Raw genomic sequence first — 57,671 nt, 5'->3', positions numbered from 1 at the left:
GTTGTGGCCAACGGGTGAGTTAGTCGATACTTGTAAGGGATATGCGAAGGAATCTGGTTCTACAATATATATTACAGATGATTTAGAAGCAGTAGAGGGGGCCGATGCAATCTACACAGATGTATGGTGTTCTATGGGGGAAGAAGATAAGGCCGCTGAGCGTATTGCTATGTTATCACCATATCAAGTAAATCACGATTTGTTTGCAAAGACAAAGAAAAAATCAACAGTATTCTTGCACTGCTTACCAGCAGTAAAAGGGAAAGAAGTAACAGAAGAATTGTTCGAGCAGTTTTCAGAAGTAGTGTTTGATGAAGCGGAGAATCGTATGCATACCATTAAGGCCGTTATGGTAGCAACTTTAGGTGAATAATTATTAGGTGAATATGTAATTTAATAAGACCCTTTTTATAAAATTGATTGTGGTAATTTTATAAGAAGGGTCTTATTTTGTCAGATTGCTTGGGGTTTATATTGCAACTAAGCCAAAAGTTAGAATACAAAATTGCCGTATTATATCTTGTTCTTATTAAATGTCCAATAGTCATGATGGGGAAAATAGCATAAGATGGATAATTATTAATTTTTCATAAAAATGACATACAAACGAAATATTCTATGCTATACTAATATAAATTAAGCTTTATAGGAATGACTTCGCATTTGAAATTCGTGAAATTAATTTCGGTAACCCGTCACCCATTTTGAAAGGAGAAGGATTATGAAAGAATTTGAGTACGCTGATATTGCAAATGAGGTTAAAGAATTAGCCCAAATATGCAAGAAAAACAGCAAAATCGACCCAGAGTTATATAGCAAATATGAAGTAAAAAGAGGTCTTCGTGATATCAGTGGTAAAGCTGTATTAACAGGATTAACGGAGATATCAGAAATCGTATCCTATACTATTGTGGATAGTGATTTAGTTCCTTGTGAAGGAAAGCTTTATTATCAAGGAGTTAATGTTCAGGACTTGGTTAATGGATTTATTGCAGAGAAGAGATTTGGATTTGAAGAGACTGTATACCTGTTATTGTTTGGTGAACTACCGAATAAAGAGCAACTAGAAAATCTGAATGCTTTATTAGTTAAGTATAGAGAAGAATTACCAACTAGTTTTGTTAGAGATATTATCATGAAGGCTCCAAGCCGAGATATGATGAATACCCTAGCGAGAAGTGTATTAACCTTGTATTCTTATGACGAAAAGGCAGATGATACTTCTGTAGAGAATGTTTTAAGACAATGCTTACAATTAATATCGTTGTTCCCTTTACTATCGGTATACGGATATCAGGCATATAGCCATTATCATGATGGCAATAGCTTATTTATCCATTCACCACAGCCAGAACTATCAACGGCGGAGAATATACTGCATATCCTACGTCCAGATAGTAAATTCACACATCTGGAAGCAACCATATTGGACCTTGCGTTAGTCTTACATGCGGAACATGGTGGGGGAAATAACTCAACATTTACAACGCATGTGGTTACTTCATCAGGAACGGATACGTATTCTGCAATAGCCGCTTCTCTTGGGTCATTAAAAGGACCTAGACATGGTGGTGCCAATATCAAAGTAGTTAAGATGTTTGATGATATGAAAGAAACAATCAAGGATTGGGAAGATGAGGAAGCGGTGCGTGAGTATTTAGTTGATTTATTGAATAAAAGAAGATTTGATAAAGCAGGACTAATCTATGGAATGGGTCATGCCGTTTATTCAATCTCAGATCCTCGTGCTGAGATATTCAAAGGATTTGTTAAGAACCTTTCCGTAGAGAAGGGATTAGAGAAAGAATATGCGCTATACAATATGGTAGAGAGATTAGCACCTGAAGTTATTGCGAAGGAAAGAAAGATCTACAAGGGTGTTAGTGCTAATGTAGACTTCTATAGTGGATTTGTATATAGAATGTTGGATTTACCGATTGAATTATATACCCCGATTTTTGCAATAGCACGTATTGCAGGGTGGTCTGCGCACCGTATTGAAGAAATCATTAATGATGGTAAGATTATTCGCCCAGGATATAAGTGTGTCGCAAAACATAAGAAATATAAGACAATGGAAGACCGCGTAGCTGAAGAAGGAAATGAAGATATACGATTAGCATAGATACAAGATAGAACATAAAGCTGTTGTACTAACTAGGTCAAGGATTCCTTGATCGTATATAGTGCAGCAGCTTTTAAAATATGATATACTGTTAGGGAATAAGTGGACTCATTAGGAGAATCCTAGTTCAGTAAAAAGGAAATAATAAATGTTGTAGTGAAATATGGAGGATAAGATGAAGTGGAATGAGATTATTAAAAATAATAAGCTTTTACCAGATTTAATTAATGTAATTTTAGGTATTGCAGTTATCGTATTATTTGTATTAGTTATTTTAATGCCATCTAACTATGTAATAATGGCATCGTTAATGATTGTAGCAGGTATTATGAACTTAAGTAATGGATTTAGAAAAGCCCGTGTAAATAGCCAAAAAGGAATAGGAATGTTCTTTGGTATTGTGGGCTTTGTTCTTATTGCATTTGGTTTATACTATCTACGAATTGCATTTGCATAGAAAGAAGTGACTCGGAATGAAGACGAAAATACTAACAATTTTAAGCAATAGTGATGGTTATGTATCAGGTCAACAGCTATGTGAACAACTTGGTGTGTCAAGGACAGCGGTATGGAAAGTGATTAACCGTCTGAAAGAAGAAGGATACCTCATTGATTCGGTATCAAACAAAGGGTATCGCTTGCTTAGCCAGCCTGATGTTGTTACCAGTGAAGCTATTCTTAGTAAACTACAAACAAACTATATGGGAAGACAAGTTTTTTCTTATGATGAAGTAACTTCTACCAATACAGTAGCCAAGCAATTAGCAGATGAGGGAAAAGAAGAAGGAACGTTAATTGTATCTGATAAACAGATTCAAGGAAAAGGGAGAAGAGGACGTTACTGGGAATCACCAAAAGGTTCAGGAATATTTATGACGGTTATTCTAAAACCAAAGATGAAGCCAGTATATGCCTCGATGTTAACCTTAGTCGCTGCATTAGCATTAAATGATGCGATTACTGATTTGACGGGCTTAGAAGCCAAGATAAAGTGGCCCAATGATGTTGTTGTTAATAAAAAGAAAGTAGCTGGTATTCTGACAGAACTAAGTGCAGAAGTTGATTATATCAATTATATCGTTGTGGGTATTGGTGTTAATGTAAGTATGAAAGACTTTCCTGAGGAACTAAAGGACAAGGCTACTTCATTATTATTGGAATCAGGAAAATCCATTGGTCGTGCGCAGTTAATTGCTAAGACGATGGAATATCTTGAATGTTATTATGAACGTTTTCTTAAAACCCATGATCTAAGTGAGTTGAAGGAAACATATTCGAAGGTTTTGATTAATAAGGACCAAGTGGTAAGGATTCTTACTGAGGACGATTCTTATACAGGAGTTGCTAGGGGAATTACCGACGAAGGACATTTGATTGTTGAGAAGGATAATCATGATCTGGTGGAAGTGTACTCTGGCGAAGTCTCAGTTCGAGGGTTATACTCCTATACGTAATAGTTAACAATTGTCACATGACAATTGTCACGACTTTGTTTTCTTACCTTATATCCATTGCACAATCAATAAGAATGAAGTATATTAAAAGTAGGCTGATGACCTGGAATTCAGATTGGTATCATTGGCCTGGAAGTAGGGTACACACCTACGAATGATTGATAATAACTGATATCTCGCAGTGGGGTATAAGAATAGGAGGCAAAGTATGAAACGTTCTACAACAGGATTTATTTGGGGATTAATTATTATAGCACTTGGTGTGTTAATTGGTGCGAAAGCATTCGGAGCAGATTTTGATATTTTCTTTGATGGCTGGTGGACCTTGTTTATCATCATTCCTAGTGCAATTGGCTTGTGCGAAAGAGGAAACAGGACCGGAAGCGCTATTGGTCTTGCAGTTGGTGTAATGTTATTATTAGCAGCGCAAGATTTTATTGCTTGGCATATGTTTGGTAAATTAATTGTTGCATTTATCTTTGTTATCATTGGTCTGAGATTAATCTTTGATGAAGGTAGAAGAAACAAGAACGGGGATTTTTATCAAAATAACAATACAACAGAGAATACTTACACGTACACCTACGATTCAACTAATTCAACTAACTCAACTAACACGGATAGTAATTCTAACACATATACAGATAATAATAACGCAAATTTTAATTCAGGCAGTAGCAGCCGGGCATATAATACAATGAATGACACGAATGTAAATGCTATCTTTTCTGGTAAGGATCTGAACTATAATGGCTTATACTTTGGTGGAGTTGCTGTTACTGCCATATTTGGTGGCATTGATCTTAATCTGCGTAATGCTATTATTGATAAAGATGTAATTGTAGATGTAACTGCAGTATTCGGTGGTATTGATATCCATGTGCCATCCAATGTAAGAGTTGTTTCAAATTGTACAGCAATCTTTGGTGGCGTAGATAACAAAACGGTTACTCCTTCTATGACAGAAGGTATGAATATGCCAACAATTTATGTAAATGGTGCTTGTATTTTTGGTGGAGTTGATATAAAATAGTTTCGCAACTGAAAGGTCAGTATTGTCGTAACTATGTGTACGATATCTATAGGAGAAATTATGTATCAAGATAACGTTATCTTATGTGCATCTAGTGCATACGAGCAGAAATATTATTTAAATGATGATTTTAAAGACTTACCAGATGGGGTCAAAGAAGAACTTCAGATCATGTGTGTATTATACACGGAGGATATTGGTGGTATTCTTACTCTTCAATATGAAGAAGATGGTACATTAGTTTTCCATGTTGAAGCAGATGAAGGCGATTTATTATTTGATGAAGTTGGTAGTGTGCTTAAAATTAAAGAACTACAAAGAACAAAAGAAGAGTTATTAGAAGCATTAGAGCTTTACTATAAAGCATTTTTCTTAAATGAAGATGTTTCAAATTTACTTGATAACAAATAAATGAAGCAATAGAAGGGATGAATTGGCATGGTTAGACATATTGTAATGTTTGAATTTGCAAAAGAAGCGGAAGGAAAAACAGCAATTGAGAATGCAGTTATTGCAAAAAATCAGTTATTGGAGCTAACGCAGAAGTTGGATTTTATTCGTCGCATGGAAGTAGGGATTAACGACTCAGATGCAGATAGTACGAATTATACATTATGTCTTACTTGCGATTTTGATTCCTTTGTTGATTTGAATCGTTATGCAATGCATCCAGAACATTTAAAAGTGGGAGCGTTTATAGGTAGGGTAAAGCTAAGCCGTGCTTGTGTTGATTACGAATTATAGTTCAATATTGTTATTGACCTAGGAAGGATAAAAGATATGTTACTTGTAGTAGATGTAGGGAATACGAATATAACATTAGGCATATTCAAGGAAAAGGAGTTAATTGGAACATTCCGAATGACGACTAAGATTGCTCGTACCTCCGATGAATATGGAATATTTATACGAGAATTAATACTTACAAGAGATATACAACCTGAGAATATTGAGGCTGTTATTATATCTTCTGTTGTGCCTAATATTATGCACTCTTTTAAGAATGGTATTATCAAATATCTGAATGTAACTCCAATTATAGTTGGAGCAGGAACGAAGACAGGGATTAAAATTGCGACTGCAAATCCTAGAGAAGTAGGTCCTGATCGAATTGTTGATTTAGTAGCGGCATATGAGACCTATGGTGGACCATTAATAGTAATTGATTTTGGAACAGCGACCACTTATGATTTAATCTTAGAAGATGGTTCTTTCGTTGCAGGTCTCACGAGTCCAGGTATTCGTATCTGTGCTAATGCGTTGTGGTCTGATACGGCAGCGCTTCCAGAGGTTGAGATTAAGAAACCGGATTCTATCTTAGCTAAGGATACGGTCACAAGTATGCAAGCGGGGCTTGTATATGGATATATTGGACAGACGGAATATATCATTAAGAAGATGAAAGAAGAAAGTGGAATTAAGGATATCAAGGTAGTTGCAACAGGAGGGTTAGGTAAGATTATTGCTGATGCAACGGAGGAGATTCATATATATGATTCAGCTCTTACTATGAATGGACTACGATTGATCTATGAAAAGTGTAGAAGTAGAAAGAATTAGAGCTATTTAGAAAGGCACGGAACGTGTTATGAATTTACAAATAGGAAATGTTAATATTGGTGGAAATTTAATAGTAGGACCAATGGCAGGAGTAACTGACCTGCCATTTCGTTTGCTATGTAAGGAACAAGGAGCTGACTTAATCTACACAGAGATGGTAAGTGCCAAGGGAATTATGTACAACAACAAGAATACAGAGATCCTTCTTGAAGTGAAGGAAGAGGAACGCCCAGTATCACTACAATTGTTTGGTGCTGATCCAGATATCTTAAGTGAGATGGCCAAACGAATTGAACATCGTAATTTTGATATCTTGGATATTAATATGGGGTGTCCAGTACCGAAAGTTGTAAACAATGGTGAGGGTTCAGCACTGTTAAAGGATCCTAAGCTAGTGGGTGAAATTGTTTATAAAGTTTCACGTGCTATAAAAAAGCCACTTACGGTAAAAATCCGAACAGGGTTTGATGAGACCTGCATAAATGCTGTTGAGATTGCAAAGATCATTGAAGAAAATGGTGCGGCAGCAGTAGCTGTGCATGGACGTACAAGAGCTCAATACTATAGTGGTAAGGCTAATTGGGAGATTATCAGACAAGTTAAGGAAGCAGTTTCTATACCTGTTATAGGGAATGGAGATGTAGTGACAGTAGAAGATGCAAAGAGAATCACAGAAGAAACTGGTTGTGATGGTATTATGATTGGAAGAGGTATTCAAGGAAACCCATGGTTATTCTCTCAGATCAAAGAGTATTTTGCTACTGGAATTATTCCAGAAAAGCCACACGTAGATGAGGTTATTGAAATGATACTAAGACATGCCAAATTGCAGATTAAGTTCAAAGGAGAATACGTTGGTATTCGAGAGATGCGTAAGCATGTTGCATGGTACACAACAGGGTATCCAAAATCGGCTAAATTACGTAATGCTGTTAATGAGATTGCAAGTTTAGAAGAACTAGAATCTTTAATGATGCAATATAAGAGTATGATAGAAGAATAGAAAAAACAATCTTGAAATTTTGAATGTCAACGGGCGTATAATTCATATCTGCCGCTGACATACAAACTCTCAAGATTGTTTTTTTATGTTACAGTTCATTGCTATACTTTTATCGAAATAGATGATCTACAGAAAGGTAAGCGGGAATACCATTATGATAAGTTAATGGAACTTCTCCTTGGATTAATGGATAGATATAATCAACCAATTCTTTGGTAACATCATTGCCAGACACGGTAATCCATTCACGAGGAACACATTTTTCTACATTAGCTACATTAGAAACATTTGTGCTACCATAAGTAACTGTATAAGGTATATTGCTTGTACGAGTTAAGGTAGCCATCTTTGCAGTTTCTCCTTGATCGGCAAGATTAAAAGCTTTTTTACCAAGTTCGTATGCTTCGTCAAGATCTGTTCTAGAAGATATATGAGAAGCACAACGCTGCAATACATTTAATTCGATGGAACGTACTTTACAGTTGATTGTGTTCTTAATAAGGTTTTCGAGGTATTTACCAGTCCCGCTTAACATAACATGCCCAAACTGATCAGTACCTGTTGAGTTTGCCGAGATATATTTGCCAGCAGGATCTTTAATACCTTCTGATACAGCGATAATTACATGATTGCGTTTTTGTAATTGTTCACGAACGTCATTAACGAAGGAGGCAGTTGAGAAAGGGTGTTCGGGCAGATAGATGAGATGTGGTGCATCACTGTAACCCGTTCTTGCAAGAGCAGAAGCGGCAGTTAGCCAACCAGCATTTCTTCCCATAATTTCTACGATGGATACGCTTTTGGTGTCATAGATATAAGCGTCATGTGAAATCTCAAGAATAGAAGACGCAATGTATTTGGCAGCGGACCCAAAACCGGGGGTATGATCAATACAAGTAAGGTCATTATCGATTGTTTTAGGAATACCAATAACTCTAACATCAATATTATGTTTTAATGCAAAGGAAGATAATTTGTTGACGGTATCCATGGAGTCATTTCCACCAATATAGAAGAAATATTTTATATTATAATTAGAGAATAGTTGAAAGATTGTACGATAATCAGAATCATCAACAAGTGGATCTGATAATTTATATCTGCAAGAGCCAAGAAACATAGATGGCGTATTGATTAGAGTTGATAGATTATTGGAATCTATATGAAAAGTTTCCGTTAAATCGATAAGGTCATCTTTTAAAACCCCCTGTATACCATTTAAGGAACCATATATTTTATCAACGTTTGTAGATTGTAAAGCTTGATGAATCACACCTGCAAGACTGGAGTTTATAGCTGTAGTTGGTCCTCCAGATTGTGCGATGAGACAATTTATCTTTAACGACATAATGTTCAAAAACCTCCTGAAATATTCTATAAGCAGACCTATAATAGCAGAAAGACAAAGTCTTTTCAATACAATCAAATTAATTTAGTTACTAAATTAATAGTAGCTATCAATAATAATTTAACAAGTGCTGACTAAGCTCTTGGAACTATTGCAAATTATATAAAATTGCTGCATAATATTAGAATATGTAAGAAGTAAGTAGTATCTTAAAGATTTCATGAGTTATGATTGCGCCAGTTATATAAGAGATGAAAGGGGTGACTTTGTTGAATGCTACATCACCAAATAATATTCCAACAATAAGAACTTGCCAAAGATGTCATAAGTTATTAACCTATACTTATGGAGGTCCATCCCTTTGTCCAGAATGCATTGATAAAGATAAAGATGATTATAGTAAGGTTAAGGAATATATTCAATCTCATGCCAATACAACTGTTTTTGAGGTATCACAAGTAACGGGAGTTAGTTTGAAGGTTATTATGCAATTTGTAAGAGAAGATCGTGTACAAATTGTAGATACGAAGAATAAGATAAATCTAAAGGAGTAATCTTTATAGATAAATGGACGAATGAATTATATAGTAAATAGGAGCAACTACCATATATGATTATGACCTGTTATACAGATAGATGTATACAGCAGAGAATCTTGTATGGTGGTTTTTGTATTATAATGATATAATTTGGTGTAGTTGAAGGATTCGGGTCGACAAATAAAATATTACCAAATAAAGAAGAAAACTAATTGGACAATTCAACAAAGTAACGAAAAAAAGTGTGGAATAGAAAAAATGGTTGCATTTTTATGCAAAACAGTGTACTATACTTATAGAAAAGACAAATGTACGTAGTGGAAAGACAAATGCGTCCCTAAACGGTTAAAGTGTCAGTACATAAAAAGATGGAGGGTTTATGATGAGTAGTAAATTACGAGTAGGTATTCTTGGTGCAACGGGTATGGTAGGTCAACGTTTTATCTCTTTATTAGAGAATCATCCTTGGTTTGAAGTAGTTGCAGTAGCAGCTAGCCCAAGAAGTGCAGGAAAGTCTTATGAAGAAGCTGTAGGTGATCGTTGGAAAATGACAACACCTATGCCTGAAGCAGTTAAGAAATTAGTAGTTTTAAATGTTAATGAAGTTGAAGAAGTATCTAGTAAAGTAGATTTTGTATTCAGTGCTGTTGATATGACGAAAGATGAAATCAAAGCAATTGAAGAAGCATATGCGAAAACGGAAACCCCAGTTGTATCAAACAACAGTGCACATAGATGGACTCCAGATGTACCAATGGTAGTTCCAGAATTAAACCCAGAGCATTTAGAAGTCATTACTGATCAAAGGAAACGTTTGGGAACAACAAAAGGTTTTATCGTTGTTAAACCGAACTGTTCGATTCAAAGCTATACGCCAGCATTACACGCTTTAAAAGAATTTGGACCAAAAGTTGTTGTTGCAACAACTTACCAAGCAATCTCTGGTGCAGGTAAAACATTCAAAGATTGGCCAGAGATGGTTGAGAATATTATTCCTTTCATCGGCGGTGAAGAAGAGAAGAGTGAACAAGAACCTCTTAGAATCTGGGGTAAAGTTGAAGATGGCAAAATCGTGAAAGCAGCTGGCCCAGTTATTACAACACAATGTATCCGTGTACCAGTTTTGAACGGTCATACAGCAGCTGTATTTGTTAGTTTTGATAAGAAACCAACGAAGGATCAGATGATTGAAGCTTGGAGAAACTTCAAAGGACTTCCTCAAGAATTAGAACTTCCAAGTGCACCAAAACAATTCATTCAATACTGTGAAGAAGAAAACAGACCTCAAATTAAAATGGATGTTGATTATGAAAACGGCATGGGTGTATCAATTGGTCGCTTAAGAGAAGATACCGTATATGATTACAAATTTGTTGGCTTATCACACAATACTGTACGTGGAGCGGCAGGTGGTGCAGTATTAATCGCAGAATTATTAAAAGCACAAGGATATATTACAGCAAAATAATTTAGATAGAATGCATAGAAATGCAACATAAAAACAATCTTCAACAAATTGTCTGACAAGAGTAGACACGTAGTGTATACATCTGGACAGATGATTCGTGAAGATTGTTTTTTGATGTTGTGTAAAAGCATTTCGTTTGAAAAATATGCGCTGATATACATTTATAAATGTTATATCAGCCTCTTGTTTTATTCTAATCCTAACAGGTATTTGATTAATTCTATTGTGTTTTCTTTATTTGGTGAATTGCTAACTACTCCGAGAATAGGTTTTTCTATAGCGGAACCACTAGATTTATAGAGCTTGCTATCATCAATGTAGATACCATATGGAGCTAGTGGGCCGGAGGATACATTTCCTTTTAAGTCTTCATCTTTGATTGCCCCTGTATAATATTTATCAGCTAATTCTGTATACATATCAGCTGGAAGTAAATCCGATAAGCTAATAAGGAAACCATCTTCTGTTAATGTCTTAAAATATGCTTCATCAGATATAATAACATCAATCTGTTTTGCTGAGACATAAGTTGATATCTTCTGAATAGAACTTATTGAGTTTTGGGACATATCCTCATTAGATATATAATAACTATAATCAAACGTGATTTTTTCTTTGCCTGGTTCTACTTCAAAATGAGTATTTAGATCACTTAAGAAATCGTTTAATTTTTCTTGTTCAAAATAATCATTCACTACTGCTATATTTAATAATTCATCTGGTCTAGGTGCTACTGTTTGGTAGATTAGATAGCCCAATATGCCTGCAATACAAACACTAATAATAACTTTTTTTAAATAGTACATGTTAAAATAAGCGACTTTCTCTTTGAAGGTCATATCACCTAACTTCTCTCGTTCCGTCTGTTTCGTTCTTTTAGCATAGATTCCAGCAGAATCATCTAATTTTGTCTCTTTCGCCAATGTCATTCCTCTTTTCTGTATGTTTGTTACAATAAATTAACGTAATCGTTCATTGTTACTAGTGTATCATAACTGACAAGATAATAAAATAAGAAGAATCTAAAAATTATGTAAATAAATACATAAGTAATTTCAGAATTAAGGGTTGACATGTTGAAGGAACTGATATAATATTGTTTGAAACAAGTGATACAAAATTACTTGAAAAATTATATTGATAGAAAGACATTGAAGAGAAGAAGTAGAGAATCGTTCTTTTAACAGAAAGCTACCGGTTGATGAGAGGTGCAAAAAGAAAGTCTTGAAATACATCTCGGAGTTTCACACTGAATCATACTAAGTATGTAGTAGGCTGTGACGGGTGCAACCGTTATATTGATAGGGTATAATCCATTATTCGAAAGTATGTAGATGAGATGGCGTACCTGATGAGACCGAAGTAGTAATACTATGGTGAATAAAGGTGGTAACACGTGAGAATAGATGCTCTCGTCCTTTGTGTATATATACGCAGCGTATATAACACAAAGGACGAGAGCTTTTTTTATTGATAGGAAATCGCGGTTATCACTAAACTCTTGATGCAATGTCTTGGAAAGGGAGATTTCTATGACAAACAAATTAATTACCAAACAACCTGAGGAACAATTGAAGATTATTAAAAAGGGGTTATTCGAACTAATTAACGAAGAGGATCTGCTAAGCAAGTTAAAGAGAAGTTATGATGAACAAAAACCACTTGTAGTAAAATTAGGCTTAGATCCATCTGCACCAGATATTCATCTTGGTCATACGGTGGTACTTCGTAAAATCAAACAATTGCAAGACCTAGGGCATCACGCAGTTATTATTATTGGGGATTTTACTGGTAGAATTGGGGATCCTACGGGAAGAAGTAAAGTTAGAAATCAAATGACGAAAGAAGAAGTCTTAATTAACGCTAGAACATATGAAGATCAGATTATGAAGGTTCTTGATCCAGAGAAGACAGAGGTTCGGTTTAATAGTGAATGGCTTAAGAAGTTAGATTTTGAAGATGTAATCTTGTTAGCAGGTAAGGTTACTGTAGCAAGAATTCTAGAGAGAGACGATTTTTCGAATCGTTATAAGAATCAGCAAGCAATTGGTTTACATGAATTCTTTTATCCGCTTATGCAGGCATACGATTCCGTTCATATAGGAGCAGATATTGAACTTGGAGGAACAGATCAAACCTTTAATATATTAATGGGAAGATCGTTACAAAAGGATTATGGTTTAGAGAGTCAGATCGCTATGTTTGTGCCAATTCTTGAAGGAGTAGATGGAGTTAACAAGATGAGTAAGAGTCTTGGCAATTACATTGGAATTGATGAAGACCCAGATGTCATCTACCGTAAAGTGATGACAATTCCAGATAACTTAATTATTCGTTACTTCGAATTAGTAACGGATATTCACCCAGATGAGGTGGAAGTTTACAAAAGAGAGCTAGAAAGTGGAGAAGTAAATCCTAGGGACATCAAGATGAGCTTAGCTTGCGAAATAACAAGCCTGTACCATGGTATTGATAAAGCTGAAGCGGCGGAGAGACATTTCCAAGTGATGTACCAACAAAGAGAAGTGCCTGACAATATTAAGGAATATGTGATCAATCAATCTCTTGAACGACCAGAGCTTATGGATAATGGGGAAATTGATTTACCGATGTTAATCTGCAATGTGGGTTTTGCTAAGAGTAAGAGTGAGGCACGCAGACTATTAACACAGAATGCAGTTAAGATAGATGGGGAGAGATTCTCTGAGCTTACTTATAGCATGCAAGAGGAAGGCTTTATAATAGCAGTAGGAAAGAATAAAATTGTTAAGGTGGTAAACAAATAATAATTCTGTTGTTTATAAAGCCATGCCTATGCAATGGGAAAGAAATATGCTATATTTATCATAAGTATAGATTATTACGAGGTTGGAATAGATTTCTAATTATAGGAACCTATTTATTAACAAATAGAATCGGAATACTTATAGAAAAAAGAGATATAAAGAGAGGATACTACTCATTATGAAGCAGTTTAATAAAGGAAAAGGATCATCATCACAAGGAAATGCGAAAACATGGCAAGGAAAAAGTTCGCAAGGAAAAACTTCTCAAATAAAAATAGTACAAGGAAAACCAGAGAAAGGAAAACCAGCCCAAGGGAAAACGCTAACGAACTGGGATAGTTATATCACAAAAGAAGCGGGAATTGGAAAGGCTTCTTCTGGGAAGACTGATAAGAAGAATACTGTAAAGACAAAAACTAAGAGTATTGGAGTAAAGAAGATAGATAAGGGTAGTAAAGGAAACAGCAAGGTAGTAGCTGTTAAAAGACCGGTTACTATGCATCTATTCTATATGGCAACAGAAGAATATACATGTAAACAAATTGTTGCACCAGTTGTTGAGGAAAAGGGAATGGAGATTCAAGTTTGGCCAGAACTAGGAATCGCCTCAATTGAATTTGGAGAAGCAAGTAGTATTGATTTTCAAGAATGTGAGATAGAATCTTTTGATTCTGATAGCGATTTGGAATTCGTTAAAGAACATGGGATTAAGGTAATTTATGAAGTAACTATGGATGAAGCACATAAAGCAAAAGCTGCAAATTGTTTTCTATCTATGATTCAAACCAATGGAGGATTCTTCTGTACAGATAGTGATGATTTTGCACCTATTTATAACAAAGAGGAGTTGGAGAAATGGAAATAAAGAAGGAGGTTGATATAATAAGTAATTATATCATTCGTCTAAGAAAACATTTTCACAGACATCCTGAGATTGGAATGCAGGAGTTTGAAACTTCAAAACGAATCAAAGAAGAGCTAGCTGTCATGGAGATTCCCTTTGTGGCAGCAGCTGGAACTGGAGTAATTGGATTCATAGGCCATGGGTCTAAGGTGGTTGCACTCCGTTGTGATATGGATGCACTGCGAATCACAGAGAAAACAGGGGTTACATATAAGTCTGAGGTAGAGGGACTCATGCATGCCTGTGGGCATGACGCACATATGGCAGCTATGTTAGGTGCTGCTTCGGTATTAAAGAAATATGAAGAAGAATTAAATTGTACTGTCAAACTAATATTTCAACCTTCTGAAGAGAATTGTCTTGGTGCAAAAGCAATTTGTGATGGAGGACACCTAGATGATGTTAGTGAAATCTTTGGTTTGCATGTATTCGGAGATATTCCATGTGGCAAAGTATCCATAGAAGAAGGACCAAGAATGGCTGCTTCCGATATATTCCGTATACGAATTATGGGGAAATCAGGCCATGCGGGGAAACCACAACAATGTGTAGATGCAACAGTAGCAGGAGCAGCTACCATTATGAATCTGCAATCCATTGTAAGTAGAGAGTTGGACCCTGTTAGTAGTGCTGTAGTAACCGTTGGGCATTTTATCTCAGGAACGCAACATAATGTAATCTCTGGTGAAGCGTTTATTGAGGGAACTGCAAGAACATTCTCCACCCAGGATTGTAAGCATATTGAGCAGGCGGTAAAACGAATTGCTTACAATAGTGCTGCTACTTATAATGCTACGGCTCATGTTGAATACATGAGGTCTTTACACCCTGTTGTTATGAATGATAAGAGAGTGACACAGACGGCTAAGGAAGCAGCGAAAGAATTGTTTGCTCCAGAAGATATTATTTCTATTCCTAAGATGATGTTAGGGGAAGATTTTTCTATCTATCAACAACACATCCCAGGAGCCTTTGCATTCGTAGGAGGAGGAAACGAGGAACTAGGAAGAGCATATCCAAATCATCATGAATGCTTTAACATTGATGAAAGGGCGGTACTAGTATCTGCACAATTATTAATTGGGTATGTAATGAAATTTAACGAAAAGATGTAGGTTGATAACGCAAACTTCGCACTTTCCTTGGAGTAGCTAACTGCTATATTAAACGAAAAACCCCCTCTCTAAATGAAATTTTTTATACGCGAAGTATGAGTTAATAATTGCATTTTTTTAAATACGCCCAATTTTTTACTTGATTATTGTACAAAAAAAATATATTATTATATCGACAATAGAATAATGGGAGAAAAAGTATCGTGAAGTCTGTCCTTGACAGACGAGGAGGCCAGTGTGGAAGATTAATCTTTCACATTTTGAAAGGAGAAAAATTATTACAATGAAAGTTAAACATTTTTCAAAGTACCTATTCATGGTAGCTATTCTTGTATCTGCTATTGCACTTTCCGGATGTAAAGGTGATAAGTCAGATAAGAATACTAACAAGGCGCCGGCTACAGATGATACCTCTTCTAAAGAGCAGGACCATAATCAGGCATCAGATAAAGATGCAATCTATGGTGGCTCAATTGTAGTAGAAATAACACAGGATCTAGATAGTCTTGACCCACACAAAGCAGTTGCGGCAGGAACTAATGAAGTATTATTCAATGTTTATGAAGGTTTAGTAAAACCGAATGAAAATGGTGATTTAGTTTCAGCTGTTGCAAGCGAATACCAAATTTCTGAAGATGGTAAGATGTATACATTTACCCTTCGTGATGGAGTGAAATTCCATAATGGTGACGCGGTAACAGCAGAGGATGTTAAATATTCTATAGAACGTTGCGCTGGTTTGCTTGAGGAGACGGATCCGTCTGTTAAAGTAGAATCGGCGCTTTCTAATGTTAAGGAAGTAAATATTCTTGATGATAAGACAATTCAATTGGTGTTAGACAAAGGAGATACAGAATTACTTGCATATCTAACAAGTGCTATCGTTCCAGCAAATTACGATAAGTTAGATACTGAGCCAATGGGAACAGGCCCATTCAAATTCGTATCTTATGCACCACTTGAAAGCTTTGTAGTTGTTAAGAATGAAGATTACTGGGGAGATAAAGCATATCTCGATCAAGTAACTTTCAAGATTTCAGCCAATACCGATTCCGCTTTTATGGAATTAATGGCTGGATCGATTGATATCTTCCCATATCTAACCGATGATCAAGCAACACAATTACCGGATACTTATAATGTCGAAGTTGGTAATATGAATCTTGTGCAAGCATTATTCCTAAATAATGGAGCTGAGCCATTCAATGATATGAAGGTACGTCAAGCGGTTAGTTATGCCCTTGATCGACAAGGAATTCTTGATATGGTTGCTGGTGGGAGAGGAACTATCATTGATACGAATATGTTCTCAGCGTTTAAGAAGTATTATAATACAGATTTAGCTGGAACATATAACTATAATGTAGAAAAGGCAAAAGCGTTATTAGCAGAAGCAGGTTATGGAGGTGGATTAACATTTACCATAACAGTACCTTCTAACTACCAATTCCATGTTGATACAGCGCAAATTATTGTAGAGCAATTAAAGGCGGTTGGAATTACTGCGAAGATTCAGTTAGTAGAATGGAACAGTTGGTTAGAAGATGTCTATAAGAATCGAAACTATCAAGCGACAATTGTAGGTTTAGATTCGAATCTAGCACCTAGGGATTCAGTAGAACGTTTTGTATCAACAGCTAGTAATAATTTCATAAACTATAATAACCCTGACTTTGATGCTACATTTGAGAAAGCAATTGCAAGTACGGTTGATGAGGAAAAGGTAGAGTATTACAAGCAATTACAAGCATATTTAACAAATGATGCTGCCTCTGCTTATATTCAAGATCCACCTTTACTTGTAGCGGTGAATAAGAAGTTAGCTGGTTATACGTTCTATCCTGTATATGTTCAGGATATGGCGAAGGTATATTATATCTCTGAATAGGTAACGATTCAGAATATTTCCTTCACAAAGTTGATTAATTGGCTATATGAAGGATACTAGGTAGTAAAAATGATTTGGATAGAAATCAAGGAGAAAGAAAGGTGGGGAAATTGTGAAATATATTATAAGAAAAATAAGTACTCTAATTCTAACATTGTTCATTGTCTCAATATTCACATTCACGGCCTTTCAAGTAATCCCTGGAGATAGTGTATTAAGTACTCTTGGAATGGATGCAAGTCCTGAAGCTATTCAGGCCTTGCGCCAGGAGAGAGGTTTAGATGAGAATTTAGCCCTGCGTTATGGTAGATGGTTAGGCAATGTATTACAAGGAGATTTCGGAAAATCTACGCAGTATAATATGGAAGTAGGAGCATTAGTATCAAGCCGTTTAACTGTTACGGTTTGGTTAGCACTTCTATCCATTATTCTTATAATTGCCATATCAATTCCTTTGGGAATTCTATCTGCAATGAAGGAAGGCGGAATAATAGACCGCATGCTGACTTTGTTAACCCAGACGATGATGGCAATTCCACCATTCTTTTTAGGAATGATTCTAACCTTGATATTCGGCATATGCCTGAAATGGTTTGTACCAGGGAATTATGTAAGTTTTAGTGAGAATAAAGGAAAATTCTTTGCTTATCTAATCTATCCAGCGATAGCAATGGCAATTCCAAAGATTGCAATGACAGTAAAGTTCTTAAGAAGTTCCATTCGTAGACAGATGCATCTTGAATATGTAAGAACAGCAAAAAGTAAAGGAAATTCCAAGAAAGATATCTTGGTTAAACATGTTCTTAAGAATGCTCTAATACCTGTTATTACATTCCTTGGAATGATTATTGCAGATGTTCTTGCAGGGAGCATTATTGTTGAGCAGGTATTCAATCTACCTGGACTTGGCCGCTTATTAGTAGTGGCGATATCAAGTCGTGATTATGCAGTTGTACAAGCAGTCGTTTTATATATAGCAGCAATTGTAGTCGTAATTAATCTGTTTGTTGATGTATTATATCGGATTATTGATCCTCGAATCAGCAAAGAGGGAGGTGCCGAGTGAGGAAGAAGAATTTAAACTTCATTCTTGGTGCTATCTTAATAGGGATCGTTTTATTGCTTGTGCTAGTGGGGATATTCTACACCCCATATGATCCCAATGCCATGAATGGGTCTATCAAGAATACAGCACCAAGTTTTGCGCATTGGTTTGGGACAGATAATTTTGGTCGTGATATCTTTAGTCGTGTAATGGAAGGAAGCCGTACCACTTTCTTTGTGGCAATAGCAACCGTTGCAATTGGCACGATAGTAGGAACGTTAGTCGGCGCCTTCACAGGTTATTATGGTGGTGCCCTTGATAGTGTATTAATGAGAATTAATGATGGAATCACATCTTTTCCAAGTATCTTATTAACATTAGTAATTATAAGTATCTTTGGTATAGGTAAATACAATATAATCCTAGCACTTGGTATTGTTTTCATACCGAGTTTTGCAAGAGTTGTTCGAAGTGAATATATGGTGCAAAAAGAGATGGATTATGTTAAGATGGCAAAATTAATGGGAGCAAGTGATATACGTATTCTATTCATTCATATCCTACCTAATATAAGTTCCATGTTGTTCTCAACGATTACGATAGGATTTAATAATGCAGTATTAGCGGAAGCTGGTATGAGTTATCTTGGTTTAGGTGTTCAACCACCGGATGCCAGTCTTGGAAGGATGTTGTCGGAGGCTCAGGCATATCTATTTTCAGCACCATGGTATGCAATTGCACCAGGTGTTATGATTGTAATTACCGTATTAGGAATTAGTTTAATTAATGAAGAGCGTTAAATTATGATAAAGAAGCAACGTTCAGGACCAGAAAAACCTACGGTTTAGCTCGAGGCGGCGGATCCGCCCAATAGAATAATTCAAAAACACATTTCTGAATATAAACATTCAACCTACATTTTTGAAACATTCTGCTTGGCTCTGAACAGTTACTAAAAGAAAGGATATGATAGAATGTTATTAGATGTTAATAATGTATCAATTGGGTTCGCTGACACGAAGCCGATGCAAATGGTTGTAAACAACATATCCTTTCAGGTTGATCAAGGAGAGATTCTTGGGATTGTTGGGGAATCTGGATCAGGTAAATCAATGACAGCACTGTCAATTATGGGATTGCACAAAGATACTGCTAGGATAACGAGTGGAGAGATTAGAGTGGAAGGAAATAATCTTCTATCTATGTCTGAGAATCAAAAAAGGTCTTATCTTGGTAAAGAAATAGCAATGGTGTTTCAAGAACCAATGACTAGTTTGAATCCTGTCATGAAGATTGGTGATCAAGTCAGTGAGATGTTAGCAATCCACACAAGACTATCAAGGAAAGAGCAAAAGGAGAAGACCTTAGAAGCCTTGTTTGAAGTTGGACTTAACAATCCGGAAGAATTATATAATAAATATCCTCATGAGTTATCAGGGGGAATGCGGCAAAGAGTTATGATAGCTATGGCAATGATTTGCAAACCTAAGATACTAATTGCTGATGAACCTACCACTGCGTTAGATGTATCAGTACAAGCGCAGATTCTCGCTCTATTAAAGAAGATGAATAAAGAACATGGTGTGAGTATTATCTTGATTTCACATGATCTTGGTGTGATAAGAACCATGTGTGAAAGAACAATTGTTATGTCACAGGGGAAAATTGTAGAACAAGGTTTAGTTGAAGATATTTTCAGAAATCCCAAACAAGAGTATACGAAGAAATTAATTGATGCTGTTCCTTCTATTCATAAAAAAATGGTGGAGATAGAAACCGTAGTTCAATCACCTAGTAAGGTGAACGGCCAGGTATCTAAGATGCTATCCGTGAATGGAGTTAATATTTATTATTATCAGAATGGTAGAATACGTAGAGGTGTGAAAAAACAAATTGTAAAACAGGCTTCTTTCCATATTAATGAGGGAGAGGTTGTTGGAATTGTAGGAGAAAGTGGAAGTGGGAAATCTACACTTGCGAAAGCAATTGCAGGACTAAATATGTTTTATGAAGGGGAGATAACTTGTACGGAAACTAGACCGCAGATGGTATTTCAAGATCCGTATAGTAGCTTGAATCAAGCAAAGAAAGTTCAATGGATTCTAGAAGAACCACTAAAAATCAAAGGCGGTTACACCAAGCAAGAGCGTAGACGATTGGTGAAAGAGAAGCTAAGTGAAGTGGGATTATTGGAAGAGATTGGTAACCGATATGTATATCAATTAAGTGGTGGACAAAGGCAAAGAGTATGTATTGCAGCAGCGTTGATGTTACACTCGAAGTTTGTTATTCTTGATGAAGCAGTTTCAGCATTAGATGTAACCATTCAACGACAGATATTAAATCTATTGATGGAATTGAAGGATAAGCATAATTTAACGTATCTATTTATTTCCCATGACATGAATGTAATTCATGAAATATGTGATCGTGTAATTGTCATGAATGAGGGTAAAATAGTAGAACAAGGGGATACGGGAGAAGTATTTAGAGCTCCCAAAGATGAATACACGAAAAAATTACTGGCAGCTATTTTGTAGAACACCACATTGGCACCGCCATTGATTCGGCACCCAGATTAATTTTATAAAGCAGCCGCTAGATTATTACATAGTGTATAAATAATCAAGCGACTGTTTTTTCGTAAATTTCATAGTTATTATTTCTGATGAAATTAGATGTTTTTACTTAAAGCAAGTTGACATAATTTCCGAAATGAATGCTCAAAGTTATCATCATCCTCTTTGGTCCTCTTTCGAATACTTGAAGTGCGTACACCTCCACGGCGTTGCTTTTTGGCAATATGACGTTCAAACATAAGTAGATCTATATTTTCATTGGTATAGATGCGTCCATTTTGATTAATTGCATAACCTTTCTTACCAAGTACCATGGTAGCAACACCATAGTCTTGTGTAACTACAAGATCGCCTGGTGCTGTTCTATTAATTAAAGCAATATCAACTGCATCGGGAGCTTTACTTACCTGAATGATTTCAGAATAATCAGAATCTAAGATGTGACTTGTATCAATAATCATAATAACAGGTATTGAAAGCTCTTTAGCAACTTTTTCAATGATATGCTTAACTGGACATGCATCAGCATCGACTAATATCTTCATAGGAATATCCTTTCTCCGTAATCCCAGACTCCGCATAGCTGATTCTAGATAAAGACTATCTAGATGGCATACGATAGACTCACGAAATTACTTCGTAATTTTGTTCGTTAAATTAAGACTCCTTTGGAGCTATGGTCTTACACTCTGTGTAATCCCAAGGAATCAGCAAAGCTGATTCTCTTAATCTATAATATGCCAGATTACTAGATGGTTTACAAGTCGAAATTCATATATTTTTCCCTATTAGGTCACAAAAATTTAAGACATTATTCTATTGATTTATGGAAATACTAACATTATAATGAACATAACATGGAGATAGTGCATATGGAGGTGTAGAATGGACAATAAAAATCCGAAGAAAAAGAATGGAAATAAATCAGGTATTGTATTCTGTGTAGTAGCTACGCTCTGTGCATTTTTACTTTTTTACTATACGACGAATCAGTTAAAAGAAAGTGCAAAGGTTGAAGTTAGTTATACAGAATTTATGAATATGTTAAAGGAAGATAAAGTTAAGTCTGTTAAGATTGATTCTAGCAGAATTACAATAATTCCAAAAGAAGAGAAAACAAATGGCATGTTTACAATAACATATTATACAGGGTATTTGGATAATCCTGGACTATATGAGGCATTAGATAACGCTAAGGTAGAATACAAAGGACCAGTACATGATACCAGTACAGGCATCATAGATTTTATATTAGTGTATTTGTTTCCATTCATAATGATTGGTCTAGTTATGACCATGGTATACCGCATGATCAATAAAAGCGGTGGTGGAATGATGGGAGTTGGAAAAAGTAATGCTAAGGTTTATGTGGAGAAAGAAACTGGAGTAACCTTTAAAGATGTTGCTGGACAAGGGGAAGCGAAAGAGTCATTAAAGGAATTGGTTGATTTCTTACACAACCCTGGTAAATATACTCGTATTGGAGCGAAATTACCGAAAGGTGCTCTTTTAGTAGGTCCTCCAGGAACAGGTAAGACCTTGTTAGCAAAAGCAGTAGCAGGAGAAGCAAAAGTACCATTTTTCTCATTATCTGGTTCTGACTTTGTTGAAATGTTCGTTGGTGTGGGTGCATCAAGAGTAAGGGATTTGTTCAAACAGGCACAACAACAAGCACCATGTATAATCTTCATAGATGAGATTGATGCAATTGGTAAGAGTCGTGATAGCCATTACGGTGGTGGTAATGATGAAAGAGAACAGACATTAAACCAATTACTTTCTGAGATGGATGGATTTGACACCTCGAAAGGTTTAGTAATTCTAGCTGCGACAAACCGCCCAGAAGTATTAGATAAAGCATTATTAAGACCAGGTCGTTTCGACCGAAGAGTAATTGTTGATAAACCAGACTTGAAGGGTCGTGTAGATATCTTGAAAGTACATGCGAAAGATGTACTAATGCATGATTCGGTTGATTTAGAAGCAATTGCCTTAGCAACATCAGGAGCTGTTGGTTCCGATCTTGCTAATATGATTAATGAAGCAGCAATTACAGCTGTTAAAGCTGGAAGAACAGTTGTAACACAAGAAGATTTGTTTGAATCCGTTGAAGTTGTAATTGCAGGTAAAGAGAAAAAAGATCGTATTCTTGGCAAAGAAGAGAAGCGAATTGTTGCATATCACGAGGTAGGACATGCATTAGTTACTGCTCTTGTGAAAGAAGCAGAACCTGTGCAAAAGATAACAATCGTACCAAGAACAATGGGGTCGCTTGGCTATGTAATGCAAGTGCCGGAAGAAGAGAAGTATTTGAATACTAAGGATGAATTGTTAACGAGAATTACAACCTTATTCGGTGGTAGAGCAGCAGAACAAATTGTATTTAAGTCCATTACAACAGGAGCTTCTAATGATATCGAACAGGCGACAAAGATAGCAAGAGCTATGGTAACACAGTTTGGTATGACAGACCGTTTTGGTTTAATGGGGCTTGAATCAGTTGAGAACCGTTACTTAGATGGTAGAGCAGTCTTAAATTGTGGTGATGCTACTGCGGCAGAGATTGATAATGAAGTAATGCGTATATTAAAAGAATGTTATGATAAAGCACTTAAGCTTCTTGAAGGAGACCGTGAAACACTTGATAAGATTGCAGAGTTCTTACTTGAAAAAGAAACAATTACAGGTAAAGAGTTTATGAAGATTTACCGAGAAGTGAAAGGAATTCCTGAATCAGAAGATGATAAATCGGTAGGAGATAAAACTTCTGATAATAAAGCTTTAGAGATTATTGAAGTGGAAGTTTCTGATGATAAAGATGATACAAAAACAGAGGATACCAAGGAACAAGAGGATATAATAAAGATTGCAGAGGTACCTAAAGAAGATATACGTACAGATGATAAACCTCAGGTAGAAGATGAATTCAATGCTACCAAAGATAAAGAGTTAAGATAGGTAAAGACTGTCACATGTCATGTGTGACAGCCTTTTTAATAATACATGAGATTAGGTAAGGAGTATATAAATGACAACATATAAAGCAATTGCACTTGATATTGATGGAACATTAACAAACACGAAGAAAGAAGTAACACCAAGAACCAAAAAAGCGGTAAGTCGTGCCATGGAAGCAGATAAAGTAGTTATTGTAGCATCTGGTAGACCAACAGCGGGTATTCGTGGTATTTCTGATACATTAAAGTTAGAAGAAAAGGGTGGATATATTCTTGCATTTAATGGAGCAAGAATTATGAACTGTAAAACCCGAGAGGTGATCTATCAGAATATGTTACCACAGGATATGATTCCGGTTCTTTATAAAGAGGCAGTAGAACATAATGTGAGTATCATAACTTATGAAGGGGATGATGTAATCTGTGGTTGCAATCATGATAAATACGTAGATATTGAAGCAAAGATCAACAATATTAAAGTGAATGATGTGGATAACTTCGATCAGTATGTGACCTTTGATGTGAATAAATGTCTTATGACAGGGGACCCAGAGAAATTAGCTATATTAGAAAAAGAGATGCAACAAAAGTATGGAGACAGATTAAGTATCTATCGTTCCGAACCCTTCTTCCTTGAATTCATGCCTTTGAACGTGGATAAAGCTAATTCCTTGGCACACCTTTTGGAACACCTAGGTTTGAAACGAGAAGAATTGATAGCAATTGGTGATGGATTTAATGACTTATCTATGATTAAGTATGCTGGCTTAGGTGTGGCTATGAGTAATGCACAGGAAATAGTAAAAGAGAACGCAGATAAAGTAACGAAATCCAATGAAGAAGATGGGGTTGCGCATATTATTGAAGAGTACTTAACAGCGTAGCCAACCGGATTACGACTATCCGTTTAACTCCTGTAATCAAGAGTCTATGGAGGAAGTATATGTTTAATATAGAAGAAGAATTGAAGAAGCTTCCTGCGAAACCGGGTGTCTATATCATGCGTGATAAACATGACACAATTATATATGTAGGTAAAGCTATAAGTTTGAAAAATCGAGTGAGACAGTATTTTCAAAGCAGTCGAAATCTAATGCCCAAAATCGTAAAGATGGTATCGAAAATCGATCACTTTGAATATATCATAACTGACTCCGAAGTAGAGGCATTGGTATTAGAAAGCAATTTAATCAAAGAACATATGCCAAGATATAATACCATGCTAAAGGATGATAAGAACTACCCTTATATTAAAGTAACGGTACAGGAAGCATATCCAAGAGTCATGATGGCAAGGCAAGTAAAGAAAGATAAGGCGAAGTATTTTGGCCCATATACAAGTGTATTAGCCGTTAAAGATACTCTTGATTTGCTTCGTAAGATATATCAGATTCGTACCTGCAATCGGAACTTACCAAGAGATATAGGGAAAGAAAGAGCATGTTTATACTACCACATTAAGCAATGTAGTGGTCCGTGCCAAGGTTATATATCAGAGGAAGAATATAGGGAATCCATTGATCAAATTATTGATTTTCTAAACGGGAACTTCAATGAAGTTTTATCCATGTTAGAGAAGAAGATGATGAATGCCTCGGAGAATATGGAATTCGAGGAGGCAGCGGGCTACCGTGATCTTATGAATAGCGTTCGCCAAATGGCACAAAAACAAAAGATTACCAATATGTCAAATCAAGAGGATAAAGATATTATTGCGTTTGCAAGAGCGGGAGATGAAGCAGTAGTACAAGTATTCTTTATACGTAATGGTAAGTTAATTGGAAGAGAACACTATCATCTAACAGGTGTAGAGAATGATACAAGAGAAGGGGTTATGACTAGTTTTGTAAAGCAGTTCTATGCAGGGACGCCATTTATTCCGAGAGAATTACTTCTACAAGAGGACTTAGAAGAACCAGAATTAATTACAGAATGGTTGAGCGCTAAGAGAGGCCAAAAGGTATATATTCATGTACCGAAAAAGGGTGAGAAAGAAAAATTAGTGGAATTAGCGGAGAAGAATGCTTCCCTTGTATTACAGCAGGATTCTGAGAAGATTAAGAAGGAAGAACAACGAACAAAAGGTGCCATGAAAGAGATCGAGAACCTGCTTGGATTAGATTCGATTAAAAGAATTGAATCCTTTGATATCTCTAATATTAATGGTTTTGAATCTGTTGGGTCCATGGTTGTATACGAGAATGGTAAACCAAAGAGAAACGACTATCGTAAGTTTAAGATTAAGTGGGTTACTGGAAGCGATGATTATGCTAGTATGAACGAGGTACTAACGAGACGTTTTATTCATGGTAAGAGGGAAAAAGCGGAGTTGCTTGAGAAGAATATGGACTTAGAACATGGAAGCTTTACTAGATTTCCAGATTTAATTATGATGGATGGTGGTAGAGGTCAAGTGAATATTGCCCTTAAGGTTATGGAGGAATTACATTTAACTATACCGGTTTGTGGTATGGTTAAGGATGATAATCATAGAACAAGAGGATTGTATTTTAATAATATAGAGATTCCTATTGATCGGAGTAGTGAAGGGTTTAAGTTAATAACGCGTATTCAAGATGAAACCCATAGATTTGCTATCGAGTATCATCGGTCGTTACGAAGCAAAGGTCAAGTTCATTCTATATTAGATGATATACCTGGTATTGGACCAAAGAGAAGAAAGGAATTAATGAAGAATTTCCTTTCGTTAGATGCAATCAAGGAAGCTACAATAGAGCAACTTAGTATTGTGCCTACGATGAATGAAATGGCTGCGAAACAAGTATATGAATTTTTTCACAATAATGATGATGAAAATGCCACAAAAAGTAACAATTGAAGTTGAAAAAATAGTGTGTTAGAATGTACTTTATGGAAGTAGCAAAGCTACTTGAGAGATAAAGAAAATATTAGATGGCGAAGGAGATCATGTATGTATACAGTAGATTTGAAAAAATTAGTTGAAAAAATGAAACTTGTGAATTATACGCCAGATCTTAACATTGATGACATAAAGATTACCCAAACAGATGTAAACAGACCAGCTTTACAGCTAGCAGGATTTTTTGATTATTTTGATTCTGATCGGGTTCAAGTAATTGGTAATGTGGAATATGCCTATATGCAAAAGATGGAGAAAGACCATGGCGTTGGTATTATGACTAGATTATTAGATTATAAAGTTCCTTGTATTGTATTCTGCCGTGATATTGAGATTGAGCCAGATTTAGTAGAATTAGCAACTAAGAAAGGTGTTCCATTATTCAGAACAGAAAAACCAACATCTGCATTTATGGCAGAAGTAATACGTTGGCTTAAGGTTGAATTAGCTCCAAGGATTTCAATTCACGGAGTTTTAGTTGACGTATATGGTGAAGGTGTTCTTATCATGGGGGAAAGTGGTATTGGTAAGAGTGAAGCAGCGCTAGAATTAATCAAGAGGGGACATCGTTTGGTAACAGATGATGTTGTTGAGATTAAGAAAGTAAGTGATGAAACCTTAATTGGTACCGCACCAGATATTACACGTCACTTTATCGAACTTAGAGGTATAGGTATTATCGACGTTAAGACATTATTCGGTGTTGAAAGTGTTAAGAATACACAATCAATTGACTTAGTTATTAAATTAGAAGAGTGGAATAAAGAGCAAGAATATGATCGCTTGGGATTAGACGAACAATATACAGAATTCCTTGGAAACAAAGTGGTTTGCCACCAGATTCCAATCAGACCAGGTAGAAATCTAGCTATTATCGTTGAATCGGCAGCTGTTAACTACAGACAAAAGAAGATGGGGTACAATGCTGCTAGAGAATTATATAACCGTGTAACAAACAACTTGATGAAAAAGGAATAAGTTAATATCATATAGCTGTTCAAAGCGCCATGGGTCGACCAAAGAGGCGCTTGATACGGTTATGTATATAACTACATATAAGGAATATAGCAATTAGCTACTCCTCGAAAACTTCAAGTGCGAAGTTAGAGTAACTGGTTAGAGTATCATAAGCCTCTCGTAAAACTTGACTTCGTCAATTTGCACATATAAAACTCGACTAATGTTATGTCGAACGTAGTTCGATGAGCAACTGTATGAAGTCGTTGGTACTTAGGCTCTGTACTTTAGAGCCTTATGTACCACTACGAACTTTATCCAAGCGAGAGCGTGTTGCGAGTGAACAACGTTTGACATAACATGTTCACACATAAAATTGCGCAAATTGACGATTCAAAATATAAAAGGGGCTTTTGACACTCTAACCAGTAACTAAAAGAAATGTTTGGAAAGGAAAGAAGTATATGAATAAGTATTGTTTTGGTGTTGATATTGGAGGAACTACAGTTAAGATTGGTCTATTTACGACAGATGGAACTATTGTTGATAAATGGGAGATTAAGACAAGCAAAGAAGATGGCGGAAGTAGAATATTATCAGATGTTAGCGAATCATTATCTGAAAAGATGCAAGAAAAGGGAATTACAAAAGACGAAATCGAAGGAATTGGAATTGGTGTACCAGGTCCAGTAGATGACAAGGGAACAGTTCTTACTTGTGTAAATCTTGGTTGGGGAACATTCAATGTTGCCGAAGAAGTAACGAGATTAACAGGTATTACGAATGTGAAAGCAGGAAATGATGCGAACGTTGCAGCATTAGGAGAAATGTGGCTTGGTGGTGGTAAGGGCTACAGCGATATGATTATGATTACACTTGGTACAGGTGTAGGCGGTGGTGTAATACATAATGGGAAAATCATCACTGGAACAAAGGGCGCAGCTGGTGAAATTGGACATATGCTTGTAAATTATGAAGAAGAAGATCCTTGTAATTGTGGTAGAAAAGGTTGTCTAGAGCAATACGCTTCAGCTACAGGAATTGTGAAGGTAGCAAAACGTTTATTAGCAAAATCAGAAGAAGAATCTACAATACGTGATAAAGAGAATCTATCCGCTAAGATGATTTTTGATGCAGCAAAAGAAGGAGACAAAATAGCTACAGAATGTGTTGAAGAACTTGGCTGGTATCTAGGAGTAGCATGTGCCAATATAGCAGCGGTTGTAGAACCAGACGTATATGTAATTGGCGGAGGGGTATCTAAAGCAGGAGTGATTCTTCTTGATGTAATTCAGAGACATTATGAGAAGTATGCGTTCCATGCACATAAAGATAAAGAGTTTAAGCTAGCTGAACTTGGTAATGATGCTGGTATCGTAGGAGCTGCAAAATTAGTTATTAATTAATAACAATGTACAAAAAAAGATTGGATTTATATAAGAAAAGGACATTCGTGATAATGATATGTCCTTTTCTTGTAAATATTAATAAAAAAACACCAAAAACAAATACAATTATATACATTTACGGGCGGTTTTAACAGTTAAAAGTAAACTTGTTATAATTTTAATTTTTTTAAAATAGTAATTAAAAAAAATAAATTTAGTTGAAATAAAGAATTAAGTATTGTATTATAACAATGTACTAACGAATAAAAATTGTAAAAAATGACAGATTATACTGTTGTTAAGATGAATAAAGGATTCATATATTTATATAAATTAGAATTGATTAAAGAGGTATTATTTTGAATGATATAAATCAGAAATTAAAGGCGATCTTACCTGAAGAAAACATAGTAAGAAATGAACCGCTTGCAAAACACACAACATTCAAAATAGGTGGACCAGCAGAGTACTTTGTTACTCCGGAGAATGAGGACCAACTAAAACTAGTTATTAAGGTGTGTAAGGAAAGTAATATACCATATTATATAATAGGTAAAGGTAGTAATCTATTAGTTGGGGATAAAGGTTATAAGGGTGTAATAATTCAGATATATAAGAATTTTGATTGGATAAAAATTGATAAGAACATTGTTACGGCAGGAGCAGGTGTTATGCTTTCTAGATTAGCTACCCAGGCGGCTGAACATAACCTAGCAGGTTTACAAGGAGAATGTGGTATTCCTGGAACTCTTGGTGGAGCAGTAACTATGAATGCGGGAGCGTATGGTTATGAGATTAAAGATTATATCATATCAGCAACTGTATTAAACCAAGAAGGTGAGATCTTCACACTGAATAAAGAAGAATTACAATTAGCATATCGAACTAGTATTGTACAAAAGAATTCTTACATTGTAATAGAAGCAGTTTTTGAGTTACCTTATGGAAATAAGGAAGATATACTAGCAGAGATAACAGAATTTAATAGAAAACGAGTAGAAAAACAACCATTAGAATATCCTAGTGCGGGAAGTACATTCAAACGTCCTGTAGGTTATTTTGCAGGTAAACTTATCATGGACTCTGGGTTAGCAGGATATCGTGTTGGTGATATTATGATATCAATGAAACACTGTGGATTTGTTGTAAATGTGGGAAATGGTACTGCAAGTGAGGTTAGGCAGCTTATAGAAGATGTACAACATATTATATATGAAAAGCATCAAGTTATGTTAGAACCAGAAGTACGTATTATAGGAGAATTCTGAAAGTAATTATCATATAGTTGTATTGGTAGAACGTAGGAGGTTTTATCTTGAGGTTTGTAATCGTTACAGGGATGTCAGGAGCTGGTAAGAGCTCTGTTTTGAAGATGTTGGAGGATATCGGCTTTTTTTGTGTTGATAATCTACCAATCCAGCTTATTCTGAAGTTTGCTCAGCTTGCATATGATCAAAGTTCGCAGCTTGATAAAATAGCATTAGGTATTGATATCCGTAGCGGGCAAGCATTAGAAGGCTTGAATGAGATACTCGTTGAAGCAATAAGCAAAGGATATTCATACGAGATACTTTACCTTGATACTGTGAATGAAGTTCTTGTTAAGCGTTTTAAAGAGACAAGAAGGAATCATCCCTTGTCTGGGAATGGCAGGGTAGATGCGGGAATTGAATTAGAGAGAGAAAAGTTAGAATTTCTTAAAAAACAAGCAGATTTTATAATAGATACAAGCCAGCTTTTGATTCGTGAACTTAAAATTGAAATTAATAAAATCTTTGTTCAGGAGCAGGAATATGGTAACTTCTATATAACTATTCTTTCTTTTGGTTTTAAGTATGGAATACCAACGGATTGTGATTTGGTATTTGATGTACGCTTTTTACCGAATCCATATTATGATCAAGAGTTAAAGCCGCAGACAGGTAATGACAAACCAGTATATGAGTATGTAATGTCATCACAAAAATCAACTGAATTTCTGGACAAATTAGAAGATATGCTTGAATTCTTAATTCCAAATTATATAGAAGAAGGAAAGAATCAATTAGTTGTAGGCATAGGTTGTACAGGTGGAAAACACCGTTCGGTATCCATTGCGAATGCTTTAAGCGATAGACTATCTAAGTTAGAATACGGATTAAAAGTTGAGCATAGAGATATTAAAAAAGATGCACTACAAAAGAAGCTAGTTTGAGGTGAATAACAATGTCATTTTCAAAAGATGTAAAAGAAGAATTATCGAATCAAATTAATTCGGCTAGACATTGTCAAATAGCAGAAGTTGCTGCTATCATTAGTTTATGTGGTAGAATTTCTATTTCCGTAAGAGATGAATACATGATTAAGATCCATTCTGAAAATCTTACAGTAGTAAGAAAGTTTCAAAATTTGTTAATAGCAGCTTTTCATGTACGACCTGAAATAATAGTAAGGCAGAAGAAATATGAGCGAAATATTGTTCAGACTTCCGAATTAAGAAGTGACATGGAAGAAACATTAAAAAAGGGCAATATTTATATTGCTATTGTTAAACAATCTGATATTGCTAAGAATATATTAAAAGCAACCAGGTTAATAACCGAGTATGGAGATATTAAAGAAAATTTATCCATTGTTGATAATATTGTTGTCCAGAATACTTGTTGTAAGAGAGCATTTATCCGAGGTTCATTCATATCATCTGGATCCATTAGCGACCCAAGTAAAGCATATCACTTTGAGATAGCCCTACCAACAAGGCCAAAAGCTGTTCAATTACGAGAAATGTTGAAGGTTTTTGGAATTGAAGCAAAAATTGTTCAACGAAAACGGTATTTTGTAGTATATTTAAAAGAAGGTTCTCAAATCGTCGACTTATTAAATGTAATGGAGGCACATATTGCCTTAATGAATTTAGAAAATGTGCGAATACTAAAAGAAATGAGAAATTCAATTAATAGGCAAGTTAATTGTGAAACTGCCAATATTAATAAAACCGTTGCCGCTGCTTCTAAGCAAGTGGAAGATATCCTATTTATCAAAGAATTAATTGGATTTGGTGAATTAGATGAAGGACTAGAAGAAATAGCAACCCTTCGATTGGCTCACCCAGAAGCATCCTTGAAGGAATTAGGGCAATTGCTTAGCGTACCAATTGGTAAATCAGGAGTTAATCATAGATTAAGAAAATTAAGTATTATTGCAGATAATTTAAGGGAACACAAGGAGGAGAAGTTATGATTACAAAACAAATAACAATTAAGATTCCAACAGGATTAGAGGCTAGACCAATTGCTTTACTTGTTCAAGTAGCTAGTCAATACGAAAGTAGTATTTATGTAGAAAGTGAAGAAAAGAAAGTAAACGCCAAGAGTATTATGGGTATGATGAGTCTTGCTATTGCTGCTGGTGAAACAGTTACAGTTATCGCTGATGGAACTGATGAAGAAACAGCTATGGAGAACATTGAAAAGTATTTAAGTAGCAAATAGTTGGTAATAAAGGAAAAAGGCTATAGTAAAAGTTGATTGATGATCTACTTTTACTATAGCCTTTTTTGGTACGAGGGTAAATATGCATAGTTTGGCGAAAAACCAATGATGGTATGATTTGACTATGGTGATAACGGATGATACTATCAATATGTAAAATATATACAAATAATCAAGCGGGAGGAATATGTAATAGAGTGAAACGTATAAAAGGTTGTGTCATTGTAGCCACTTGTATGCTATGTGCAAGTCTTCTACACGGGTCGATGTTCAAGAATGTTACGATGAAGGCTAAGGAATATGTTAATGCACAAATTATGCAGGTTAATACGGTGGAAGAATCAAAAGTGAAATCTGTCGTAGTAAGAGATAAAGGTAATAAAGTGATAACATCAATAGCTAAAGTTTATCCCAGTGTACATATGGAAATTAGCGAGGATCAAGTAGGAATCAAAACTGCTGAGGTTATGCTAGAATTTTCAGAAGAGAGAATAATGGAATTATCACAGGAAACGTCCGAACAACAACCACTCAAAATACATATAGAATGCCCTACAGCAGCAATTAAGGAATACATACAAACATCAGAAATAAATCAAGTTAACATAACAATACATATACCAGATTCTATTATGAAAAAAAGTAATATACAGTTAGAAGAGATTATGCTTAGACAGGATGCAATTGCAACTCTTATAAAGAGTGAGAAAAGCATAACAATACGTATCGTGGGAAATGATAAAATAGTTAGATATGCTTGGTCTCTTGTTGGAAAACAACAAGGGAACCAAGAAAGAAAGGTTACAGATCTAAATCTTATGTTACGAGTACGTACAGCAACGGAGATAGAAAGTAGTATTATTGAACAATTCTTTAATGAAGCAAGAAATAAAGAATATCTAATAATTGAATTTTTACAAAAAGGCGTATTTACTGTACAAGCGAAGGTGAGCATAGCACTTGATTATGTAGTTATAGTGGACCGTGGTGATCGGCTAAAACCCTTACCAAGTAACTTAAAACACAATAGGAATACTGCATATAGAGTGGATGTTAATGGACGGATTTCTCTGAATATAGCAGAAGGAGATGTTTATTTTTTTGAAATCATTCACTAGCTTTCAAAGTAATTGGAGAACATTTGTACTAGTAATGCTATCAAAAAAATGGTATGATAATAGAGAAAATATACGGATTTAGATAGATTAAGGTCGAAGGCGCCAATTGGGGCTCGCTTCTAAGAGAGTGTTTTGGTGAATTACTACGTTACGTCCTTGTCTTACACCAGAAACACATCACTTAAGGAGGAAATCATGAACTTTACACACTTACACGTCCATACCGAATATAGTTTGCTAGATGGATCGAATAAAATAACAGAATTAATAGCTAGGGTCAAAGAATTGGGAATGACCAGTGTAGCTATAACGGATCATGGTGTAATGTATGGAGTAATTGACTTTTACCGAGCTGCAAAGGCACAAGGCATTAAACCAATCTTAGGTTGTGAAGTGTATGTTACTTCAGGATCACGATTTGATAAAGAAAATAACAATAATGTTCGTTATAATCATCTTGTGTTATTAGCTGAGAATGATACGGGCTTCCATAACTTGATGAAGATTGTGTCCAGAGGTTTTACAGAAGGCTTCTACTATAAACCTAGGGTGGACTATGAAATATTAGAACAGTACCACGAAGGAGTAATTGCATTAAGTGCCTGTTTAGCGGGTATTGTTGCAAGTAATCTTAGAAAAGGTTTCTATGAAGAAGCGAAGAAGGAAGCATTACGCTTACAGGAAGTATTTGGTGAGAACAATTTCTTCTTAGAGATACAAGACCATGGAATTCCAGAGCAAAAGACGGTAAATCAAGGTATGCTTAGACTAAATCGTGAAACAGGAATTCCACTTGTTGCGACGAATGATATTCATTATACTTTAGCAAGTGATGAAGAACCACACGATATTCTTCTATGTATTCAGACACAGAAGAAGGTTGAAGATGAGAATCGTATGCGTTACGAAGGGGGACAATATTACGTGAAGTCTCCAGAGGAGATGGAAGAAATATTTCCTTATGCGAAAGAAGCACTTGAGAATACCAATAAGATTGCCGAGCGCTGTAATGTTGAAATTGTATTTGGTGAGTATAAGCTGCCAAGCTATGATGTTCCAGACGGATATTCTGCATGGGATTATCTTCAGAAATTATGTAATGAGGGATTAGAAGTGCGTTATCCAGATCCTTCGGATGAACTTAGAGAACGTTTGGCTTATGAATTACAAACCATTCATAGCATGGGGTTTGTTGACTACTTTTTAATTACTTGGGACTTTATTAAATATGCAAGGGATCATGGTATTATGGTAGGGCCAGGACGTGGTTCAGCGGCTGGTAGTATCGTTTCCTATACCCTTGGTATCACGAATATTGATCCAATTAAATATAATCTACTGTTTGAGCGATTCTTAAATCCAGAACGTTTAACAATGCCCGATATTGATATCGATTTTTGCTTCGAACGTAGACAAGAAGTAATTGATTATGTTGTACGCAAGTATGGTAAGGACCGCGTGGTGCAGATTGTAACCTTTGGAACAATGGCAGCCAAGATGGTTATACGTGATATAGGACGAGCACTTGATTTACCATATGCCTATGTAGATAGTGTTGCCAAGATGATTCCAACAGAACTTGGAATTACGATTAAGAAGGCAATTGATATCAATCCTGAGTTGAAAGCCTTATATAATTCCGATGAACAAGCAAAGTACCTTCTAGATATGTCAATGAAGCTTGAAGGATTACCAAGACATACTTCAATGCATGCTGCGGGCGTTGTAATTAGTAAGGCATCTATTGACGAATATGTACCGTTGTCTAGGGCATCGGATGATACCGTTACAACCCAGTTCACCATGACAACGTTAGAAGAATTGGGACTATTAAAGATGGACTTCCTAGGACTGCGTACGTTAACGGTTATACAGAATGCAGTCAGGTTAGTGAATAAGAAGTTACCAGAGGATAAACAGCTCGATATCGATCAGATTGACTATGCTGATAAAGGTGTATTTGAACTAATTGGTTCTGGTAAAACAGATGGTATCTTCCAGCTAGAAAGTGCTGGTATGAAAAACTTCATGAAGGAATTAAAACCGCAAAATCTTGAAGATATAATTGCTGGAATCTCCTTATATCGACCAGGTCCAATGGACTTCATACCAAAGTATATACGAGGTAAGAATGAACAAGATTCCATTGTATATGAGTGCCCACAACTCGAGCCAATTCTCGCACCAACGTATGGCTGTATTGTATATCAAGAACAGGTTATGCAGATTGTTCGTGATCTTGCGGGATATAGTTATGGTCGAAGCGATTTAGTTCGTCGTGCTATGTCTAAGAAGAAAGCTTCGGTAATGGAAAAAGAACGTCAGAACTTCGTATATGGTAATGAAGCGGAGAGTGTTAAGGGTTGCGTAAACAATGGAATACCTGAAACAGTTGCAAATCATATCTACGATGAGATGACAGACTTTGCAAAATACGCATTTAACAAATCTCATGCAGCAGCATATGCCGTTGTTTCTTATCAAACAGCATATCTAAAGAAATACTATCCAGTAGAGTTTATGGCTGCACTAATGACATCGGTAATGGATAATCCATCAAAGGTATCAGAATATATCTATAGTTGTAGACAGATGGGGATTCAGATTCTTCCGCCAGATATTAATGAAGGAGAGGGGAATTTCTCTGTGGCAGGTACGGATATTCGTTATGGACTTAGTGCAATTAAAGGACTTGGTAAACCTGTAATTGATGCGATTGTAGCGGAGAGAGAGGAGAATGGTAAGTTCCTTAATTTGAAGGATTTTGCGAAGCGACTAACAGGAAAAGAGATTAACAAGAGAACCATCGAAAGCTTTATAAAATCAGGTGCTGTAGATAGTTTACCTGGTACAAGAAGACAGAAGATGATGATCTATGTTAAAGTATTAGAGGATGTGAACCGTGAGAAGAAGGATTCCATCTCAGGGCAGTTTTCCTTATTTGATTTTATGGGTAAGGAAGAAAAAGTGGAAGAGATTCAGATGCCTGATGTGGGCGAATTTACAATAGATATGTTGCTTGGGTTTGAAAAAGAAGTGCTTGGAATCTATGTAAGTGGTCATCCGTTACAAGAATTTGAATCCTTGTGGAAAAAGAATATTACAGCATACTCAACAGATTTTGCATTGGACGAAGAAACAAACTGCGTGAAGGTAGAAGATGGCGAGACAGCCATAATTGGTGGGATGATTACGGCGAAGACGATTAAAGCTACTAGAAACAACTCAATGATGGCATTTATCACAGTAGAAGATTTATTTGGCAATGTAGAAGTAATCATCTTCCCAAGAGATTATGAACGTTATAAAGAGCATCTACTAGAAGATAACAAAGTATTTATTCGAGGTAAGATTACAGTAGAAGAAGACAAACCGGCTAAGTTAATATGCGCTGAGATTATACCATTTGATTCTTTGCCAAAAGATGTGTGGATAAAGTTTCCTTCAAAAGATGCATTCTTATTAAAAGAAAAAGATCTATATGAGTTATTAAGTGAAAGCGATGGGAAAGACCAGGTTATTATCTATTGTGAAGCAGAGAAAGCAAAGAAGCTACTTCCAAAGAGTAGAACAATCCATGCGAACCTTGATTTAATACAGAAATTAAAGGAGAACTATGGTGCTGATAATGTGAAAATAATCGAAAAGAGTATTGAAAAACGTAGAAAAATGGATTAGAATGTAGAAGATTATAAGCAGTTACATGTTAATAGTAATGAATAAAATGAATTTTATTCATTTTGTGCATTCAGCTTTTTAAAAGTTGTATAGCTATACAGTTACTATATATAAACATCTCATGGAGGTTTTTTATTATGGCAAAAGAAATCAATACAATTGGTATTTTGACAAGTGGTGGCGATGCTCCTGGTATGAACGCCGCAATCAGAGCAGTCGTAAGAACAGCACTTGCCGCAGGTAAAAAAGTTAAAGGTATCAGAAGAGGTTACAGTGGTCTGTTAGAAGAAGATATCATTGATATGGACGCGAAAAGCGTTGCAGATATCATATCAAGAGGTGGTACAGTTCTTTACACAGCTCGTTGTGCTGAATTCAGAACAGAAGAAGGACAAAGAAAAGGTGCTGAAATCTGTAAGAAACATGGTATCGATGGTGTTGTAGTTATTGGTGGTGACGGTTCATTCCAAGGTGCTAAAAAGCTTGCTAATCTAGGAATTAACACAATCGCTCTTCCTGGAACAATCGACTTAGATATCGCTTGTACGGACTATACAATCGGTTTTGATACCGCTGTTAATACAGCTATGGAGGCGATTGATAAAGTAAGAGATACGTCAACTTCACATGAAAGATGTAGCATCATTGAAGTAATGGGAAGAAATGCTGGTTATATCGCTTTATGGTGTGGTATTGCTAATGGTGCAGAAGATATTCTTATTACGGAGAGATATGATCATAATGAGAATAGAATTATCAACAACATCATTGAAAAGAGAAAAGTAGGTAAAAAACATCATATCATTATTAATGCTGAAGGTATTGGTGATTCTTATGCAATGGCTAAGAGAATCGAAGCGGCTACTGGTATGGAAACTAGAGCAACAATTATTGGACATATCCAAAGAGGTGGAAGCCCAACATGTAAAGATAGAGTTTATGCATCTGCTATGGGTGCAAAAGCTGTTGACTTATTAAGTGCAGGAGCTACAAACCGTGTAGTAGGTTATAGAAATGGTGAATTCGTAGATTATGATATCGATGAAGCACTTAACATGACTAAGGATATTGATCAATATTTATTTGATATCTCTAAAAAACTATCTAGATAATTTTGTGTAAATTGGGTTAATAAATAAACGAGAGCTGTCACATGAAAAGGGAGGCATTCCCAGTGTGACAGCTCTTTATATAACTTATGAAAACTTCGCACTTGAAGATTCCCTGAGTAGCTAACTGCAACTGTAGTAATTACTTACTCTAAGGGATGTATTTTATGTATGAAGTTTGAGTAACTTATGATAAGTAGGTAAACTACTTCTAAGGAATCATAAATCATGGATAGACCGAAGGTCTATAGCACAATAGTAGGAGGAAATATATGAGTCCAAAGGCTAAAAAATTCATATCGTACTATAAACCATATAAAGGCTTATTCTTTGCGGATATGTTCTTTGCAATAATGGCTGCAGCAATCACACTAGTATACCCTATGATCGTAAGATACATAACGAATACAGTGTTGGTTCAATACGAGATGAACGAAGCATTACAAATTATTATCAAATTAACATTAGTTATGATTGGATTAATTATTGTTGAATTTATATGTAAATTCTTTATCAACTATCAAGGTCATGTGATGGGGGCCAAGATGGAACATGATATGAGAAACGAAATATTCGGACATTATCAGAAACTATCCTTTAACTTTTATGATAATCAAAAGATAGGGCAATTAATGTCTAGGGTCACGAATGATTTATTCGATCTAACGGAACTTTGTCACCATGGACCAGAAGATATCGTGATTTCATTAATCAAATTCATTGGAGCATTCGTTATTCTTCTATTCATCAACGTACCGCTAACATTAATTGTATTCTCTATAATCCCGGTTATGTTCATTTTTGCATATAAGCTAAAATCCAAGATGCATCTTGCATTCAAAAGGAATAGAGAGCGTGTTGCGGATATTAATGCACAAATCGAAGATAATCTTTCTGGTATACGAGTTGTGAAATCCTTTGCTAATGAAGATGTAGAATTAGTAAAATTCCATGAAAGTAATGGGCATTTTGTTGAGTCGAAGAGAAACAGTTATTTTATTATGTCAGTATTTCACTCTGGTTTAGGAGCATTCACAACGCTTATTAACGTAGCCGTTATTATTGGAGGTGGAGTATTTATCGTAAAAGATATTATTCAATTATCCGATTTACTGACGTATCTATTATATATAAACAATTTAGTAGACCCCGTAAAACAGTTAATTAACTTTACAGAACAATTTCAAAATGGAATTACTGGATTTGATCGCTACTTAGAAATCTTAGCAGTTGAGCCGGATATCGTAGATAGTAAAGATGCCGTTACTCTTACTGATGTAAAAGGTGAGATTGAATTCCAAGATGTTGCGTATCAATATAACGATACGGTAGCGGAAGTATTTCGTGACATTAACCTTCGTGTTAGACCAGGTGAATATGTGGCATTGGTTGGTCCGTCGGGCGTGGGAAAAACCACCATGTGTAGTTTGATACCACGTTTTTATGAGGTAACTAGTGGAAGAATCTGTATCGATGGAACAGATATCAGAGATATATCGTTATATTCATTACGCAAGAATATTGGTATTGTACAGCAAGATGTATACTTATTTGCAGGTACCGTTATGGATAACATTAGGTATGGTAAAATGGACGCTACTGATGAAGAAATCATAGAGGCAGCAAAGAATGCCAATGCACATGAATTCATAATGGAACTTCCAGATGGGTACAATACGTATATTGGACAACGAGGAGTTAAGTTATCAGGCGGTCAGAAACAGCGTTTAAGTATAGCTAGAGTATTCCTAAAAAATCCACCGATTTTAATTTTCGATGAAGCAACTTCAGCTCTCGATAATGAGTCAGAAAAGGTAGTACAGGAATCCTTAGAAAAGTTAGCTAAGAATAGAACAACCTTTGTTATCGCTCATAGACTATCGACAATTCGTAATGCAGAGAATATAATTGTGTTAACAGAAGATGGAATTAGCGAAAAAGGCACACATGAAGAGTTACTTGAACTAAATGGAATTTATGCTGAATTGTATAACATGACTAATCGGAAGTAAATCAAGCACGAACGAAGTGAGTATTTGATTTAACCCGATTAGTCAGCGATAGAACGGAGTTCTAGAGCTGGAATTACACGTTAGTGTAATTACGTACTCCGAAGGAGTTATTAGTCAACGAGGGAAATTACGGAGTGATTTTTTGAGTCTGTTGTGATAACCTGATTAGATAGAACGGAGTTCTAGAGCTGGAATTACACGTTAGTGTGATTACGTACTCCGAAGGAGTTATTAGTCAACGAGGGAAATTACGGAGTAATTTCTTGAGTCTGTTGTAGAAACTCCATTAGTCAGCATAAGTCAACGAAAGGGGAGAGGGTATGGTTGCAAGAAGTATGGAGACTCTTGATTTAGAGAGTCTCATGCGTACATACGGAAATGATGTTCTGAGAACCGCATATCTATATGTGAAAGATATACACTTGGCAGAGGATATCTTTCAAGAGGTTTTTCTCAAGGTAAACAACCGATATGATAGTTTCCGTGGCGAATGCGGGGTTAAGACGTGGCTTTTACAGATAACAATTAATACCTGTAAAGATTATTTGAAAAGTGCTTGGAATCAAAAGGTAGAAACTACAGATGAATTTAAGACACAGCAGGTAGTAGAAGAAGGCTATGAGAAAATCGAAAAAAAGGAAGATAACCAAGTGGTAAAGAATGCAGTAATGGAACTACCAGACAAGTACAAAGAGGTGGTTCTATGCGTATATTATCAGGATTTGAGTATTGAAGAGGCGGCTGATACGCTGCAGATTGCCGCAGGTACAGTTAAGAGCCGACTGAACCGGGCTAGACAAAAGCTAAAGAGTTCATTAGAGAGGAGGGTGTCATATGAAGAAACAAGAAGAGAATAAGGAAGAAAATAATGTTGTATTAAATAAATTATATGACATCAACAATCTGAAGAAGGATCTAGATGAAATACTTAACATAGAAGATATTACAGTATCAGAGTCTTTAATTCAAGCAACCTTAAAAAGAGCAGAGAAAGAACAAAGTAAACAACCAAAATCAAGAAATGAATCAATACCAAGTAATGACCCAGTACAAAGTAAAGAACCGATGCAAAGTAATCAACCAACAAGAAGTAAGAGAGGAGTTCCTTACCGTTATGGAATGATTGCTGCATGTGCTTGCATTCTACTTGTGGCAGGTATTCGTTTAATAACAAATCCGCTAGTAAGTAAGAAGGATTCCGAACAGAATATGGTAACTCAGGAGGAATCCGCTGCAGATACCTCGACAGGTAAGGAGGATATGGAATCTGCTGCAACTACAGATGCCAGTAATGCTGGAACTTCCGAGTCTGACGGAGAAAGTATTGTAGGTGACACAGAAAACAATAGTACGGATTCCACAGTGAGTACAGAGGAAGGTGAAGTAGTACCGTCATTCTTTGATATAGCAGATGAAGAGGGGACTCCATATACAGTCGCAGTTCAAGAAATCGAAAAAATTATTGTTTATGATGAAAATGGGGAAGCTATTAATAACGTGACGGATATATCAGATATTGAGAGCCTCTATAATGCATTTGCAAAAGTTGATGGTCAGTATCATGTAGAAGTAGTGCAAAATGAAAAACAAGAGGGACAACATGTGAGACAATATGCTATAATAGCTCAGGAAGATTCTGAATGGTCGGAACTTCATATATGGATAACAGATGTTGACAAAGAATCGTATATAGTAACGAGACAACTGGTAACATCAGCTGGAGAATCTATAACACACCGAATTACAGATGTTAGTTCAAATATAATCCAGAATGTTATTCATACAGGGCCTTGAGGAATACAGAGTAAGTAGTCGATAAAATAACATTAATAAGTCCTACGACAGAAGACGTATATTGGAGGTTACAATGGCAAAGTTATACTATCGTTATGGAGCAATGGGAAGTTCAAAGACTGCCAATGCCTTGATGGTTGATTATAATTATTATGAGAGAGGTAAAAAAGCCTATCTTGTGAAACCTAAAATTGATAATCGTGATGGTGAGAAAATTATTAAATCACGTATGGGATTGGAGAGAAGCTGTGATTTCTTAGAGCATCTAGTAATGATGAACGATGAAGAAATTAAGGAGTATGATTGTATCATCGTAGATGAAGCGCAATTCGCAACGAAAGAGCATGTGGAATTCCTTGTTCATATTGTAGATGATCTTGGAATTCCTGTAATTTGTTATGGATTACGTGCGGATTTTCGTAACGAACCGTTCGAAGGGAGTCTTTGGTTAATGGCTTGGGCAGATCGTATTGAAGAGATTAAGACGGTTTGCTGGTGTGGTAAAGGTGCAACATGCAATGCGAGAATTGGCGAAGATGGCAAGATTGTACGTTCTGGAGATCAAGTAGTACTTGGTGGGAATGACAAATACATTGCCTTATGTCGTAAGCATTACCGTGAAGGTAACTTGGGTCACGATGCACAAAGTTAAAGGATCTGGTGCTAAAAGAGCTGGATAGTTGAGGATATAGTAATTAATTTAGGAAAATATTTAATAAAGTGTATAATTTCCTCCATTTAACAAATAATATCAATATCACTAGATTAATTGATAATGATATTACGTTAAATGGAGGAAATTTTTATGAAGGCAACTGGTATTGTAAGAAGAATAGATGATTTAGGAAGGGTAGTAGTCCCAAAAGAAATAAGACGTACTCTTAGAATTCGAGAAGGAGATCCACTTGAGATATTTACAGATCGTGAAGGAGAGATTATACTTAAAAAGTATTCTCCAATTGGAGAACTTAGTCAATTCGCAAAACAATACGGCGACGCATTATCACAAACAACAGGCCATGTTGTATTTATAACTGATCGCGATCAATTCGTATCTGTATCAGGAACGACCAAGAAAGAATTGGTTGGAAAACAAATTAGTAAAGAACTTGAAGATGCAGTTAATGAGAGAGAGAGTATATCAGCTGTTTCCACTGATAAATCCTTCATTAAGATTGGAAGCGATGAAGATAGTGAATATACATCCGAAGTTATTAGCCCTATCATCTGTGAGGGTGACGCAATAGGAGCTGTTATTATACTTACAAAAGATACAAAGACTAAATTAGGTGAAGTAGAGATTAAGCTTGCAGCTACTGCGTCTAACTTCTTAGGAAGACAGATGGAGCAGTAAGAGTTTATGGGATAGGACGCTGCACGTATTATAGAGTGGACGCTTTTTTATTTGTTTGCAAATTGGGTTGTTTCAGTATGTTATTGAAACCAAATGCCTTCACACACCAGCAAAAAGAGCAACTTTCTTTCGCTGTATGCTATTGCACGAACATGGTATGTTCGTGCATGTCACACAGCTCAATCAACTTGTCTTTTTGATGTTGCATTTCATTGTATTTTGTTTCAATAACATGTGATTGACCTCAAAAGGTATTTGCAAACAAACAAAAAAGCTGTTCATAAAATGTTGCGTGCAGCTGTATATACCCATAAACATATATAATTTATATTGTATTTTAATAAGCTAGTGTTAATTTAACAATGTAGCAAGATTATAGTTTGTTATTTTATGAAAACATTTAAAATGAGTGTTTTTTGTGATAATCAGGCAATTTAATTTCTATAAACGAAGAATTAGTAAAGAATTTCTTCAGGAACGTAAATCATAATTAGTGTGGAGAATAAAACGAGGAGGAATATAAGATGAAGAGTTTGGAGCATGAAGTGAATGTAGAACCTTCAAATAGGGTTGAAATCGACTGTAATAAGGATATGTACACCTTTGAAGAGTTCGTTGATATAATCCGTGAATTACGAAGCGAACATGGTTGTCCTTGGGATAGGGAACAAACCCATGAAAGCCTTAGAGAATGTATGTTAGAAGAATGTTATGAAGCCATTGATGCAATTAACAAGAATGATTTAGAAAACTTAAAAGAAGAACTGGGAGATGTGTTGTTACAAGTAGCATTACATACTGTCATAGCAGAGGAAACAAATGAGTTTACCATGGACCAAGTGACAACGGATATAAGTAAGAAGATGATTCATCGACATCCTCATATCTTTTCAGATGTTAATGTAGAAAATTCTGGTGAAGTACTTAGAAATTGGGAAGCTATTAAAGAGAAAGAAAAGAAAGAAGAGACAGTTTCAGACGGTATGTTACGAGTTGCAGAGGCATTACCTGCCTTAATAAGAGCGACCAAAATTCAGAAAAAAGCTGCTAAAGTTGGAGTCGAAGGAGAGGATACAAGGACCGTTATTAATTTACTAAAAACTTCAATAAACGAGATAGAAAAGCAAAGCACAATAGGTAATAGTTCTCATATTGAAGAGGAAATAGGGAAGACGCTCTTTTTGATTACGGATTTATCGAGAAAATTAGGAGTAAATGCTGAAAATTCCTTGACAAATGCTACAGATAAGTTTATAAATAGATTTATAGGTGTTGAACGGCTCGCTGAAGGAGAAGGCAAGCATCTTAAGGACATGTCCATAGATGAGCAGACTGCTCTATGGGGACGAGTTATAAAAAATATTTTTTAAGTAATTTATTATTCAGAGGAGGAGTTTATCCATGAACAAAACAGAATTAGTTGCAGCAATTGCAGAAAAAACAGAATTATCAAAGAAAGATTCCGAAAAAGCATTAAAAGCATTTATCGATGTAGTAACAGAAGAATTAGCTAAGGGTGAAAAAATCCAATTAGTAGGATTTGGAACTTTCGAAGTTTCTGAAAGAGCAGCTAGAGAAGGAAGAAATCCACAAACTGGAGAAACTATGAAGATCGAAGCATCTAAATCTCCTAAATTCAAAGCTGGTAAAGCATTAAAAGATGTTATCAACGCTTAATTGAGTGTAAATGATTAATAGTTAAGTTGCTCCATGTGGAGCAACTTTTTTTAAACATATTTTGTAACTGTCCAAAGCCAAGCTCTGAACAGTTACCTTATTTTTAGGAAGGTTGTTGAGAATATGAGATTAGATAAATTTCTTAAAGTATCACGTATTATTAAAAGAAGAACAGTAGCGAATGAAGCATGTGATGCTGGAAGAGTAGTGATTAATGGCAAGGTTGCCAAGGCATCCGCTAATGTAAAAGAAGGCGATATATTAGAAATCGCATTCGGTAATAAGGAAGTAAAAGTAGAGATACTTGATGTACAAGAAACTGTACGAAAAGATGATGCAAAAGAATTGTTTCGATATCTGTAGAAGCTATGTGCATGAATTTAAGGACCTCCTAATATACTTATGATAGATGTATATTTAGGAGGTTGTTTTATGGAGGAGAAGCAATTACCAAAGGCTAATCATAAGGTAACATTAACAAGTCGCAAGAGTGCTATAATTACAGGCGTGAATGACGTATTATCATTTGATGCGAATGAAGTGTTATTAGAGACAGAACAAGGGATTTTAATGATTCGCGGTGATGAATTACATGTTAATAGGCTTACGCTAGAAAAAGGAGAAGTGGATATTGATGGAAGAGTCGACAGCTTAACGTACTCAGATGGAGGGTATTCTAAAGGGAGTGAATCATTCTTTGGAAGGCTATTCAAGTAGGAGGTTAGGAGGGCAATATGACAGAGATCATTAATTTGGAGGTCCAATTCTTTTTGACATCAATTCTGTATGGAATTCTTTTGCTAGTTGTTTATGATTGTATTCGTATCTTTCGAAGAATTGTTCCACATAAAGCATTCTTTGTCGCACTTCAAGATATTCTCTTTTGGCTTGTGGCGAGTATTGTTATATTCATTATGATTTATGAACGTAATAATGGAACAATTCGTGGCTTTGCAATACTTGGGATGTTACTTGGAATGATTATATACAATCAGATGCTTAGTAAGATAGTAGTTAAGGGAATTACCCTAATTATTAAAACGATTATTAAAGGAATCAAGAAAGGGTTATCCATATTGCTTAAACCGTTTGCATTCCTAGGTAAGAAATTAGGGAAGGTTTTTGGATTTGCAACGAGTAAAGTGAGCAAGGCGAATTCGAAGGTTGGAAGCAAAATTAAAAAAGTTGGAAAGAGTTCTGCAAAACAATTGAAAAATGCTGCTAAAACAGTTAAAATATCAGTAACGAAAAAATGATACATGGACGTACAATAAAAGAGTTATGAAAGAAAGGTGAATCGTATGATTATTGGACGAAAGACGAAAAAAAGGACAGGTTTATTCACAACTATTTGCTTAGTCCTTATGATCTGTGGTATTATCTTTTATCAAAAAGAAAGTTTGGATAAGAAGAGAATGACCTATCAAGAAAAAGACAAGGTGTTACAACAACAGATAGATGCAGAAACAGAACGTGCAGAAGAGATTGAGGAAAGACGAGCTTACGTCCAAACTAAGAAATACATAGAAGAGGTCGCTAGAGAAAAGTTAGGACTTGTTTATGAAGATGAGATTATTTTGGATCCTGGGAAGTAAGTGACAGGAATAGTATTTTGATAAAGGGAGATACTAACAGTAGCTATAATATTCTGAATTGAACAAATAAATAAAAAAATTCAAAAAAGTAGTTGACATTTATTATTTCTTTCAGTATAATAAATCTTGTCAGTGCGGCGGAGTAGCTCAGTTGGCTAGAGCATGCGGTTCATACCCGCAGTGTCGGCGGTTCAAATCCGTTCTCCGCTATCTTATAAGAACTTTAGGTAATTCATTAAGAATTACCTAAAGTTCTTTTTGGTTGCAACAACATTCCTTGTGTAGTACAAGCTTTTCACTATGCATTACGAAGGGAATCGTAAAACCGTGTCAGCTAATAGTTCTTAATATCCTAATTAGTGTGAGGTCCCTACATTCGAGCGAAATGCCGAGCGAGAGATTATATTGTCATAAACTTTTATGTAACTCGCCCGTTAATTTGACAAACATTTCATACAATTACTTCTATAATTTCGGATTGACAGCCAAATTAACGAAAAGGAAGTGTAATGTATGAAAGAAATTACTAAGAGAGGCATTGCGATTACTCTTATAGGACTTATGGTGTCACGAGCGCAATTTCTATCCATGAATCCCATTGCGGTTGCATTCTTCGCAGCAGCATATGTAGAGAAGACAATGCGACCCTTTTTACTAATTGGAGTAACGATTGGTTCTGCCATGGTCTTACCAACGGTTGAAGCCATAAAATATACATTTGTGATAATACTATTAGCCATTATAGGTAATCTAATTGAGAATCGGACTAAGAATAAACCAATCCCTTTGCAAGCTTTTGCATTCATAGCGGCTATTGTAACAGCGGGAATATCCTTAACAAAATATTTTTTGAGTTATGGTACGAGGGAACAATTACTCTATATTGCATTAGAGGCAGTATTAATTCTGTGTCTAACATTAGTCTTTAGTCGTCCAATCAAGTTTATCTTATATGGAGAGATGGGACAAGCAATGGATAATGAACAACTAATTAGTATGGCATTGCTAGGAGGGTTGGTGATCTATGGGATACCCGATATCGGAGGAATTGAATTCTCACTATTCAAGACTACGATATTCTTCTTGATCCTACTTATGGGATATAAGTATGGTGCAGGAGCAGGAGCAATAAGTGGAACGGTTTGTGGGATAGTGATGGGGGTACAAGGATATATAAACGTCACAGGAACGACAATAAAAGAAGATCTATTGCCTATCGTGGCGGTGATGTGCTGCCTAGGAATATTGGTAGGAATGTTCCGTGAAGTGGGGCGCCTTGCGACAGCAGTTGCATATAGTGTTGGTATAATTGGTGCAAGCTATTTATATGATGAATTTCTTATGACAACAACACAAATAGGAGCTATCGTATCCAGTGTGATTTTATTCTTATTCTTGCCAGCAACCATAATGCGGCGTATTCAGGGGAATACGGAACGAAAAAGTGAGATGCAGTTTATAGAACAAAACATACAGAGTATGACGAGACAGAAACTACACGGATTTGCAGAATCCTTTCAGAAGTTATCGAGTACTTTTCATACAATATCGGATACAAGAACTTCATTAAGTAGACAGGAAGTGGATGCGATATTTGATGAATTATCAGAACGTTTGTGTAAGGATTGTAGTAATTGTGCAGCTTGTTGGAAGACTGATTTCTATGATACATACAAAGCAACCTTCAGTATTTTGAATTCTGTGGAACAGAACGGTTACATATGTGAGGCCGATGTGCCAGTGGCGTTTGCAAAACGATGCATTAACCTAGGCGAATTTTTATCGGAGACCAATCGTAGCTTAGAGATTGCGAAGGTTAATCTTAACTGGACGAATCGAATGGCGGAGAGTAGAGAGGCAATTGCAGGTCAATTAGGTGAAGTAGCGAAGATAATCGATGACTTCTCTAAGGACCTTTCAGATACAATAGCTGTAAATGGTGCCGAAGAACGGCAGATCATTAATCAGTTGAAACTAAATCATATACAGGTGAAACAGATATCCATCATGGAGAGGCGGAGTAAGAGACAGGATATCTATGTAGTTGCGAGAACATCAAAAGGACGATGTATCACAACGAAGGAAACGGCAACAATTATAGGTAGTGCCATTGGCAAAAAGGTTAAGCCAGATGAAGGGAGTAAGAATATTCTTACAAAGGATTATGAAACGTTTATATTTGTGGAAGATACAACGTTTAAGACTCTAACAGGTGTGGCTAAAGTTCCAAGAGTAGGGGAAAGTGTGTCGGGAGATAATTTCTCAATCATGAATCTTGGTACGGGGGATATGATTATGACGTTATCCGATGGTATGGGAAGTGGCAAATTGGCTTGTGAAGAAAGTGAGTCAGTTGTTGAATTACTAGAACAGTTAATTGATGCTGGATTTAAAGAAGAATCAGCCATTAAGCTAATTAATTCCATCTTAGTAAGTCGTTCGGAAAGTCAGATGTTCTCTACCGTAGATATGAGTATATTAAATCTCTATACAGGAATCTGTGATTTTATTAAGATTGGAGCTTCAACAACTTTCATTAAACGTGATAATTGGGTGGAGAGTATCTGTTCAACCACATTACCAGTAGGTATGTTTAATACGGTGGATTTTGATGGTGTTTCGAAGAAGTTATATGATGGAGATTTTATTGTAATGGTTACTGATGGAGTCTTAGATTGTATTCAAGGAGAGAATAAGCAACAAGAAGTAGAACATATTATTATGAGCATTAAGAGTAGGAATCCACAAGATATGGCAGAACAGATTCTATCAAGAGCAATGGAGTATAGTGATAATGAAGCCATTGATGATATGACTGTATTAGTAGCAGGGGTTTGGAAAAAATATTAGAGCGTGAGACTTGCTATTTTTACAATTGAAGTATAGAATAGCTGATAGTTAAAACATTACTGTTCACAAGCAATCTCCGCGAGGTGTTTTTTGTGAGTGAAGTGCAGCGAAAGTCACGGAAAACCCGAGAATTGCGGCGCGAAACGGTGCTTTATTCCGTTTCTGTGCATCGCGAAGCGTGTTACTGCTTGGAGCACTGCCGTATTGGGGCAGTGTGAACAGTAACGCTAAAACATTTGGAGGACTAAACCCATGCTTAATAAGGTGAAGCAATATATAGAGTCGAATCGAATGCTGAGGAATAAAGAAAAGGTAGTATTAGGAGTATCAGGTGGTGCTGATTCTGTCTGCCTTTTCTTTGTATTGCTTGCGCTTCGTGATACCTATCAGTTAGAACTGCATGTTGTTCATGTCAATCATATGATCCGTGGCGAGGAGGCAGATGTCGATCAAGACTATGTGGAGAGAATCTGCAAAGAGAATACTATCCCATTCCACCTTGTGAAAGAAGACGTAAAGAAGTACGCCAAAGAACAGCATCTATCAGAAGAGGAAGCAGGAAGAAATATTAGGTATCAGGCATTCGAACAGGTACGTGAGGAATATAATTGTGATGTCATTGCTGTTGCACATAATAGCAATGACTGTGCGGAAACAATGTTGTTCCAGTTAGTGAGAGGAAGTGGACTTACAGGCTTAACTGGTATTCCATCTGTAAGAGACCGTATTATTCGCCCACTATTATGCATAACAAGAAAGGAGATTGAACAATATCTTGATGCGCAAGGTATTCCTTATCAAACAGATGCCACGAATTTACAAACGGAATATACAAGGAATAAGATTCGTCTACAGGTACTACCCTATCTAGAGAAGCATATTAATAGCCAAGCTATTTCCCATATAGTAAAATCGGCACAGATGCTTAAAGAAGTGGAAGAATTTATAGAAAAACAGACAAAAATTTGTTATAATAGATTGGTTCAATGTAAGGATGCTAGATACTGCTTTGATCGAGAAGAGTTTCTAAAGGAAGATACCGTGATCCAAAAGACGGTTGTTAGAGAGATTCTTAGAAATCTTAGCGGTCAGTTAAAGGACGTTGAAAGTATCCATATTGAGGATATATGTGGTCTTGCTGCAAAAGGTGTCGGTAAAAAAATAGATTTACCATACGGTATTGTAGCATACAATGGTTATAAGAATCTAATACTAACAAACAATAAGGTAACAATTAGTGATAATGATTTCATGGAAGGAAAAGAGTATCCCTTGATAGAAGAACCTAGAGAGAGTTCTTTAGATTTAATCAACAAACAAAGTGGAGTGATTGATTTAGCTAGTGGTGAAAAGCTAGGGTATGTAACCCACACCCTTACTCAGAATGAGAAAGCCAATCTATTGGATAAAAAACTGAACGTTTGGGATACTAATCAGAATGTGATTTCTAGTATTGACTTGCAAGTATATCAGAATACGAATTTTTATGAAGAATATAAAAAAAGTATGATAAATACTAGAAATGGGTATACGAAATGCTTTGATTATGATAAAATAAAAAATGCTGTTCAATTACGTACCAGACGAGAAGGCGATTACATGCAAATTGATGCTAAGGGTGGAACGAAGAAGCTTAAATCAATCTTTATTGATAAAAAAATTCCACAAAAAGATCGTAACCTTATCCCATTGTTAGCAGATGGTAATCATATTATGTGGATACTGGGATCACGTATTAGTGAAGCATATAAATTAAGTGAAAGTACCAAAACAATACTTATTGTTTATTTATTTGGAGGAAAATGAAATGGAAGACAAGATAAGAGTATTACTTAGTGAAGAAGAAGTTGATAAGAAAATTCGTGCACTAGGTGATCAAATCAGCAAGGATTATGCAGGAAAGAGCATTCATCTAATCTGTGTATTAAGAGGTGGTGTGTTCATCACTTGTGAACTTGCAAAGAGAATTACTGTACCTGTAACTATGGACTTCATGTCAGTGTCTAGTTATGGAGACGGAACAGAAAGTTCAGGTAGGGTTAAGATTGTTAAAGACCTTGATGACACGATAGAAGGAAAAGAAGTATTAATCGTTGAAGATATTATTGACTCAGGAAGAACATTAAGCTATCTTATTGAGTTGTTAGCTTCAAGAAAGCCAAATAGTATTCGTCTATGTACCCTTCTTGATAAACCAGAAAGAAGAGTAACTGATGTAAAAGTTGATTATGTTGGATTTAACATTCCAGACGAATTTGTAATTGGATATGGCTTAGATTATGCTCAAAAATATCGTAACCTTCCATTCATTGGAGTAGTTGAAAACGATTAATAAAAAAAGGGAGTAAGGTTGATGGCGCCGATTTGATTTATATTGCTGACATTGACCTAAATAGAAGGGAGGTATTGCTTTGAAGAAGCAGATGAAAGGACTTGGTTTCTATGCCATTATTCTTGCTATCATTGTTATGGCTATGTTGCTGTCAGATAGTTTGAATAAAGTAAGTACCGATTCATATAGTCTGTCACAATTTACTGCAGACTTGAAAGAAAAGACAATTAAGACAATTGACGTGTACATGAATGAAGAGGTGCCAACTGGTCAGGTTAAGGTAACCTTTATAGATAGTGATAAGTCAGCTTCAAATTTCTATGTAGCTGATACAAGTAAGATTGAAGATCTTGCAACGGAGCATGGTTACAATGCGGCTGTTCACGATGTAAGTCGACCAAGTTGGATTATGCAATTGTTGCCTTATATACTAGGTTTTATTGTAATTATTGTATTATTCTCCTTTATGACTAGTCAAGTTTCCGGTGGCGGAGGCAATTCCAAAGTAATGAACTTTGGTAAAAGTAGGGCTAAGATGTCAACTGATGAGAATAAGAAGACAACATTTAAGAATGTAGCAGGTCTTGACGAGGAAAAAGAAGAACTGAGAGAAATCGTAGATTTCTTGAAAGAGCCAACAAAATACATGCAAGTTGGTGCTAGAATTCCAAAAGGTGTCCTATTAGTAGGTCCTCCGGGAACTGGTAAAACTTTATTAGCGAAAGCAGTAGCAGGAGAAGCAGGTGTACCATTCTTCAGTATCTCCGGTTCTGATTTCGTAGAAATGTTTGTTGGTGTTGGTGCTTCTCGTGTAAGAGATTTATTCGAAGAAGCAAAGAAAAATGCACCATGTATCGTATTCATTGATGAGATTGATGCCGTTGCAAGACGACGTGGTACTGGTCTTGGTGGTGGTCATGATGAAAGAGAACAAACACTGAATCAAATGTTAGTTGAGATGGACGGTTTTGGAGCTAACGAAGGAATCATCGTAATGGCAGCAACAAACCGGGTAGATATTCTTGATCCAGCAATCCTTCGTCCAGGTCGTTTCGACCGTAAGGTTACAGTAGGACGTCCAGACGTGAAAGGTAGAGAAGAGATTCTTCATGTTCATGCAAAAGGAAAACCACTTGGAGAAGATGTAGACTTAAAACAAGTTGCTCAGACAACAGCTGGTTTCACTGGAGCTGACCTTGAGAATTTATTAAATGAAGCTGCAATCTATGCAGCAAAAGAAAATCGTGCATTTATTATGCAAGAAGATATTACACATTCATTTATCAAAGTTGGTATCGGTACAGAGAAGAAGAGTCGTGTTATCTCTGATAAAGAGAAGAAGATTACTGCATATCATGAAGCTGGTCATGCGATTTTATTCCATGTACTACCTGATGTTGGTCCTGTATATACGGTATCCATCATTCCTACCGGCAATGGTGCAGCAGGATATACAATGCCTCTTCCGGAAAAAGATGAGATGTTCAATACGAAGGGCAAGATGACACAAGATATCATTGTAAGCCTTGGTGGACGTATTGCAGAAGAAATGATCTTCGACGATATCACAACAGGAGCTTCTCAAGATATTAAAGTAGCCACAAAGACAGCAAGAGCAATGGTAACACGTTACGGATTCTCGGAATCCCTTGGTCTAGTTAACTACGATAGTGACGATGATGAAGTCTTCATTGGTAGAGACTTAGCTCATACCAGAAGTTTCAGCGAGGATATTGCTCGTTCTATCGACGAAGAAGTTAAGAGAATTATTGAAGATTGCTATGATAAAGCGAAGAAGCTTCTTACAGACAATATTCAAGTGCTTCATGGTTGTGCTGATTTACTTCTTGAAAAAGAACGTATTACGAGAGAAGAATTCGAATCTTTATTCGTAGCCGATGAAATACCTGCAAACAGTATAGAAGCCGATATAACTGAAAGTGGAGATTCTGAAATCTAATATTAGACATAAATAATTGTTTGAATAAAGGCAGCTTGTAAACTCGTATCACGAGATTGCAAGCTGTTTTATTCAGTGCTAGTATTACGGTGTTCTGTGTTTTGTGTTTGGTAAGTGAAATACTGATAAACGTATAAAGTTGAAGTGCGTTATTAAAACAACAATAATGAACATATCATAGAAAAAACAATTATGATTTAGTTACAAAATATTAGGGGACTAAAAGAAAGCAATATACGCCTTGGATTTGTAAAAAACTAGGAAGAATCAAAAGACGAGAAGTACGAGAAGCAAATAATGGTATATAAGTACAGTAATTATTTGGACGAGATGAAGTTCACCTGTCACATTTGACAAAAAAAGATTTATATTTATAAAATGTTTATGCACACTTATATGGTACATCATGCTATACTAATAAACGTAAACCCCAATACATTATATAGTTTTTGCTACACCCCATAAGTAACAAAAATACCTTCTCCAAAAGAGGACAGCAGATCGGATGGCTGTCCTCTTTTACTATATATAGTAGGGAAAAATATACAGATGAGTTATATAAGCAAGAACATGTTATAATATAAATCCTAAAACAATGTATGGTCAAATTGCTAGTGGTCCATGCTTATAGTGTGATAGAAATTATTCTGATTTGTGAACTATGGTGAAAATAATTAAAAATCCATGGTTGTATAATGAAAACGTGTATATTAGAATAAAATAGTTATCAGATAAATAAATACATATTAATATATTTGAAATAGAGGGAAGGTGCAAAAGAGACAGCACCAAAAAGAGAAAAGAGGGGCTTTCACATATGAATTTTAATACGAACTTCAATCAGCTGACGAAATATGAAAAGCTAAATGCTTACATGGAACATGTAGCACCGATTTTGAATCTTGATGCTTTATTTTGTGATGGAACCAAACAATACCGTATTCCGGAAGAACCAATGGCAAATGATGAGGTGAACATCCGCTTTCGTACCGCTAGAGAAAATGTGGATGAGGTTTATCTGATTTCGACATACAATAGGCAAGTGATGAAGAAGATTAACCACGATATGTTGTTTGACTATTATGAGGGGACCATTCAATTAGAAGAAGCGAAAGTGGAATACTATTTTGAGGTTCGAAGTGGACATTTCACCTGTTATTATAATCGTAAGGGCGTCATGAATGAAGTACAGAATAACTATAACTTTGTTCTTATGCCCGGCTTTCAGACACCAAATTGGGCGAAAGGGGCGGTCTTTTATCAAATCTTCGTTGATCGTTTCTGCAATGGAGATACCAGTAATGATGTATTGGACAGAGAATACACGTATATTGGAGAAGGAACAAGTGAAGTTAATGATTGGAACAAGTATCCATTATCAATGGGAGTAAGGGAGTTCTATGGTGGGGACTTGCGGGGCGTCATGAAGAAGTTAGATTATCTTCAGGAGCTTGGAATCGACGCTATCTATCTAAATCCAATCTTTGTATCTCCTTCCAATCACAAATACGATATACAAGATTACGATTATGTTGATCCTCATTTTGGAGTGATAGTTAAAGATGAGGGAGAGTTACTACAACCAGGTGATACGAATAATCAGCATGCAACCAGATATATTACAAGAGTTACTGCTAAGGAGAATCTTGAAGCCAGTAATGAATTGTTTATTGAGCTAGTAGATGAGATTCATAGGAGAGGTATGAAGATTATCCTAGATGGAGTTTTCAACCATTGTGGATCATTCAATAAGTGGTTAGATAGAGAATGTATCTACAAAGATGAAGAAGGATATGAAAAGGGTGCTTATGTTGATGAAAACAGCCCTTATCGATCATTTTTTAAATTCCGTGATGGTACATGGCCATACAACACTCGCTATGATGGTTGGTGGGGGCATGATACACTACCAAAGCTAAACTACGAGGAATCACCAAAGTTATATCAATATATAATGGATATTGCGAAGAAATGGGTTTCACCACCGTTTAATATTGATGGCTGGAGACTTGATGTAGCAGCTGACTTAGGACATTCCAATGAATACAATCATAAATTCTGGAAGGATTTTAGGAGAGCGGTCAAAGAAGCAAATCCAGAGGCGATAATACTTGCAGAACATTATGGAGATCCTAGTTCGTGGCTACAAGGCGATGAATGGGATACTGTAATGAACTATGATGCCTTCATGGAGCCACTAACCTGGTTCTTAACCGGAATAGAGAAACACAGTGATGAATCAAGAGACGATCTCTATGGGCATTATGAAGCATTTTATGGATCTATGAGTCATCATATGACAAGATTTAATACACAGTCTTTATTAGTAGCTATGAATGAATTATCCAATCACGATCACTCTCGTTTCTTGACTCGGACCAATAGAAGAGTAGGACGTACCGCAGCGAATGGTCCAGATGCAGCGAATTACGGCATTAATAAGGCTGTTATGAGAGAGGCAGTCCTAGTTCAGATGACATGGCCAGGGGCTCCTACAATCTATTATGGAGACGAGGCAGGCGTATGTGGGTGGACGGATCCGGATAATCGTAGAACGTATCCGTGGGGACATGAAGATAGAGGCTTAATCGCATTGCATCAAGAACTTATTCATATACACAAAAGTTATGAAGCTTTGAAGACTGGTTCCATGATTTTCTTATGTGGAGGAAATCATTATTTCAGTTATGGACGTTTTGATACTAGCGATAAACTGGTTATCATTGTGAATAACTTGCAACAAGAACAGACAATCGATATACCAGTATGGCAAGTCGGTATACTTGATACCGATCGTTTGGTGAGAATCATTCAGACCAATAGAGAAGGATATAATCTAGAAGCGAAGAGATACCAGGTGCGAGAAGGCTATGCCAAGGTGGTAATGCCACCAGAATCTTCTACGATTATAAAGACAATTGACACTTTCTAGTCAGTTGTCTTTTTTCATAAGGGAAAGAAGGAAACATTTTAAGACTTTAAATAAGCAAATTTTGTTTATAAACAAGAAAATTGGGAAAATTAAAAAAACTTGAAAATAATACTTGCAATTTTTTAGTTTTCTGCTATAATAATATCTTGTCAGAGCAATTAAGGAAGGGTTCCCGAGTGGCCAAAGGGGGCAGACTGTAAATCTGTTAGCTACGCTTTCGAAGGTTCGAATCCTTCTCCTTCCATTAATGCCGGCGTGGCGGAATTGGCAGACGCACAGGACTTAAAATCCTGCGGGGTCAAACCCGTACCGGTTCAAGTCCGGTCGCCGGCATTCAGTTTAATCTGAATGTAGATTGTGGGCACGACTGCTATAACAATAGGTTGTAGATATTACAATTTGTTGCTTACATCATTGGTTTTACTCAAAAGGGCATGCCCAGATAGCTCAGTCGGTAGAGCAGAGGACTGAAAATCCTCGTGTCGCTGGTTCGATTCCGGCTCTGGGCATTGATAATTTAATATGCGGGTGTAGTTCAATGGTAGAACACTAGCCTTCCAAGCTAGATACGTGGGTTCGATTCCCATCACCCGCTTTTCATTTGTCTAACAAATGTGATATACAAAGCATGTTGGCCAGCAAAGCTGACTATAAAAAATATATGTGCGCGAGTGGCTCAGTGGTGGAGTATCGCCTTGCCAAGGCGAGGGTCGCGGGTTCGAATCCCGTCTCGCGCTTACGAAAGAAAATCGCTAATCCT

The 57,671-nt window shown here is 36.0% G+C and carries 49 protein-coding genes, 6 tRNA genes and 1 other annotated feature (1 of these 56 running past the window's edge); of the genes, 52 read left to right on the top strand and 3 right to left on the bottom strand.

The genetic code is table 11. From position 1 onward, the window contains the following. From argF to dusB, 9 genes are all read left to right on the top strand, one after another. Positions 1 to 373, top strand: the final stretch of a protein-coding gene (gene argF / locus BUB90_RS06775; RefSeq protein WP_073285107.1) for an ornithine carbamoyltransferase. It extends 563 nt beyond the left edge of the window; 373 of the gene's 936 nt are visible here — the last part of the coding sequence; its start codon lies off the left edge, out of view; the stop codon is at positions 371 to 373. Positions 374 to 721: 348 nt separating this feature from the next. Next, a complete protein-coding gene (locus tag BUB90_RS06770) occupies positions 722 to 2,125 on the top strand; it encodes a citrate/2-methylcitrate synthase (RefSeq protein ID WP_139241716.1) in 1,404 nt (467 codons plus the stop codon). Positions 2,126 to 2,300: 175 nt separating this feature from the next. Next, the gene (locus tag BUB90_RS06765) at positions 2,301 to 2,582 is read left to right on the top strand and encodes a hypothetical protein (protein WP_073285101.1); all 282 of its coding nucleotides are present in this window, start codon (positions 2,301 to 2,303) and stop codon (positions 2,580 to 2,582) included. A gap of 16 nt (positions 2,583 to 2,598) precedes the next feature. Beyond that, entirely contained in the window at positions 2,599 to 3,579 is a 981-nt protein-coding gene (locus tag BUB90_RS06760) for a biotin--[acetyl-CoA-carboxylase] ligase (RefSeq protein WP_073285098.1), read from the top strand. A gap of 208 nt (positions 3,580 to 3,787) precedes the next feature. Next, complete coding sequence (locus tag BUB90_RS06755) at positions 3,788 to 4,612, top strand: LiaF transmembrane domain-containing protein (protein ID WP_073285094.1); 825 nt, start codon at positions 3,788 to 3,790, stop codon at positions 4,610 to 4,612. A 60-nt stretch (positions 4,613 to 4,672) separates the two neighbouring features. Continuing rightward, positions 4,673 to 5,023, top strand: coding sequence for a DUF6145 family protein (locus BUB90_RS06750; RefSeq protein WP_073285091.1), 351 nt, complete (start codon positions 4,673 to 4,675; stop codon positions 5,021 to 5,023). Positions 5,024 to 5,050: 27 nt separating this feature from the next. Then, the gene (locus BUB90_RS06745) at positions 5,051 to 5,356 is read left to right on the top strand and encodes a Dabb family protein (RefSeq protein ID WP_073285087.1); all 306 of its coding nucleotides are present in this window, start codon (positions 5,051 to 5,053) and stop codon (positions 5,354 to 5,356) included. A 36-nt stretch (positions 5,357 to 5,392) separates the two neighbouring features. Further along, positions 5,393 to 6,172, top strand: a complete 780-nt coding sequence (locus tag BUB90_RS06740) for a type III pantothenate kinase (protein WP_073285084.1) — start codon at positions 5,393 to 5,395, stop codon at positions 6,170 to 6,172. A gap of 28 nt (positions 6,173 to 6,200) precedes the next feature. Further along, on the top strand, positions 6,201 to 7,175 hold the full coding sequence (gene dusB / locus BUB90_RS06735) for a tRNA dihydrouridine synthase DusB (RefSeq protein ID WP_073285081.1): 975 nt from the start codon (positions 6,201 to 6,203) through the stop codon (positions 7,173 to 7,175). Positions 7,176 to 7,284: 109 nt separating this feature from the next. On the opposite strand, the gene BUB90_RS06730 is transcribed toward dusB, so the two are convergent. Next, complete coding sequence (locus BUB90_RS06730; protein ID WP_073285078.1) at positions 7,285 to 8,523, bottom strand: 6-phosphofructokinase; 1,239 nt, start codon at positions 8,521 to 8,523, stop codon at positions 7,285 to 7,287. A gap of 269 nt (positions 8,524 to 8,792) precedes the next feature. Here BUB90_RS06730 and BUB90_RS06725 point away from each other — a divergent pair, with 269 nt between their 5' ends. Beyond that, positions 8,793 to 9,077 carry a hypothetical protein gene (locus tag BUB90_RS06725; protein WP_139241715.1) on the top strand — a complete coding sequence of 95 codons (285 nt, stop codon included), beginning with the start codon at positions 8,793 to 8,795 and terminating at the stop codon, positions 9,075 to 9,077. Between the two features lie 367 nt (positions 9,078 to 9,444). After that, positions 9,445 to 10,530, top strand: a complete 1,086-nt coding sequence (gene asd, locus BUB90_RS06720; RefSeq protein WP_073285072.1) for an aspartate-semialdehyde dehydrogenase — start codon at positions 9,445 to 9,447, stop codon at positions 10,528 to 10,530. 188 nt (positions 10,531 to 10,718) lie between these two features. On the opposite strand, the gene BUB90_RS06715 is transcribed toward asd, so the two are convergent. Continuing rightward, positions 10,719 to 11,453, bottom strand: coding sequence for an extracellular solute-binding protein (locus tag BUB90_RS06715; protein WP_073285069.1), 735 nt, complete (start codon positions 11,451 to 11,453; stop codon positions 10,719 to 10,721). A gap of 219 nt (positions 11,454 to 11,672) precedes the next feature. Then, positions 11,673 to 11,953 (top strand) — a binding site (T-box leader). Positions 11,954 to 12,062: 109 nt separating this feature from the next. Between BUB90_RS06715 and tyrS the strand changes: the two genes are divergently transcribed. The 7 genes from tyrS to BUB90_RS06680 all read left to right on the top strand — a co-directional run bounded on the left by tyrS (position 12,063) and on the right by BUB90_RS06680 (position 20,808). After that, entirely contained in the window at positions 12,063 to 13,316 is a 1,254-nt protein-coding gene (gene tyrS / locus BUB90_RS06710) for a tyrosine--tRNA ligase (protein ID WP_073285066.1), read from the top strand. A gap of 178 nt (positions 13,317 to 13,494) precedes the next feature. Beyond that, a complete protein-coding gene (locus BUB90_RS06705; RefSeq protein ID WP_073285064.1) occupies positions 13,495 to 14,181 on the top strand; it encodes a hypothetical protein in 687 nt (228 codons plus the stop codon). Then, entirely contained in the window at positions 14,172 to 15,335 is a 1,164-nt protein-coding gene (locus BUB90_RS06700; protein WP_073285061.1) for a M20 metallopeptidase family protein, read from the top strand. The genes BUB90_RS06705 and BUB90_RS06700 overlap by 10 nt, the downstream gene beginning before the upstream one ends. Before the next feature lie 283 nt (positions 15,336 to 15,618). Beyond that, positions 15,619 to 17,223 carry an ABC transporter substrate-binding protein gene (locus BUB90_RS06695; protein ID WP_073285059.1) on the top strand — a complete coding sequence of 535 codons (1,605 nt, stop codon included), beginning with the start codon at positions 15,619 to 15,621 and terminating at the stop codon, positions 17,221 to 17,223. A 112-nt stretch (positions 17,224 to 17,335) separates the two neighbouring features. Continuing rightward, complete coding sequence (locus BUB90_RS06690) at positions 17,336 to 18,289, top strand: ABC transporter permease (protein WP_073285057.1); 954 nt, start codon at positions 17,336 to 17,338, stop codon at positions 18,287 to 18,289. Next, positions 18,286 to 19,068, top strand: coding sequence for an ABC transporter permease (locus tag BUB90_RS06685; protein WP_073285054.1), 783 nt, complete (start codon positions 18,286 to 18,288; stop codon positions 19,066 to 19,068). Before BUB90_RS06690 ends, BUB90_RS06685 begins: the two co-directional genes overlap by 4 nt. A gap of 174 nt (positions 19,069 to 19,242) precedes the next feature. After that, a complete protein-coding gene (locus tag BUB90_RS06680) occupies positions 19,243 to 20,808 on the top strand; it encodes a dipeptide ABC transporter ATP-binding protein (RefSeq protein WP_073285051.1) in 1,566 nt (521 codons plus the stop codon). Positions 20,809 to 20,942: 134 nt separating this feature from the next. On the opposite strand, the gene BUB90_RS06675 is transcribed toward BUB90_RS06680, so the two are convergent. Then, a complete protein-coding gene (locus tag BUB90_RS06675) occupies positions 20,943 to 21,392 on the bottom strand; it encodes a YaiI/YqxD family protein (RefSeq protein WP_073285048.1) in 450 nt (149 codons plus the stop codon). A 340-nt stretch (positions 21,393 to 21,732) separates the two neighbouring features. On the opposite strand from BUB90_RS06675, the gene ftsH (BUB90_RS06670) reads away from it, so the two are divergent. The 34 genes from ftsH (BUB90_RS06670) to BUB90_RS06505 all read left to right on the top strand — a co-directional run bounded on the left by ftsH (BUB90_RS06670) (position 21,733) and on the right by BUB90_RS06505 (position 57,648). After that, positions 21,733 to 23,805 carry an ATP-dependent zinc metalloprotease FtsH gene (ftsH, locus tag BUB90_RS06670; RefSeq protein ID WP_073285045.1) on the top strand — a complete coding sequence of 691 codons (2,073 nt, stop codon included), beginning with the start codon at positions 21,733 to 21,735 and terminating at the stop codon, positions 23,803 to 23,805. Between the two features lie 70 nt (positions 23,806 to 23,875). Further along, positions 23,876 to 24,688, top strand: a complete 813-nt coding sequence (locus tag BUB90_RS06665; protein ID WP_073285042.1) for a Cof-type HAD-IIB family hydrolase — start codon at positions 23,876 to 23,878, stop codon at positions 24,686 to 24,688. 59 nt (positions 24,689 to 24,747) lie between these two features. Then, complete coding sequence (gene uvrC / locus BUB90_RS06660) at positions 24,748 to 26,643, top strand: excinuclease ABC subunit UvrC (RefSeq protein ID WP_073285039.1); 1,896 nt, start codon at positions 24,748 to 24,750, stop codon at positions 26,641 to 26,643. A gap of 93 nt (positions 26,644 to 26,736) precedes the next feature. After that, complete coding sequence (hprK, locus tag BUB90_RS06655; RefSeq protein ID WP_073285034.1) at positions 26,737 to 27,663, top strand: HPr(Ser) kinase/phosphatase; 927 nt, start codon at positions 26,737 to 26,739, stop codon at positions 27,661 to 27,663. 443 nt (positions 27,664 to 28,106) lie between these two features. Beyond that, positions 28,107 to 29,048: an ROK family glucokinase gene (locus tag BUB90_RS06650; RefSeq protein WP_073285031.1), complete on the top strand. Its 942-nt coding sequence runs from the start codon at positions 28,107 to 28,109 to the stop codon at positions 29,046 to 29,048. Between the two features lie 341 nt (positions 29,049 to 29,389). Further along, positions 29,390 to 30,298, top strand: a complete 909-nt coding sequence (murB, locus tag BUB90_RS06645) for a UDP-N-acetylmuramate dehydrogenase (RefSeq protein ID WP_330393759.1) — start codon at positions 29,390 to 29,392, stop codon at positions 30,296 to 30,298. Positions 30,299 to 30,345: 47 nt separating this feature from the next. Continuing rightward, on the top strand, positions 30,346 to 31,224 hold the full coding sequence (rapZ, locus tag BUB90_RS06640) for an RNase adapter RapZ (RefSeq protein ID WP_073285023.1): 879 nt from the start codon (positions 30,346 to 30,348) through the stop codon (positions 31,222 to 31,224). A gap of 11 nt (positions 31,225 to 31,235) precedes the next feature. Continuing rightward, positions 31,236 to 32,249 carry a DNA-binding protein WhiA gene (gene whiA / locus BUB90_RS06635; RefSeq protein ID WP_073285019.1) on the top strand — a complete coding sequence of 338 codons (1,014 nt, stop codon included), beginning with the start codon at positions 31,236 to 31,238 and terminating at the stop codon, positions 32,247 to 32,249. Beyond that, positions 32,246 to 32,500: an HPr family phosphocarrier protein gene (locus BUB90_RS06630; RefSeq protein WP_073285016.1), complete on the top strand. Its 255-nt coding sequence runs from the start codon at positions 32,246 to 32,248 to the stop codon at positions 32,498 to 32,500. Before whiA ends, BUB90_RS06630 begins: the two co-directional genes overlap by 4 nt. A 197-nt stretch (positions 32,501 to 32,697) precedes the next feature. After that, on the top strand, positions 32,698 to 33,618 hold the full coding sequence (locus tag BUB90_RS06625; RefSeq protein ID WP_073285012.1) for a hypothetical protein: 921 nt from the start codon (positions 32,698 to 32,700) through the stop codon (positions 33,616 to 33,618). 195 nt (positions 33,619 to 33,813) lie between these two features. Next, positions 33,814 to 37,296, top strand: a complete 3,483-nt coding sequence (locus BUB90_RS06620) for a DNA polymerase III subunit alpha (RefSeq protein ID WP_073285009.1) — start codon at positions 33,814 to 33,816, stop codon at positions 37,294 to 37,296. 137 nt (positions 37,297 to 37,433) lie between these two features. Continuing rightward, a complete protein-coding gene (gene pfkA / locus BUB90_RS06615) occupies positions 37,434 to 38,408 on the top strand; it encodes a 6-phosphofructokinase (RefSeq protein WP_073285006.1) in 975 nt (324 codons plus the stop codon). A gap of 269 nt (positions 38,409 to 38,677) precedes the next feature. Next, the gene (locus BUB90_RS06610) at positions 38,678 to 40,417 is read left to right on the top strand and encodes an ABC transporter ATP-binding protein (protein WP_073285003.1); all 1,740 of its coding nucleotides are present in this window, start codon (positions 38,678 to 38,680) and stop codon (positions 40,415 to 40,417) included. Positions 40,418 to 40,737: 320 nt separating this feature from the next. Next, entirely contained in the window at positions 40,738 to 41,274 is a 537-nt protein-coding gene (locus tag BUB90_RS06605; protein ID WP_073284999.1) for a sigma-70 family RNA polymerase sigma factor, read from the top strand. Then, on the top strand, positions 41,252 to 42,211 hold the full coding sequence (locus tag BUB90_RS06600; protein ID WP_073284996.1) for a hypothetical protein: 960 nt from the start codon (positions 41,252 to 41,254) through the stop codon (positions 42,209 to 42,211). Before BUB90_RS06605 ends, BUB90_RS06600 begins: the two co-directional genes overlap by 23 nt. Before the next feature lie 73 nt (positions 42,212 to 42,284). Continuing rightward, complete coding sequence (locus tag BUB90_RS06595) at positions 42,285 to 42,863, top strand: thymidine kinase (RefSeq protein WP_073284993.1); 579 nt, start codon at positions 42,285 to 42,287, stop codon at positions 42,861 to 42,863. A 153-nt stretch (positions 42,864 to 43,016) separates the two neighbouring features. Beyond that, a complete protein-coding gene (spoVT, locus tag BUB90_RS06590; RefSeq protein WP_073284990.1) occupies positions 43,017 to 43,565 on the top strand; it encodes a stage V sporulation protein T in 549 nt (182 codons plus the stop codon). A gap of 524 nt (positions 43,566 to 44,089) precedes the next feature. Further along, entirely contained in the window at positions 44,090 to 44,935 is an 846-nt protein-coding gene (gene mazG, locus BUB90_RS06585; RefSeq protein ID WP_084139134.1) for a nucleoside triphosphate pyrophosphohydrolase, read from the top strand. A 31-nt stretch (positions 44,936 to 44,966) separates the two neighbouring features. Continuing rightward, on the top strand, positions 44,967 to 45,242 hold the full coding sequence (locus BUB90_RS06580; protein ID WP_073284987.1) for an HU family DNA-binding protein: 276 nt from the start codon (positions 44,967 to 44,969) through the stop codon (positions 45,240 to 45,242). Between the two features lie 123 nt (positions 45,243 to 45,365). Beyond that, positions 45,366 to 45,605 carry an RNA-binding S4 domain-containing protein gene (locus BUB90_RS06575; RefSeq protein WP_073284984.1) on the top strand — a complete coding sequence of 80 codons (240 nt, stop codon included), beginning with the start codon at positions 45,366 to 45,368 and terminating at the stop codon, positions 45,603 to 45,605. 69 nt (positions 45,606 to 45,674) lie between these two features. Continuing rightward, positions 45,675 to 45,959 (top strand): sporulation protein YabP, encoded by a 285-nt coding sequence (yabP, locus tag BUB90_RS06570; protein ID WP_073284982.1) that lies wholly within the window; start codon positions 45,675 to 45,677, stop codon positions 45,957 to 45,959. A gap of 17 nt (positions 45,960 to 45,976) precedes the next feature. Next, on the top strand, positions 45,977 to 46,498 hold the full coding sequence (gene yabQ, locus BUB90_RS06565) for a spore cortex biosynthesis protein YabQ (RefSeq protein ID WP_073284979.1): 522 nt from the start codon (positions 45,977 to 45,979) through the stop codon (positions 46,496 to 46,498). 45 nt (positions 46,499 to 46,543) lie between these two features. Beyond that, positions 46,544 to 46,837, top strand: a complete 294-nt coding sequence (locus tag BUB90_RS06560) for a septum formation initiator family protein (protein WP_073284976.1) — start codon at positions 46,544 to 46,546, stop codon at positions 46,835 to 46,837. 136 nt (positions 46,838 to 46,973) lie between these two features. After that, positions 46,974 to 47,047, top strand: a tRNA-Met gene (locus BUB90_RS06555). A 303-nt stretch (positions 47,048 to 47,350) separates the two neighbouring features. Continuing rightward, a complete protein-coding gene (gene spoIIE, locus BUB90_RS06550) occupies positions 47,351 to 49,687 on the top strand; it encodes a stage II sporulation protein E (protein WP_073284973.1) in 2,337 nt (778 codons plus the stop codon). 252 nt (positions 49,688 to 49,939) lie between these two features. Next, a complete protein-coding gene (gene tilS / locus BUB90_RS06545) occupies positions 49,940 to 51,493 on the top strand; it encodes a tRNA lysidine(34) synthetase TilS (RefSeq protein WP_073284970.1) in 1,554 nt (517 codons plus the stop codon). Between the two features lies 1 nt (position 51,494). Continuing rightward, positions 51,495 to 52,019 (top strand): hypoxanthine phosphoribosyltransferase, encoded by a 525-nt coding sequence (hpt, locus tag BUB90_RS06540; protein WP_073284967.1) that lies wholly within the window; start codon positions 51,495 to 51,497, stop codon positions 52,017 to 52,019. Positions 52,020 to 52,110: 91 nt separating this feature from the next. Next, the gene (gene ftsH, locus BUB90_RS06535; RefSeq protein ID WP_073285824.1) at positions 52,111 to 53,979 is read left to right on the top strand and encodes an ATP-dependent zinc metalloprotease FtsH; all 1,869 of its coding nucleotides are present in this window, start codon (positions 52,111 to 52,113) and stop codon (positions 53,977 to 53,979) included. An 817-nt stretch (positions 53,980 to 54,796) separates the two neighbouring features. Continuing rightward, positions 54,797 to 56,911, top strand: coding sequence for a glycoside hydrolase family 13 protein (locus BUB90_RS06530; RefSeq protein WP_139241713.1), 2,115 nt, complete (start codon positions 54,797 to 54,799; stop codon positions 56,909 to 56,911). 162 nt (positions 56,912 to 57,073) lie between these two features. Further along, a tRNA-Tyr gene (locus BUB90_RS06525) sits at positions 57,074 to 57,155 on the top strand. Positions 57,156 to 57,160: 5 nt separating this feature from the next. Next, positions 57,161 to 57,244: transfer RNA gene (locus BUB90_RS06520), tRNA-Leu, on the top strand. Between the two features lie 103 nt (positions 57,245 to 57,347). Then, positions 57,348 to 57,420: transfer RNA gene (locus tag BUB90_RS06515), tRNA-Phe, on the top strand. Positions 57,421 to 57,435: 15 nt separating this feature from the next. Next, a tRNA-Gly gene (locus tag BUB90_RS06510) sits at positions 57,436 to 57,506 on the top strand. 70 nt (positions 57,507 to 57,576) lie between these two features. Next, positions 57,577 to 57,648 (top strand) — tRNA-Gly (locus BUB90_RS06505). Positions 57,649 to 57,671: the final 23 nt, after the last annotated feature.

Source organism: Anaerosporobacter mobilis DSM 15930 (assembly GCF_900142955.1).
GTDB lineage: Bacteria > Bacillota > Clostridia > Lachnospirales > Lachnospiraceae > Anaerosporobacter > Anaerosporobacter mobilis.
This window is presented reverse-complemented; position numbering and strand designations above follow the sequence as displayed.

What these genes read in the sequence shown, in the direction of transcription:
- BUB90_RS06770 (WP_139241716.1), top strand. Translation starts at nt 722, where the DNA reads ATGAAAGAATTTGAGTACGCTGATATTGCAAATGAGGTTAAAGAATTA.
- BUB90_RS06765 (WP_073285101.1), top strand. Translation starts at nt 2,301, where the DNA reads ATGAAGTGGAATGAGATTATTAAAAATAATAAGCTTTTACCAGATTTA.
- BUB90_RS06760 (WP_073285098.1), top strand. Translation starts at nt 2,599, where the DNA reads ATGAAGACGAAAATACTAACAATTTTAAGCAATAGTGATGGTTATGTA.
- BUB90_RS06755 (WP_073285094.1), top strand. Translation starts at nt 3,788, where the DNA reads ATGAAACGTTCTACAACAGGATTTATTTGGGGATTAATTATTATAGCA.
- BUB90_RS06750 (WP_073285091.1), top strand. Translation starts at nt 4,673, where the DNA reads ATGTATCAAGATAACGTTATCTTATGTGCATCTAGTGCATACGAGCAG.
- BUB90_RS06745 (WP_073285087.1), top strand. Translation starts at nt 5,051, where the DNA reads ATGGTTAGACATATTGTAATGTTTGAATTTGCAAAAGAAGCGGAAGGA.
- BUB90_RS06740 (WP_073285084.1), top strand. Translation starts at nt 5,393, where the DNA reads ATGTTACTTGTAGTAGATGTAGGGAATACGAATATAACATTAGGCATA.
- dusB (WP_073285081.1), top strand. Translation starts at nt 6,201, where the DNA reads ATGAATTTACAAATAGGAAATGTTAATATTGGTGGAAATTTAATAGTA.
- BUB90_RS06730 (WP_073285078.1), bottom strand. Translation starts at nt 8,523, where the DNA reads ATGTCGTTAAAGATAAATTGTCTCATCGCACAATCTGGAGGACCAACT.
- asd (WP_073285072.1), top strand. Translation starts at nt 9,445, where the DNA reads ATGAGTAGTAAATTACGAGTAGGTATTCTTGGTGCAACGGGTATGGTA.
- tyrS (WP_073285066.1), top strand. Translation starts at nt 12,063, where the DNA reads ATGACAAACAAATTAATTACCAAACAACCTGAGGAACAATTGAAGATT.
- BUB90_RS06705 (WP_073285064.1), top strand. Translation starts at nt 13,495, where the DNA reads ATGAAGCAGTTTAATAAAGGAAAAGGATCATCATCACAAGGAAATGCG.
- BUB90_RS06700 (WP_073285061.1), top strand. Translation starts at nt 14,172, where the DNA reads ATGGAAATAAAGAAGGAGGTTGATATAATAAGTAATTATATCATTCGT.
- BUB90_RS06695 (WP_073285059.1), top strand. Translation starts at nt 15,619, where the DNA reads ATGAAAGTTAAACATTTTTCAAAGTACCTATTCATGGTAGCTATTCTT.
- BUB90_RS06680 (WP_073285051.1), top strand. Translation starts at nt 19,243, where the DNA reads ATGTTATTAGATGTTAATAATGTATCAATTGGGTTCGCTGACACGAAG.
- BUB90_RS06675 (WP_073285048.1), bottom strand. Translation starts at nt 21,392, where the DNA reads ATGAAGATATTAGTCGATGCTGATGCATGTCCAGTTAAGCATATCATT.
- ftsH (WP_073285045.1), top strand. Translation starts at nt 21,733, where the DNA reads ATGGACAATAAAAATCCGAAGAAAAAGAATGGAAATAAATCAGGTATT.
- BUB90_RS06665 (WP_073285042.1), top strand. Translation starts at nt 23,876, where the DNA reads ATGACAACATATAAAGCAATTGCACTTGATATTGATGGAACATTAACA.
- uvrC (WP_073285039.1), top strand. Translation starts at nt 24,748, where the DNA reads ATGTTTAATATAGAAGAAGAATTGAAGAAGCTTCCTGCGAAACCGGGT.
- hprK (WP_073285034.1), top strand. Translation starts at nt 26,737, where the DNA reads ATGTATACAGTAGATTTGAAAAAATTAGTTGAAAAAATGAAACTTGTG.
- BUB90_RS06650 (WP_073285031.1), top strand. Translation starts at nt 28,107, where the DNA reads ATGAATAAGTATTGTTTTGGTGTTGATATTGGAGGAACTACAGTTAAG.
- whiA (WP_073285019.1), top strand. Translation starts at nt 31,236, where the DNA reads ATGTCATTTTCAAAAGATGTAAAAGAAGAATTATCGAATCAAATTAAT.
- BUB90_RS06630 (WP_073285016.1), top strand. Translation starts at nt 32,246, where the DNA reads ATGATTACAAAACAAATAACAATTAAGATTCCAACAGGATTAGAGGCT.
- BUB90_RS06620 (WP_073285009.1), top strand. Translation starts at nt 33,814, where the DNA reads ATGAACTTTACACACTTACACGTCCATACCGAATATAGTTTGCTAGAT.
- pfkA (WP_073285006.1), top strand. Translation starts at nt 37,434, where the DNA reads ATGGCAAAAGAAATCAATACAATTGGTATTTTGACAAGTGGTGGCGAT.
- BUB90_RS06610 (WP_073285003.1), top strand. Translation starts at nt 38,678, where the DNA reads ATGAGTCCAAAGGCTAAAAAATTCATATCGTACTATAAACCATATAAA.
- BUB90_RS06605 (WP_073284999.1), top strand. Translation starts at nt 40,738, where the DNA reads ATGGTTGCAAGAAGTATGGAGACTCTTGATTTAGAGAGTCTCATGCGT.
- BUB90_RS06600 (WP_073284996.1), top strand. Translation starts at nt 41,252, where the DNA reads ATGAAGAAACAAGAAGAGAATAAGGAAGAAAATAATGTTGTATTAAAT.
- BUB90_RS06595 (WP_073284993.1), top strand. Translation starts at nt 42,285, where the DNA reads ATGGCAAAGTTATACTATCGTTATGGAGCAATGGGAAGTTCAAAGACT.
- spoVT (WP_073284990.1), top strand. Translation starts at nt 43,017, where the DNA reads ATGAAGGCAACTGGTATTGTAAGAAGAATAGATGATTTAGGAAGGGTA.
- mazG (WP_084139134.1), top strand. Translation starts at nt 44,090, where the DNA reads ATGAAGAGTTTGGAGCATGAAGTGAATGTAGAACCTTCAAATAGGGTT.
- BUB90_RS06580 (WP_073284987.1), top strand. Translation starts at nt 44,967, where the DNA reads ATGAACAAAACAGAATTAGTTGCAGCAATTGCAGAAAAAACAGAATTA.
- BUB90_RS06575 (WP_073284984.1), top strand. Translation starts at nt 45,366, where the DNA reads ATGAGATTAGATAAATTTCTTAAAGTATCACGTATTATTAAAAGAAGA.
- yabP (WP_073284982.1), top strand. Translation starts at nt 45,675, where the DNA reads ATGGAGGAGAAGCAATTACCAAAGGCTAATCATAAGGTAACATTAACA.
- yabQ (WP_073284979.1), top strand. Translation starts at nt 45,977, where the DNA reads ATGACAGAGATCATTAATTTGGAGGTCCAATTCTTTTTGACATCAATT.
- BUB90_RS06560 (WP_073284976.1), top strand. Translation starts at nt 46,544, where the DNA reads ATGATTATTGGACGAAAGACGAAAAAAAGGACAGGTTTATTCACAACT.
- spoIIE (WP_073284973.1), top strand. Translation starts at nt 47,351, where the DNA reads ATGAAAGAAATTACTAAGAGAGGCATTGCGATTACTCTTATAGGACTT.
- tilS (WP_073284970.1), top strand. Translation starts at nt 49,940, where the DNA reads ATGCTTAATAAGGTGAAGCAATATATAGAGTCGAATCGAATGCTGAGG.
- hpt (WP_073284967.1), top strand. Translation starts at nt 51,495, where the DNA reads ATGGAAGACAAGATAAGAGTATTACTTAGTGAAGAAGAAGTTGATAAG.
- ftsH (WP_073285824.1), top strand. Translation starts at nt 52,111, where the DNA reads ATGAAAGGACTTGGTTTCTATGCCATTATTCTTGCTATCATTGTTATG.
- BUB90_RS06530 (WP_139241713.1), top strand. Translation starts at nt 54,797, where the DNA reads ATGAATTTTAATACGAACTTCAATCAGCTGACGAAATATGAAAAGCTA.